43 protein-coding genes, 6 tRNA genes and 2 pseudogenes are annotated in these 53,203 nt (G+C 68.3%); 40 read left to right on the top strand and 11 right to left on the bottom strand.

What is annotated here, in order from left to right; translation table 11 throughout:
* Positions 1-418, top strand: a pseudogene (locus ACN469_RS19600) (right-handed parallel beta-helix repeat-containing protein); the annotation flags it as partial.
* 121 nt (positions 419-539) lie between these two features.
* Here ACN469_RS19600 and ACN469_RS19595 read toward each other — a convergent pair.
* A tRNA-Cys gene (locus ACN469_RS19595) sits at positions 540-611 on the bottom strand.
* A gap of 150 nt (positions 612-761) precedes the next feature.
* Here ACN469_RS19595 and ACN469_RS19590 point away from each other — a divergent pair.
* The 4 genes from ACN469_RS19590 to fdxA all read left to right on the top strand — a co-directional run bounded on the left by ACN469_RS19590 (position 762) and on the right by fdxA (position 3,970).
* Positions 762-1,913 carry an acyl-CoA dehydrogenase family protein gene (locus ACN469_RS19590; protein ID WP_498770104.1) on the top strand — a complete coding sequence of 384 codons (1,152 nt, stop codon included), beginning with the start codon at positions 762-764 and terminating at the stop codon, positions 1,911-1,913.
* A gap of 101 nt (positions 1,914-2,014) precedes the next feature.
* The gene (locus tag ACN469_RS19585; protein ID WP_498770102.1) at positions 2,015-2,365 is read left to right on the top strand and encodes a rhodanese-like domain-containing protein; all 351 of its coding nucleotides are present in this window, start codon (positions 2,015-2,017) and stop codon (positions 2,363-2,365) included.
* 72 nt (positions 2,366-2,437) lie between these two features.
* Positions 2,438-3,526, top strand: coding sequence for an aspartate-semialdehyde dehydrogenase (asd, locus tag ACN469_RS19580; protein ID WP_498770100.1), 1,089 nt, complete (start codon positions 2,438-2,440; stop codon positions 3,524-3,526).
* 108 nt (positions 3,527-3,634) lie between these two features.
* Positions 3,635-3,970, top strand: coding sequence for a ferredoxin FdxA (fdxA, locus tag ACN469_RS19575; protein ID WP_498770098.1), 336 nt, complete (start codon positions 3,635-3,637; stop codon positions 3,968-3,970).
* Positions 3,971-4,056: 86 nt separating this feature from the next.
* Here fdxA and ACN469_RS19570 read toward each other — a convergent pair whose 3' ends face one another.
* From ACN469_RS19570 to ACN469_RS19560, 3 genes are all read right to left on the bottom strand, one after another.
* The gene (locus ACN469_RS19570) at positions 4,057-4,860 is read right to left on the bottom strand and encodes a hypothetical protein (protein WP_498770096.1); all 804 of its coding nucleotides are present in this window, start codon (positions 4,858-4,860) and stop codon (positions 4,057-4,059) included.
* Between the two features lie 132 nt (positions 4,861-4,992).
* Complete coding sequence (locus ACN469_RS19565) at positions 4,993-6,045, bottom strand: hypothetical protein (protein ID WP_498770095.1); 1,053 nt, start codon at positions 6,043-6,045, stop codon at positions 4,993-4,995.
* Positions 6,046-6,060: 15 nt separating this feature from the next.
* A complete protein-coding gene (locus ACN469_RS19560; protein WP_498770093.1) occupies positions 6,061-7,245 on the bottom strand; it encodes an MFS transporter in 1,185 nt (394 codons plus the stop codon).
* A 78-nt stretch (positions 7,246-7,323) separates the two neighbouring features.
* Between ACN469_RS19560 and ACN469_RS19555 the strand changes: the two genes are divergently transcribed.
* Positions 7,324-7,800, top strand: coding sequence for a GNAT family N-acetyltransferase (locus ACN469_RS19555; RefSeq protein ID WP_498770091.1), 477 nt, complete (start codon positions 7,324-7,326; stop codon positions 7,798-7,800).
* Here ACN469_RS19555 and hrpB read toward each other — a convergent pair.
* From hrpB to ACN469_RS19535, 4 genes and pseudogenes are all read right to left on the bottom strand, one after another.
* Positions 7,801-10,366: pseudogene (hrpB, locus tag ACN469_RS19550) on the bottom strand (ATP-dependent helicase HrpB).
* A 35-nt stretch (positions 10,367-10,401) separates the two neighbouring features.
* Positions 10,402-11,889 carry a hypothetical protein gene (locus tag ACN469_RS19545; RefSeq protein WP_498770090.1) on the bottom strand — a complete coding sequence of 496 codons (1,488 nt, stop codon included), beginning with the start codon at positions 11,887-11,889 and terminating at the stop codon, positions 10,402-10,404.
* A 72-nt stretch (positions 11,890-11,961) separates the two neighbouring features.
* Positions 11,962-12,666 (bottom strand): HAD family hydrolase, encoded by a 705-nt coding sequence (locus tag ACN469_RS19540; protein ID WP_498770088.1) that lies wholly within the window; start codon positions 12,664-12,666, stop codon positions 11,962-11,964.
* A 49-nt stretch (positions 12,667-12,715) separates the two neighbouring features.
* A complete protein-coding gene (locus tag ACN469_RS19535; protein ID WP_498770086.1) occupies positions 12,716-13,222 on the bottom strand; it encodes a HEAT repeat domain-containing protein in 507 nt (168 codons plus the stop codon).
* Between the two features lie 241 nt (positions 13,223-13,463).
* On the opposite strand from ACN469_RS19535, the gene ACN469_RS19530 reads away from it, so the two are divergent.
* The 29 genes from ACN469_RS19530 to ACN469_RS19390 all read left to right on the top strand — a co-directional run bounded on the left by ACN469_RS19530 (position 13,464) and on the right by ACN469_RS19390 (position 38,798).
* Positions 13,464-13,856: a DsrE family protein gene (locus ACN469_RS19530; RefSeq protein WP_498770084.1), complete on the top strand. Its 393-nt coding sequence runs from the start codon at positions 13,464-13,466 to the stop codon at positions 13,854-13,856.
* A 253-nt stretch (positions 13,857-14,109) separates the two neighbouring features.
* Positions 14,110-15,399, top strand: a complete 1,290-nt coding sequence (gene cglB, locus ACN469_RS19525; RefSeq protein WP_498770082.1) for an adventurous gliding motility lipoprotein CglB — start codon at positions 14,110-14,112, stop codon at positions 15,397-15,399.
* Between the two features lie 84 nt (positions 15,400-15,483).
* Positions 15,484-16,485: an ATP-grasp domain-containing protein gene (locus tag ACN469_RS19520; RefSeq protein ID WP_498770080.1), complete on the top strand. Its 1,002-nt coding sequence runs from the start codon at positions 15,484-15,486 to the stop codon at positions 16,483-16,485.
* 63 nt (positions 16,486-16,548) lie between these two features.
* A complete protein-coding gene (locus tag ACN469_RS19515; RefSeq protein WP_498770078.1) occupies positions 16,549-16,998 on the top strand; it encodes a hypothetical protein in 450 nt (149 codons plus the stop codon).
* A gap of 5 nt (positions 16,999-17,003) precedes the next feature.
* Entirely contained in the window at positions 17,004-17,807 is an 804-nt protein-coding gene (rlmB, locus tag ACN469_RS19510) for a 23S rRNA (guanosine(2251)-2'-O)-methyltransferase RlmB (protein WP_498770076.1), read from the top strand.
* Positions 17,808-17,943: 136 nt separating this feature from the next.
* A tRNA-Thr gene (locus ACN469_RS19505) sits at positions 17,944-18,016 on the top strand.
* Positions 18,017-18,099: 83 nt separating this feature from the next.
* A tRNA-Tyr gene (locus tag ACN469_RS19500) sits at positions 18,100-18,183 on the top strand.
* Between the two features lie 9 nt (positions 18,184-18,192).
* Positions 18,193-18,268, top strand: a tRNA-Gly gene (locus ACN469_RS19495).
* A gap of 26 nt (positions 18,269-18,294) precedes the next feature.
* Positions 18,295-18,370, top strand: a tRNA-Thr gene (locus tag ACN469_RS19490).
* A gap of 17 nt (positions 18,371-18,387) precedes the next feature.
* Positions 18,388-19,578, top strand: a complete 1,191-nt coding sequence (gene tuf, locus ACN469_RS19485) for an elongation factor Tu (RefSeq protein WP_498766518.1) — start codon at positions 18,388-18,390, stop codon at positions 19,576-19,578.
* 101 nt (positions 19,579-19,679) lie between these two features.
* A complete protein-coding gene (gene rpmG / locus ACN469_RS19480; protein ID WP_046713307.1) occupies positions 19,680-19,844 on the top strand; it encodes a 50S ribosomal protein L33 in 165 nt (54 codons plus the stop codon).
* A gap of 23 nt (positions 19,845-19,867) precedes the next feature.
* Positions 19,868-19,943: transfer RNA gene (locus ACN469_RS19475), tRNA-Trp, on the top strand.
* Positions 19,944-20,044: 101 nt separating this feature from the next.
* On the top strand, positions 20,045-20,488 hold the full coding sequence (gene secE, locus ACN469_RS19470; RefSeq protein WP_498770073.1) for a preprotein translocase subunit SecE: 444 nt from the start codon (positions 20,045-20,047) through the stop codon (positions 20,486-20,488).
* Positions 20,488-21,030 carry a transcription termination/antitermination protein NusG gene (nusG, locus tag ACN469_RS19465; protein WP_498770071.1) on the top strand — a complete coding sequence of 181 codons (543 nt, stop codon included), beginning with the start codon at positions 20,488-20,490 and terminating at the stop codon, positions 21,028-21,030. The genes secE and nusG overlap by 1 nt, the downstream gene beginning before the upstream one ends.
* A 134-nt stretch (positions 21,031-21,164) precedes the next feature.
* Complete coding sequence (gene rplK, locus ACN469_RS19460; protein ID WP_254041142.1) at positions 21,165-21,611, top strand: 50S ribosomal protein L11; 447 nt, start codon at positions 21,165-21,167, stop codon at positions 21,609-21,611.
* Between the two features lie 34 nt (positions 21,612-21,645).
* The gene (gene rplA, locus ACN469_RS19455) at positions 21,646-22,359 is read left to right on the top strand and encodes a 50S ribosomal protein L1 (RefSeq protein WP_498770068.1); all 714 of its coding nucleotides are present in this window, start codon (positions 21,646-21,648) and stop codon (positions 22,357-22,359) included.
* 388 nt (positions 22,360-22,747) lie between these two features.
* Positions 22,748-23,269 (top strand): 50S ribosomal protein L10, encoded by a 522-nt coding sequence (gene rplJ / locus ACN469_RS19450; protein ID WP_498770066.1) that lies wholly within the window; start codon positions 22,748-22,750, stop codon positions 23,267-23,269.
* Positions 23,270-23,369: 100 nt separating this feature from the next.
* Positions 23,370-23,741 carry a 50S ribosomal protein L7/L12 gene (rplL, locus tag ACN469_RS19445; RefSeq protein WP_498770064.1) on the top strand — a complete coding sequence of 124 codons (372 nt, stop codon included), beginning with the start codon at positions 23,370-23,372 and terminating at the stop codon, positions 23,739-23,741.
* A 179-nt stretch (positions 23,742-23,920) separates the two neighbouring features.
* Positions 23,921-28,153 (top strand): DNA-directed RNA polymerase subunit beta, encoded by a 4,233-nt coding sequence (rpoB, locus tag ACN469_RS19440; protein WP_498770062.1) that lies wholly within the window; start codon positions 23,921-23,923, stop codon positions 28,151-28,153.
* A gap of 130 nt (positions 28,154-28,283) precedes the next feature.
* A complete protein-coding gene (rpoC, locus tag ACN469_RS19435; protein ID WP_498770060.1) occupies positions 28,284-32,495 on the top strand; it encodes a DNA-directed RNA polymerase subunit beta' in 4,212 nt (1,403 codons plus the stop codon).
* Between the two features lie 214 nt (positions 32,496-32,709).
* Positions 32,710-33,195 carry a hypothetical protein gene (locus ACN469_RS19430; protein WP_498770058.1) on the top strand — a complete coding sequence of 162 codons (486 nt, stop codon included), beginning with the start codon at positions 32,710-32,712 and terminating at the stop codon, positions 33,193-33,195.
* A 169-nt stretch (positions 33,196-33,364) separates the two neighbouring features.
* Positions 33,365-33,715 (top strand): phasin family protein, encoded by a 351-nt coding sequence (locus ACN469_RS19425; RefSeq protein WP_498770056.1) that lies wholly within the window; start codon positions 33,365-33,367, stop codon positions 33,713-33,715.
* On the top strand, positions 33,712-34,455 hold the full coding sequence (locus tag ACN469_RS19420) for a lytic transglycosylase domain-containing protein (RefSeq protein ID WP_498770054.1): 744 nt from the start codon (positions 33,712-33,714) through the stop codon (positions 34,453-34,455). Before ACN469_RS19425 ends, ACN469_RS19420 begins: the two co-directional genes overlap by 4 nt.
* A 126-nt stretch (positions 34,456-34,581) precedes the next feature.
* The gene (locus tag ACN469_RS19415; RefSeq protein ID WP_498770052.1) at positions 34,582-35,313 is read left to right on the top strand and encodes a hypothetical protein; all 732 of its coding nucleotides are present in this window, start codon (positions 34,582-34,584) and stop codon (positions 35,311-35,313) included.
* Between the two features lie 28 nt (positions 35,314-35,341).
* Positions 35,342-35,806 carry a social motility and stimulation tgl protein gene (locus ACN469_RS19410; protein WP_253992009.1) on the top strand — a complete coding sequence of 155 codons (465 nt, stop codon included), beginning with the start codon at positions 35,342-35,344 and terminating at the stop codon, positions 35,804-35,806.
* 41 nt (positions 35,807-35,847) lie between these two features.
* The gene (gene tgl, locus ACN469_RS19405) at positions 35,848-36,609 is read left to right on the top strand and encodes a social motility TPR repeat lipoprotein Tgl (RefSeq protein WP_498770050.1); all 762 of its coding nucleotides are present in this window, start codon (positions 35,848-35,850) and stop codon (positions 36,607-36,609) included.
* Positions 36,610-36,628: 19 nt separating this feature from the next.
* A complete protein-coding gene (locus ACN469_RS19400; RefSeq protein ID WP_498770048.1) occupies positions 36,629-37,015 on the top strand; it encodes a helix-turn-helix domain-containing protein in 387 nt (128 codons plus the stop codon).
* Positions 37,016-37,023: 8 nt separating this feature from the next.
* Positions 37,024-37,758, top strand: coding sequence for a DNA repair protein RecO (recO, locus tag ACN469_RS19395; protein WP_498770046.1), 735 nt, complete (start codon positions 37,024-37,026; stop codon positions 37,756-37,758).
* Positions 37,759-37,793: 35 nt separating this feature from the next.
* Entirely contained in the window at positions 37,794-38,798 is a 1,005-nt protein-coding gene (locus ACN469_RS19390) for a carbohydrate kinase family protein (RefSeq protein ID WP_498770044.1), read from the top strand.
* A gap of 23 nt (positions 38,799-38,821) precedes the next feature.
* On the opposite strand, the gene ACN469_RS19385 is transcribed toward ACN469_RS19390, so the two are convergent.
* Complete coding sequence (locus tag ACN469_RS19385; RefSeq protein WP_498770042.1) at positions 38,822-40,192, bottom strand: hypothetical protein; 1,371 nt, start codon at positions 40,190-40,192, stop codon at positions 38,822-38,824.
* Between the two features lie 169 nt (positions 40,193-40,361).
* Here ACN469_RS19385 and ACN469_RS19380 point away from each other — a divergent pair, with 169 nt between their 5' ends.
* From ACN469_RS19380 to ACN469_RS19365, 4 genes are all read left to right on the top strand, one after another.
* A complete protein-coding gene (locus tag ACN469_RS19380) occupies positions 40,362-42,236 on the top strand; it encodes an OPT family oligopeptide transporter (protein WP_498770040.1) in 1,875 nt (624 codons plus the stop codon).
* Between the two features lie 15 nt (positions 42,237-42,251).
* Complete coding sequence (locus ACN469_RS19375; protein ID WP_498770038.1) at positions 42,252-46,130, top strand: serine/threonine-protein kinase; 3,879 nt, start codon at positions 42,252-42,254, stop codon at positions 46,128-46,130.
* 167 nt (positions 46,131-46,297) lie between these two features.
* Complete coding sequence (locus ACN469_RS19370; protein WP_498770036.1) at positions 46,298-47,809, top strand: hypothetical protein; 1,512 nt, start codon at positions 46,298-46,300, stop codon at positions 47,807-47,809.
* A 3-nt stretch (positions 47,810-47,812) separates the two neighbouring features.
* Entirely contained in the window at positions 47,813-49,201 is a 1,389-nt protein-coding gene (locus ACN469_RS19365) for a serine/threonine-protein kinase (RefSeq protein ID WP_498770034.1), read from the top strand.
* 3 nt (positions 49,202-49,204) lie between these two features.
* Here ACN469_RS19365 and ACN469_RS19360 read toward each other — a convergent pair whose 3' ends face one another.
* A complete protein-coding gene (locus tag ACN469_RS19360) occupies positions 49,205-50,590 on the bottom strand; it encodes a sigma 54-interacting transcriptional regulator (protein WP_498770106.1) in 1,386 nt (461 codons plus the stop codon).
* A gap of 512 nt (positions 50,591-51,102) precedes the next feature.
* Here ACN469_RS19360 and ACN469_RS19355 point away from each other — a divergent pair.
* Positions 51,103-52,113, top strand: coding sequence for a cyclase family protein (locus ACN469_RS19355; RefSeq protein WP_498770032.1), 1,011 nt, complete (start codon positions 51,103-51,105; stop codon positions 52,111-52,113).
* Here ACN469_RS19355 and ACN469_RS19350 read toward each other — a convergent pair.
* A complete protein-coding gene (locus ACN469_RS19350; RefSeq protein WP_498770030.1) occupies positions 52,032-53,093 on the bottom strand; it encodes a LysR family transcriptional regulator in 1,062 nt (353 codons plus the stop codon). The two genes, ACN469_RS19355 and ACN469_RS19350, sit on opposite strands and share 82 nt — an antisense overlap.
* Positions 53,094-53,203: the final 110 nt, after the last annotated feature.

Below are 53,203 nucleotides of genomic sequence, written 5' to 3'. Positions count from 1 at the left end.
GGAGGGGACGGGCATCCGTCTGGAGAACTCCAAGGGCACCGTGGTGGTGAACAACACCGTCACCAACGTGTCCACCGGCCTCGTCATCGGCCACGGCACGGGCGGCCCCACCCAGTCTCCGGTGGTGCGCAACAACATCCTGGATGGCGCCATCGCCGTGGACATGGGCGGCCAGGCGCCGGGCATCAAGCTGGGCAACAACCTCTTCGCCGCCAGCGGTCAGTTCAAGAGCAACGGCGCGGTGGTGAGCGTGGATCAGTTCAAGAGCACGTCGGGGGACGCGTCGTCCGCCAGCGGCTCCGCGGACCTGGGCGAGGGCTTCGGCCCGGGCGCGCTGGCCGTGGACAAGGGCATCGACGTGGGCCTGCCGTTCTGCGGCGGTGCTCCCGACATCGGCGCGGTGGAACTGGGCTGCTGACCCGCTGAACCCTCGCCAGGAGGAGCGCCGGGCGTACGCCCGTCTGGCGGCTCCCCTGGCTCGCGGGGAAAAAGAAAAGGCCCGATGCGGAGAGACTTCCGCATCGGGCCTTTTCTTTGTGAGGCGCCACCCGGATTCGAACCGGGGAATGAAGGTTTTGCAGACCTTTGCCTTACCACTTGGCTATGGCGCCAACGGCTTGGGGCCGGGTTTATACGCAGCCCGCCCGTGCCCGGTCAAGGATTCAACGGAAGCGGAGGGCGGCTCCGGCCGGTACGATTCGCGTCATGAGCGACGCCCGTGGGTGGGCTTCGCGCGTTCGAACGGGCCGAGGGGTTTCCAGATGCTGCATGGACATGGGGTGTACGAGGAAGAGCACGAGGCCTTTCGCCGCACCGTCAGGGCGGTGGTGGAGAAGGAGATCCTCCCCTACGTCGCGGGTTGGGAGGAGGCGGAGGAGTTCCCCCGGGAGCTCTTCGCGCGCTTCGGCGAGCTGGGCTTCCTGGGGCTGAAGTACCCCGTGGAGTACGGGGGCACGGACGCCGGTTGCCTCTACGAGGCGGTGCTGCTGGAGGAGCTGGGGCGGTGTGGCTCGGGCGGCGTGTCCGCGGGCCTGGGAGCGCAGTTCACCATCGCCACCGGCCCGCTCCACCTGTTCGGCACGGACGAGCAGAAGCGCCGCTGGCTGGCCCCGGCGATTCGGGGCGAGAAGATTGGCGCGCTGGGAATCACGGAGCCGGACGCCGGCTCGGACGTGGCGGGTCTTCGCACCACGGCGCGGCGGGATGGCGACCACTACATCGTCAACGGCTCCAAGACGTACATCACCAACGGCGTGCGCGCGGACTTCGTCGTCATGGCGGTGAAGACGGACACCTCCGCCGGGCACAAGGGCCTGTCCATGCTGGTGGTGGAGAAGGACACGCCAGGCTTCACGGTGAGCCGCAAGCTGAAGAAGCTGGGGTGGCGGGCCTCGGACACCGCCGAGCTGTTCCTGGAGGACTGCCGCATCCCCGTGGAGAACCTGCTGGGGGTGGAGAACCAGGGCTTCTCGCAGATCATGGGCAACTTCCAGTGGGAGCGCCTGTCGCTCGCGCTGGGCGCCGTGGGCGCCATGGAGGACATGCTGGAGCGCGTCGTCGAGCACGTGAAGTCGCGCCGCGCCTTTGGCCAGGCGCTCAGCCAGCTCCAGGTGGTGCGCCACAAGCTGGCGGACCTGTTCACCGCCCGGGAGTGTGCCCGTCAGCTCACCTACCACGCCCTGCGCCTGCACTCGGCGGGGGAGTGGGCCGTGGCGCAGACCTCCATGGCGAAGAAGGTGTCCACCGAGACGGCGTGCCGCGTCGCCGACGAGTGCCTCCAGCTCCACGGGGGCGCCGGCTACATGATGGAGTACGACATCCAGCGTCATTGGCGCGATGCCCGCCTGGGCCCCATCGGTGGCGGGGCCAGCGAGGTGATGAACGAGATCATCGCCAAGCAGCTCGGGCTGTAGGCCCGAGGTCCGCGAGGAGGGGAGGGGCAGGCGACCAGGCGGGATGGAAGAGGTCCGCGAGGTCCAGGGTTGAGCCCCGAGAGCCCCCGCGGAGGTCCCTCGTGGAGTCCAGCATCCTGTGTACCGAGCTGTACCTGCGCCTGGGAGATGACGAGATCCTCGTCATCGACTGCCGCGCCCCGACCGAATGGGAGCACCATGACCTGCACATCCCTGGCGCCCTGAAGATGACCCCCACGGAGGTGGCCAGGGATCACCGCATGCTCCCCGACGACGAGCTCATCGTCCTGTGCGGTGGCACCCACGACGGGTCCGATGTCCACCGCGTCTGCCGCCTGCTGCGCATGCACGGGCGGGAGGCGGTGTGCCTCGACGGAGGGCTCTCGGCGTGGATTCGGGGGGGCTACCCCACCGAGCGCCGTGTCCGTGCCCAGGTGGCGATGCCCCGCTGAGGTTCGGTGGATGCGGTGCGTCGTCAAAGGGTGTATGGAGCGGCGGACTTCCTCCCTCGGAGAACCGTCCCCATGGCCAAGCTTCGTGCCGCCCTTGTTGGCGCCACCGGACTCGCGGGTCAGCAATTCATCGCGGCCCTCAGGAATCACCCGTTCATCGAGCTGACCGGCCTGGCCGCGTCGCCTCGCTCGGCGGGCAAATCCTACGGGGACGCCCTGCGCACGGCCAACGGCATGACAGCGTGGTTCGTCTCGGAGCCGCTGTCGCCCGAGACGGCCCGCATGCAGGTGGTCAGCGGCGACGCGCTCCAGGCCAAGGACTACGACCTCGTCTTCTCCGCCGTGGAGGCGGACGTGGCGCGTGAGCTGGAGCCCCGGCTGGCGAAGGACATCCCCGTCTTCTCCGCCGCCAGCGCCTTCCGCTACGACGACGACGTCCCCCTGCTCATCCCCCCCGTCAACGCCGCGCACGCGCCGCTCGTGCGCGAGCAGCAGCGCAAGCGGGGCTGGAAGGGCTTCATCGTCCCCAGCCCCAACTGCACGACGACGGGCCTCGCCGTCACGCTGGCCCCGCTCGTCGAGCGCTTCGGGGTGAAGGCCGTGCTGATGACCAGCCTCCAGGCCATGTCCGGCGCCGGACGCTCTCCGGGGGTCATCGGCATGGACATCATCGACAACGTCATCCCCTACATCCCGAAGGAGGAGCACAAGGTCGAGGTGGAGACGAAGAAGATCCTCGGTGCCCTGAACGCGGGTGGCGCGGCCCTCACTCCCCACGACCTCCGGGTTTCCTGCACCTGCACCCGCGTGGCGGTGATGGAGGGGCATACCGAGTCCGTCTTCGTCTCGCTCGGCACCAAGGCCACGGTGGCCGAAGTCACCCAGGCGATGCGCGAGTGGCGCGGCGCCGAGGTGGCCCGGGACCTGCCGTCCTCGCCCGTCCGCTGGATTGAGGTGATGGACGACCCCTTCCGTCCTCAGCCGAGGCTGGACCGGGAGACCCACGGGGGCATGGCCACCACGGTCGGCCGCGTGCGCGAGGATGGTGTGCTGGAGAACGGCTTCAAGTACGTGCTCGTCTCCCACAACACCAAGATGGGGGCCGCTCGCGGGTCCATCCTCGTGGCCGAACAGCTGCGGGCCCAGGGGTTGCTCGGCTGACAGCGACACGCGTCGGACAGGTGTCACAAATTCAGGGTGCCATCCCTGGAACGAACCATTAGTCTGCGCGCCCACGGACGCGCTGAAGAATTTTAGAGGAGAGCTTTCATGGCCTACGTCGTCGCGGACCCTTGCATCAAGTGCAAGTACACTGACTGTGTCGAGGTCTGCCCGGTCAATTGTTTTTACGAGGGTGCGAACTTCCTGGTCATCCACCCCGACGAGTGCATCGACTGTGGCGCCTGCGAGCCAGTGTGCCCCACCAAGGCCATCTTCCCGGAGACCGAGCTCCCCAAGGAGTGGTCGGAGTACAAGGCGCTGAACGCGGACTTCGCCACCAAGTGGCCGAACATCGCGGAGAAGAAGGCGTCGCTGGCTGATGCCGAGGAGTACAAGGAGAAGAAGGACAAGCGCGCCCTGCTGGATAACGCGCCCGGCAAGTAGCCCGCTGGCGCTTGTCGCGCCCGTGAGTCTCGTGGAGGCCCTCCCGCCCGTTGCTGGCGCGAGGGCCTTCGCCGTTCCGGGCCCGCTCATCCAGCGCGCAGCGAGCGGAGCTTCAGCCCGCGCGCCTCCAGTGCGTCTCTCAGTCGAGCAACCTCCTCGGTGGGCACCGGCCCGTGGTGTCCCTGGATGCGGAGCATCACCTCGCGAGGGCCCGTTCGCTCCACCTCCACCGTCGCGTCGAGTGTCCCCCGCACGCTGAGGCTCAGCGCCGGACGCTGCGACTTCACGAAGACCTCGATGCGCTCGATGAGCTCCAGCGCGGAGTCGACGCGGGACGTCGGCGCTGGCTCGCTCGGCGCCGCCCCCCCTGTTGCCGCGCTCCTTCCCTCCGTGCCGATTCCCTCCGGAGCAGGCACGGTCCGGTGTGCTTCCCGCGGTGTGGTGGGGGACTCGGTGCTGAAGGAACTGCTCGGAGGAGGGACGGAGGCGCGTGGCTCCCGAGCAAGCTCACGCGAGAGGAGGTCCGTGAGGCGGTGCTCGGTGCGCTCCTGGCTCACGCTCTGGGCTTCACCTCGTACGCTCCCCAGTCGGAAGGACTCGGCGTGCATCGCCTGTCGCGTCACCGTGAGGCGCTCGGGAGTGGACAGTGCGCCCCGGGAGGTCGCGAGGACGAGGGAGGCTGCCCGCGCGGCGCCGAGGCCCGCCGCATGGGGTGTGGTGGGCAGCAGGGGAGGCCGCGCGGGCCGGGAGCCCAGTGCGGCGGGTCTGGGCGTGGATAGCGCGGGCCTCTTCGGCGCGGCTTCCTGGAGTGCTCGCTGGAACCGCTCTCCGTCGGGGCGTTGCTGCGTCGGAGTGCTGCTCTCGGTTCGGGTCTCGGCGTCGACCTTCATGTCATCCCTCGCAGGCTTGGACGCGAGGGACGAAGCAGTCGTCATGCCAGGGCTTCGACACCGGGGTGCGGCGTGTCGAAGGAGGACGTCACCATCCCGGCGCGCGGAGGCGAGGCTCCGGCGAGGGACGGCTCAGCGCCCCTTGCTTCCGAAGGCCCCGGGCTGGACGGGGGCGATGCCGGACAGGTCATTGACGGCCAGGGGGCACGAGACCAGGGCCATCGGCTCGACGAGGGTGCCGACGCGCGCCCAGTCCCGCTCCTGGAAGAGGAGCGCGTCGCGGATCTCGACCGAGGACAAGCCCTTCTTGTATTCCCAGAAGCGCCCGCGCACGAGCACACGGTTGCCCTTGAGCAGCTTGTTGAGGTCGACGTACTGCTTGTCCTGGAGGATGGCGGTGATCTCCACGCGCTCGCGCTTGCGCGGCTTGCCGAACTGGAACTCGTAGGTCGCCGTCGGGGGCGGCTCGGGCTCCACCCAGAGGAGTCGAGCCACCATGCGCTCCGGCTCGGGCTCCTCGCCCTTCTTGAGCTTCTTCTTCTTGGGCTTCTCCAGCTTGACGTCCACCAGCTCCATCCCGCTGAAGGCCAGCTCGTGGTCCAGGTAGTTGTCGCGGAACAGCGCCTCGGCGGTGGACATGGCCACCGAGTTCACGCGGGAGACCTCCTCCGCGTAGCGCTCGCGCAGCACCGGCAGGGTGAGCAGGAAGCTGTCCACGGGCTTCACGCCGTCGGCGAGGAAGCGCATCCGCGCCATGTCGATGGCGGGATAGAAGGGGACGAGCGACTCGGCGGTCTGGAGCCAGTCGCCAGGCAGCTGCTTGTTGATGAGGACGCGGCGCACCATGGCCACGAAGTAGCTGTTGCCCGGGAATCGGTCCGTGACCAGCTGGGTGCCCAGCGCCTGCACCAGCGCGGGGTCCAGCATGAAGTTCTCGTCGCGCTTGTGGAACTGGGTGCCCACCTCGCCCAGCATCGTCAGGAACGCGCCCACCACCTGTGCGCAGTTCGCATCCGCGGTGCCCTGGTTGAGGGCCTGGTACAGGCGCGTGCGGGTGAAGCGCTTGTCCACGGCCTCCTCGCGGAAGATGGGGGCTTCACCGGTGCCGAAGAAGAACTCCGGCTGCGCGATGGCGGGGCCGGCGAGCAGGCTCAGGGCAAGTGCGAGCAGTCGGGCAATACGCATGAGGCCCCCAGCCTATCACCCCGAGGCCCCCGCGGAGAGGGGCCTTGGCGCTGGCTCCGAGGGGGCGATGGCGGCCCGCAGGACGAGGGCGGCGGCCCCCAGCTCCAGCACCCCGGCCACGGCGAAGAGCCGGTGTCCCCCGAGCCAGTCGTAGCCGATGCCCGCGGACAGGTAGCCGACGAGTCCTCCCAGTCCGAAGGTGAACGCGGCGAACAAGGCCTGTCCGGACGCACGCAGCTCCGGGGGCACACGTCGCGAGAGGAAGGCCACGCTGCCCACGTAGAAGGCGCCGAACGTCAGGCCGTGCAGGGGCGCGAGCAGCAGCATTCCCGTGGGAGATGACACCAGGGCCATGCCGCCCCAGCGCAGCGCGCTCATGGCGAAGGCGACAGCCAGGACGTTGCGCGGCGCGAACCCACCCGCCACGCGAGGGTAGAGCGCCATCACCCCCACCTCCGCGAGGACGCCCAGGCCCGCCACCGTGCCCACGACGGCGGGGGAAAGCCCCAGGGCCATGACGTGGATGGAGAACGTCCCATGGAACGGCGCGCACGCCATCCAGTGCAGGCAGGTGGCGGCGAGCAGCCAGCGCAAGTCGCGGTGACGCAGGAGCTGGAGTCCCGCGAAGGGGCTCAGTCCCCGGCTCGCGGCCGCGGTGTCGCGAAGGGTGAGGCTCCAGGGCACCAGCGCGGCGAGCAGCACGAGTGGAACCAGGACGACCGTCCGGTCCACGTCCGTGGCGAGCAGCCCGAAGAGGACGGACGAGGCGATGAAGCCCAGCGAGCCGAAGAGGCGCAGGTGCGAGAAGCTGTCGCCGGTGCGCGCGACGTGGTGGAGGGTGAGGGTGTCCATGAGCGGCGTGAAGGCGGACGCGAAGCACGCGTAGAGCGCCATGGCGGGCACGAGCGTCTCGAAGGTGCGGGCACTGGCCACCAGCCCGAAAGCGAGCGCCGCGCCGAGCGCCAGCACGGTGAGGACGCGGGACGTACGGCCGGTGCGGTCGGCGAGGTGCCCCCACAGCGGGGGGACGACCAGCGAGACGCACGGGCTGAGGCACAGCAGGAGCCCCACCTGCGTCGCCGAGAGGGAGAGCGACTTGAACCAGGCGGGCAGGAACGGGAGGACGATGCCTACCGTGGCGAAGTAGAGGAAGTAGAAGCCCGCCAGTGGCAGACGGCTGGCGAAAGGGCGGGGGCTCATGAACGGTTGGGACCTTGACATGTCCGGGTGCTTTTCCGCCTGTTGGCCTCGCGTCCTTTTGTGTACCTTGCCCTCGACATGGCCAGTCCCACGGATACTTCCGCGCCCGTCACCATCACTCAGATTTTGAGTGAGGCGGAGCTCTTTCAGGCGCTCGCCATCCGCGAGGTGGTGTTCATCGAGGAGCAGCACGTCCCCGAGGGCATCGAGCGGGATGCCGAGGACGCGCACGCCTACCACATCATCGCCAACCAGGGTGGCCACGCCATCGGCACGGGGCGGCTGGTGATGCTGCCTCAGTCTCCCTCGGGAGAGCAGGGCCCGTGGGGCCAGATAGGGCGCATGGCGGTGCTCCAGGCGCACCGCAAGGCGCGCGTGGGCTCGCTGCTGCTGACGTCGCTGGAGGAGGAAGCCCGGCGACGCGGCGTCAAGGGCATCATGCTGCACGCGCAGCTCTACGCGCTCGAGTTCTACAAGAAGCACGGCTACGCCGAGATGGGCACCGTGTTCCTCGAGGGTGGCATCGACCACCTCGAGATGCGCAAGCGCTTCTAGTCAGCGGCGCGGAGGACGGGGCGCGGGCGGCTGCGCGTGCCTCGGGTCCTCCGGCCAGGAGTGGCGCGGGTACTTGCGCCCCAGCTCCTTTCGGAGCGCCGGGTAGTGCCGCTCCCAGAAACCCGCCAGGTCGGTCGTCACCTGCACGGCGCGCATGTTGGGCGCGAGCAGGTGGAGCACGAGCGGCACGCGGCCGGCGCACACGCTGGGCCCCTGGGCCAGCCCGAAGAAGTCTTGCAGGCGTGACTCCACCCAGGGCGGCTTGCCCGGCTCGTAGTTCACCTTGACGCCGCGGCCACCAGGCAGCGTGACGCGCTCGGGAGCGTGGGTGGCGAGCAGCCGTTGTTGCTCGGAGTTGAGCCGCGCGTAGAGCGCGTCGATGAGGGACACACCTTCCAGGTCCTTGAAGCTGCGCGCGTCCGAGCACAGGGATGCGAGCGCGTCGCGCAGGAAGGTGTCATCCACGGTGGGGAACTTCGCCTCGGGGAAGGCCTGGGCGAGCAGGGCCACGCGCGTGCGCCACTGCTGCAGGGCTTCGGGGTCGGCGAAGCGACCGGGGCCCGCGGCGAGCGCCGCATCGACGAGCACCCGTGCCGTTGCTTCGGACGCGGGGGCGGGGGCGCGGGTCTCCTCGAGCATGAGGTTGCCGTAGGAGAGGCGCGTGAGGCGCTCCACGCGGCGGGCCTCGGCGTTCCACTGGAGGGTGTCCACCTCTTCGAGGGCGTCCGGGTAGAGGTCCAGGAGCCACTCGGGTTCCACGGCGCTGGCCAGTCGCACCACGGCGCCCTTGCCTGGACGCTCTTCCGCGTCCACTGCCACCATGAGGTCGGCGTCCTGTACGACGCTCAGCTCGGAGAGGGACGCGGTGCCGCCGCCGAAGAGGAGCAGCTCGGGAGCGCGAGGCCGACGCCTGCGCGCGACGCGGTCCGGGTAGCCGGCGAGGACGCTGAGCATGAGGGCCTGCTCGATGTCCTCCGCGCGGTGGGGCTTGTCGCCCTGGCCACGCACGGCGCGACGGAGCTGCTTCTGCACGCGGTCCACGGACTGCACCGCGCCCTGTTCGAGGGAGAGCGAGTGCAGGCGCCCGGACGCGAAGCCCGCGCGCTCGGCCTCGCGGAAGCGCTCCAGCAGCTCGAGCAGATCCGAGGGACCGCTGACGACCGCGGCGGCGCGGCCACCTCCGCCCAGGTTGGCGCGAGCCTCACGGCGGATGTCCCGCTCGCCCATGAGGGCCGCGAGCGTGGCGGCCTCGGCGCCGACGCCCCGGCGCTCGCCTTCGACGATGACGCGGGCCTGGCGGGGGTGGACGGGGAAGCGCAGCAGCCGTTGTCCCACGTCGGTGACGATGCCCTTCGAGTCGACGGCGCCGAGTCGACGAAGCAGCGTCTCCGCCGCGTCGAGCGAGGCTGCGGGAGGGGGGCTCGAAGAATGGGAAGGCACCGAGGTCGACGACGCCGGAGGCGCGCAGGGAGAGCACGGTCTCCGCCAGGTCCATGCGGCGGATTTCGGGGGCTTCCTGCTCGGGGCGACCGTCGAAGTCGTGCTGGGTGTAGAGGCGGATGCAGTGACCGGCGCGGGTGCGGCCGGCGCGGCCGGCGCGCTGGATGGCGGAGGCGCGGCTCACCTTGGACAGCTTGAGGGTGGGCAGTCCGGACCAGGGCGAGTGGCTGGCGACGCGTGCCAGGCCCGTGTCGATGACCACGGAGACGCCGTCGATGGTGACGGACGTCTCCGCCACGTTGGTGGAGAGGATGATCTTCCGGCGCGAACTCTTGCGCACGGCGCGGTCCTGTTCCGCGGGGGAGAGGTCTCCGTGGAGCGGGAGGACGTCGGTGGCGTGGCGCTCGGCGAACTCCGCGCAGGCGTCGCGCGTGCGGCGAATCTCCCCGGCGCCAGGGAGGAAGACGAGCACGTCGCCATCCACTCCGTTGGTGAACAGGCGCTTGATGGCGGAGAGGACCTGCAGGTCCAGGTGCCGGTCGTCCGGAGCGGGGAGATACTCCACGCTGACGTCGAAGCGACGTCCCTGCGAGCGCAGGGAGAGACAACCTCCAAGGTAGGCGCGAACGGGTTCGGCCTCCAGGGTCGCGGACATGACGACGAGCTTGAGGTCGGGGCGACGAGTCTCTTGCAGGCGGCGAAGCAGCGCGAGGGAGATGTCCGCGGACAGGTGTCGCTCGTGGAACTCGTCGAGCACGACGATGCCCACGTCGCGAAGGGTGGGGTCGGACAGGAGTCGGCGTCCGAGCACGCCCTCGGTGACGAAGGACAGGCGTGTCTTGGCGCTGCGCACGTCCTCGAAGCGGACCTGGTAGCCGACGGTGTCGCCCACGCGCTCGCCGATCTCCTCGGAGACGCGCTGAGCGGCGAGTCGGGTGGGGAGGCGTCGCGGTTGGAGGACGACGATCTCCTTGCCTCCACCGAGCCCTGCTTCCAGCAGTGCGCGGGGCACGCGGGTCGTCTTGCCCGCACCGGGAGGCGCCTCGAGCACGAGTGAGCGAGCACCGCGCAAGGTGGTGACGATGTCCGGAAGGAGCGGGTCGATGGGAAGGGAAGCGTCCGCCATGTCCGGGTTCCTCTAACGCGCGAGCCGAAGCTCGCTCAGGGGGTCTCGGTTCCCGCGGCGCCAGGCGTTGACGTCACGCCCTTCTTCTTGCGCACGGCGGGAGCCTGGGCACGCGAGGGTTCCGGAGCGGCCGAGTCGTCCGATGCAAGGGAAGCGCTCGAATCGCGAGCGCGTCCGCGAGCCGACGGGGCGCGTGAGCCCTCCGACGCGTTGGCGGTATCGCTGGCGGTTGGAGGCGAGCCAGGCTCGCGAGCGCGTCCGCGAGCCGACTGTGCGTGCGAGCCCTCCGACGCGTTGGCGGTATCACTGGCGGTTGGAGGCGAGCCAGGGTCGCGAGCGCGTCGTCCGCGAGCTCCTTCTGAATCGCCGGACGCTTCGCCCGACGTCGAGCCCGCCTCCGAGGCGCGCTTTCGTCCACGACCCGAGCCAGGGCGTGAGGTCTCCGCCGAGTCAGTGGTGCCATCGCCGGAGGACGGAGCCTCCTCGGACTCACGCTTGCGTCCACGAGGAGCCACTGCCCGTGTCTCCTCCGCCGCGTTTCCACGCTCCGGCTCGCTCGTTGCCAACGCCTCGGAGACAGCGGTGTCCGCGCTGCTCTCGTGAGGCCCGGTCGCCGCCGGGCCCGTGTCTTGCTCGACGTGAGTGTCGACAGCGTCCGCAGCGACAACCGCACCCTCGGTCGACGCGTGCGACGGAGAGAGAGGCACCTCGCCGTCGGAAGACGAGTCGAGGGCGGCGACCTCCGCCAGCTCGGCCTCGGTGGGCTCCATGGAGTCCGAGGGCTCGAGGTCGAACGCGCCCAGTCCGTCGTCGGAGGGAGCCAGTCCGCGACCCGCGCGACGCTTGGGCTTGAGTCCGAGTGCCGCGGCTTCATGGACACTGGGAACGGGAACGAGCGCGGCCTCGGAGAGCAGGCGCGCCTGGCGCAGCGCCACTTCGAGCTTGCGCCCCAGGTTCACCAGCTCCTCGCGGAGCATGGCCTCCTGTTCGAGGGAGAGTGGCGCGGGCTCATGACTGGCGCGCCACTCGGCATGCGCGGCGGCGACCTGGTCCACCACCGGGCGGACGAGCGCGAAGTCCTCGCGAGCGAAGATGCGCGAGACGTAGGAGCTGCGGGTGCGCCGCTCGTAGGATGTGGCGTACTCGAAGATGACCTCCCGAGGCGCGCGTCGGAGCTGGGCGAACTTGAGGTGGGGGAAGAGCGCCTCGATGACGGGAGCGCGGCTGCTGGCGGTGAAGGTGATGCCGGCGTGCAGCTTCTCCAATGCATCGACCCAGAGACCCTGTTGGTGGAAGGAGTATTCCTCGCGGGCCTCGTCCAGCTCGGGCAGGTCCTTGACACGGTCGACCACTCCGGACGCGGGAGCGCGAGTGGTGCGCACCAGTTCCAGGGCGGTGGTCAGCCAGCTCTTCTCGGCCTCCAGGCCAGGGCGGCCGGCGAGCATCTCTCCCGCGGTCGCGATCCGACCCTCGAAAGCCTCGGCGAAGCGGATGAGCTCATAGGACTCGAGCGTCGATGACATGCGAAGGCCTCCTCGGAAAGGCGGCGGGAGATACCACAGCCCGGGCTCGGCTCCGAGCGCGTGCGGAAGGGGTCAGGTTCCGCCGAGCAGCGTCGGAAGGGCTTCGCGGTGCGAGAAGTCCGGGAAGGCGGCATGGGCGCCGGCCTGCAGGAGGGCCTCGGCGGTGAAGGTCCCCGTGCCCACGCCGATGCACTCGGCGCCGATGCCGAGCGCCGCGTCGACGTCCTTGGGGGTATCCCCGATGATGACCACCCGGCACTGCTCGCGAGGGACACCGAGCGTCGCCGCGCCTGCCTCGGCGCCTCGGCGGATCAGCTCCACGCGGTCCTCATGGTCGCAGCCGAAGCCGCCGAAGGCGAACTGGTCATGGATGCCCACGCGCTCCAGCTTCAGGCGCGCGCCATCGCGGACGTTGCCGGTGCCCAGGCCCACGGCGAAGCCGGGGCGACCGCGCGCCGCGTGCACGGCCTCGCGCATGCCGGGGAACACGAGGTAGCGGGCGCCTTCGACCTTCTGGATTTCGTCCGCGAGGTGGGTGAGGTAGGCGGCGATGCCGGCATCGATGGCGGCCTCGGTGTCCTCGACGCCGATGATGCGCAGGGCGGTGCGGACGATGCCTCGGTCCGTCATGCCGGACATGTGGAACGAGTCGCAGGCATCGCGGCGACCATGAAGCTGCTCGAAGGCGCGGTCCATGGCCCGGCGTCCCGCGCCGCCGGTGGTGACGAGGGTGCCATCGATATCGAACAGGAGGACCGTGGGGCGCATGGCCCCCATCTAACGGAAGGCCTGGGCCGACGCGAGCCCCGAGTCACCGCGAGGGCGCTCAGGGCTCCGCGAGGCTGAGTCCTCGCTGGAGTGCTTCGCGCACGAGGGGGCGCTCCTCCAGGGGAAGGCGTTCCTCGAGTGCCTGACGGGCCTGCTGTCCGCCCAGCCGCCCGAGCGCCAGGGCCACGGCCTCCCGAACCGGATCTTCACGGTCCACCAGTCGGGCCGCGAGTGGGCGGATGGCCTCGGTTCCCAGGCAGTGCGCCAGGGCCCCGGCCGCGCTGGCGCGAACGTCAGCGGGAGCGCGGGGATCCTCCAGGACTTCTTGAATGGAGGGCGCGCCCTGGGGCGGGTCGATGAGTGCGAGCGATGCCATGGCCCGCGCGCGTCGAGACGAGGGAACCGACGGGTCCACCACGAGCGAGCGAAGGACTGTCACGGCCTGGGGCCCGAGCCGACGCCACGGCTCCTCTCGAAGTGGCCCCTGGGAGGGGTCTAGCAACGTCAGCACCTGCTCCCGCAAATCGCCCGACGGAACAGGAGTGGGGGCGGGCGCGGTGGACATGGACGGAGGTGGCTCTCCCGAGGCGTGTGAGTACGCGAGGGCGGTGCCCCCGGAGCTCGCGAGCACTCCTGCTCCGAGCAGGAGGTGCCACCAGTGTCGTCCGCGCGAAGGCAGGGGAGCGAGGGTGTGGCGAGGTGGCGGCGAGGTCGGTGTTGGCATGGGGGCGCCTCGAGCAGGGGAACGTCCTGGGTTATACGCCGGTTGCCCGCTCGGACTCGAACCCCGTTATGGTGCCGCGTTGATGGCTGGACGCGTCTTCTTCTTTCTGCAGCACGCCACGTACGAGCCGGCGTTCCAGGCGAGCTCCATGGGCATCACCGCCGTGGCGATGGGTGACGAGGTCTACTTCGTCTTCGCCTTCGACGCGCTCCGCTCCTGGGTGGATGGAACTTTCGGTCAGCCCGAGAGCGAGCGGGAGCGCGAGGAGCACGCGCGTGGAGAGGCGCTGGGCGTACCTCCTCCGCGAAAGATGATGGAAGAGGCGAGGGCGCTGGGCGCGAAGCTGATCGCCTGCGACACGACGGTGCGCCTGTGTGGTCTCGAGCCCGAGTCACTCCAGGGGCCCCTGGACGAGGTGATGGGCCTCGCCTCGCTGTGGCGACTGACGCAAGGGGCGCGCACGCTGACGCTCTAGTTGATCCACGGCGAAGAGGAGCCGGGCAGGCGCCAATGTCGTCCACGCCACACCAGGTGTGTGCCTGCCGAGCGGGAACCATCGGCTCCTGCTGTAACCTCGCAGTATGAGTTGAACCGGATGCGCCCTGCCTTTTGAGGCTGTAGCCTCCGAGGGGAGTCACGCGTTACTCTTCCCCCAAGCCGTCCCCTGAAGAGCCCGGCCGCGCGGAGCTCCGCGTCCCCCCATGAGAAGCAGAAGGAATTCATCACCTATGCGCGCCAAGTTGCCCCTCCTGAGCGCTCTCGTCTTCGGCGCCCTCTCGGGTGTCGTCGCCGCGGGTTGTCAGTCCTACGACTTCGAGCCGGTGGAGCCGCTCGCCATCGCGCAGACGACGGTCGAGGAGACCATCACCGCCCTGTCGAGCAAGCCCAACATCATGATGTTGGTGGACGTCTCCGGCTCGATGACGCTTCCGGTGGATACGACGCGGCCGTCCTGCATGGTCCCGGATCGCGGCACCGGCCCGCTGATTCTGTGTAGCAACACCAACCCGTGCCCCACGGCGACGTGCCCTACGCGGTGGTCGGAGCTTCAGGCCGCCGTGCCCCAGTTCCTCGCGAACAGCGGTCCCTATGTCCGCTTCGCGCTCACGACCTACCCCGAAGCCACGGAGAACTCCTCGAGCGTCGAGTCCTGCGCCAGTCCCACCGCGACCTCGGTCCGCAAGGACTTGCCGCTCGTCGAGGACGACGCCTCGCTGCTGGCGCACGCCAACTCCATCAACGACCTCATCCAGGGCATCCCCAACAGCGGCACCGGCAGGCCCTTCGGTGGCACACCGACGAGTGGAAGTCTGAACTTCGTCGGAAAGATGGCTGGCTTGCAGGTCAAGGACCGCAAGAACTTCGTCATCCTCCTGACGGACGGTCTTCCCAATTGCAACGCGGAAAATGAGTACTCTGGCGCTGAGCAGCCCGCGCTCTGCAAGTGCACCATTGCTGGCAACAATTCCTGCGGCACGAGTGGTTCGACCTCCGAGCGTCGTGGCTGCCTCGACACCAACGCCTCCGTGAAGGCCGTGCAGGCGCTGAAGGACCAGGGCATCACGACCATCGTCATCGGCTTCGGCGCCGAGACGGCGTCGGGTGACGGCCCGGTGGTGCTCCAGTCCATGGCGGCGGCGGGTGGTTTCGCCCGCTCCTGCGCGGATGACGCGACGGCCTGTGGCGCCAACGACACGTGCATCGCGGCGACGGGCCTGTGCGGCCGGGCCTTCTACCAGGCGGGCAACCAGACGGAGCTGTCCGAGGCGCTGGAGCGCATCAGCAAGGAAGTCATCAACGCGGAGCCTTGCCTGATTCCGCTGAAGGGTCCGCAGCGGCCCTCGGACCCGAAGCTGGTCGTCGTCTACATCGAGGGCGAGCGCACCCTGGCGGGTGACGGGACCTGGTCGCTGACGGACGACGGCGTGCTCTTCAACGGCGCGGCGTGCGAGCGCATCAAGAATTCCCGGCCGGAAGCGCCCATCAACATCGAGATTCGCGCCATCCGTCAGCGCTAGGCAGGCGGACGGGGGCGGCTTTACCCGGGCGGGTGTGGGGATTATAGGTCCCCTCGCCTCTGGCCCGGTTCGCCGTCCCCGCCCATGAAAGTCACCCTCCTCTCGCGGTCCGCTTCCATTCCCTCCACTCGGCGTCTTGTCGAGGCGGGCCGCGCGCGGGGGCACAAGATGCGCGTGCTCAACCCGCTCCGGGTGCAGATGCACCTGGACGGGGGCAGCGCCACCCTCTACTACGACCGCAAGAAGCTGGCGCCCACGGACGTCGTCCTTCCGCGCATCGCCCAGTCCATCAACACGTACGGGCTCGCGGTGGTGAACCAGTTCGCGCTGGGTGGGGTGGCACTCGTCAACCACGCCCAGGCCATTGCCCAGTCGCGCAGCAAGATGCGCTCGCTGCAACTGCTCTCCGCGCACGGCATCGACATTCCCGCCACGGTGATGGCGCGGGATGCCGCCCACCTGAAGGAGATGGTGGGGTTGGTGGGCGGAGTTCCCGTGCTGGTGAAGCTGCTCCAGGGGCAGGAGAACCACGGGGTGATGGTGTGCGAGAGCCTCCAGTCCTTGGAGGCCGCGCTCGAGGCGGTGCTCGGCCTTGGCCATAACCTGGTGATGCAGGAGTACGTGAAGAGCACGAGCCAGGACGTGCGCGTGCTCGTCGTTGGCGGCAAGGCGGTGGCCGCGGTGCGCCGCAGGCCACGTCCCGGTCGGCTCGCTCACACGCTCATCAAGGGGGCTCGGCTGGAGGCGATGGAGCTGTCCCCCGGGCAGCGCGCCACGGCGGAGAAGGCCACGCGGCTGGTGGGGCTGGAAGTGGCGGCGGTGGACCTGCTGGACATCCAGGGGCAGTTGAAGGTCTTCGAGGTGAACAGCTCGCCCGCCTTGCCGGAGATGGAGGCTGTCACGGGCATGGACCTGGCCACGCCCATCATCATCCGCGCGGAGGAACTGGTCGCTGGCGCGGAACCGGTGTCCGTACCGGACCTCATTCCGCCCCGAGGCCTTCCCGCGCCGGGACTGCCAGCCTCCCCGGCGCCGCGCAGGAAGAAATCGAGTCGCACGCCCACGAGTGGAGCAGGGGGCGCGTGAAGAGAAAGCCGGTGACCGACGTCGCAGGCATGATAGGCAGCACCCGCTTTCAGGAGACCCGCCATGTCGCACATCCGAAGCCTCACCTCCGTTGCCGCCTTGCTGGTGGCCTGCGTCTGGTCGGCCCCGGCGTCCGCCGACGAAGTGGACCCCGCCAACCTCTATGACGTGTCCACGGACGGCTCCTCCACCCAGGTCAAGGCGGGTGAGAAGGGCGTGTTCGTGCTCTCGGTGAAGACGAAGCCCGGCGCGCACGTCTCCGAGGAGGCCCCGCTGAAGCTCGAGGTGAAGGGCAGCCAGGTCTCCGTCGCGAAGGAGAAGCTGGGGCGTGAGGACTCGGTCGCGAAGAAGGCCGCGGGCCAGGAGTTCGTGGATCCGCGCTTCGAGGTTCCCTTCTCAGCCACGACCGCGGGCAAGGGGACGGTGGACGCGAAGCTCGTCTTCTTCATCTGCACGGAGAAGATCTGCGCCCGTCAGCAGAAGACCTTCTCCGTTCCCGTCGAGGTCCTCTAGTTCCCATGCGTGAGCGTCCCCCCAAAGGTGGTCGAGGCGAGCGCGATGGTGGGGACTCCCCGGCGCGTCACGTCTATGGCGTCAATCCGGTCCTCGAGGCCCTGAGGGCCCGGCCGGACGAAGTGGAGCGGCTGTTCATCGTGGAGGGGCAGCTGGCCGCCAAGGCCGCGGGCGAGCTGCTCAGCCGCGCCCGGGACGCCGGAGTCCGGGTGGAGAAGGTGTCGCGCGAGCGCCTCGGCGCCATGGCCGACGGCGGCGTCCACCAGGGCGTGGTGCTCGAGCTTCGAGGCTTCAAGTACTCGGAGCTGGAGGACATCATCGACGCGGCCACGGCCAGCAAGCTGCCTCCTCTGGTGGTGGTGCTCGACGGTATCCAGGACCCGCACAACCTGGGCGCCATCATCCGCTCGGCCCACGCGCTGGGCGCGCATGGCGTCGTCATCGCCAAGGACCGCGCCGTGCAGGTGACGGGCACGGTGGCCAAGGCGTCAGCGGGGGCGGTGGAGTACTGCCTCATCGCCCGGGTGGTGAACATCTCCCGCGCGCTGGAGGAGCTTAAGGAAGCGGGGCTCTGGGTGGCCGCCGCGGATGTGGACGCGACCGAGCACGTGTGGAGCGCCCGACTGGACGGGCCCCTGGCCCTGGTGGTGGGGGCCGAGGGGGCGGGCGTGAGGGAGGGAGTGCTCAAGCACTGCGACCACCGCCTGCGGATTCCGATGGCGGGTCAGGTCGGTTCACTCAATGCGTCCGTTTCGGCCGGCATTCTGCTATACGAGGTCGCCCGGCAGCGGGGGAGCACCTCCCGTTAGTCGGCCATCATCCGGGATCAATCCCCTTGACTTGGATGGTGGGGACTTCTAAAAGGGCGCGCCTCGCACATCGGAGCCGGGTGGTTGACGGGTTCGGTGGAGGTGGGGTAGGGCGAGAGGTAGGAGCCGGATGAGTGCCGGTGTAGCTCAGTCGGTAGAGCAACTGATTTGTAATCAGTAGGTCGCGGGTTCAAGTCCCGCCGCCGGCCAAGCAGGACGGGGGCCGCGGATGAGGGCCCGAGACGAGCAGCATGAAGCATGGGGTGCAGTACGCAGTTGGAAGTGAAAATGCGGAGGGATACCCAAGCGGCCAAAGGGAGCAGACTGTAAATCTGCCGGCTCTACGCCTTCGATGGTTCGAATCCATCTCCCTCCACTCGGCAACGCGGGAATAGCTCAGTTGGTAGAGCGTCAGCCTTCCAAGCTGAATGTCGTGGGTTCGAATCCCATTTCCCGCTCCAAACGTTGTAGTTCATAGCATCGCCAAGCCCTGATAGCTCAGTTGGCAGAGCGCATCCTTGGTAAGGATGAGGTCACCAGTTCAATCCTGGTTCAGGGCTCCATTTTTTAGAGGAGTGTCATGGCCAAGGAGAAGTTCGAGCGTAACAAGCCCCACGTGAACATCGGCACGATCGGACACGTGGACCACGGCAAGACGTCGCTGACGGCGGCCATCACGAAGGTGCTGGCCAAGACCGGCGGCGCCACGTTCCTGGCGTACGATCAGATCGACAAGGCGCCGGAAGAGCGTGAGCGCGGCATCACCATCTCCACGGCGCACGTGGAGTACCAGACGAAGAACCGGCACTACGCGCACGTGGATTGCCCGGGCCACGCCGACTACGTGAAGAACATGATCACGGGCGCGGCGCAGATGGACGGCGCGATTCTCGTGGTCTCCGCGGCGGACGGTCCGATGCCCCAGACGCGCGAGCACATCCTGCTGGCGCGCCAGGTCGGTGTTCCGTACATCGTGGTCTTCCTGAACAAGGTGGACATGCTGGACGACCCCGAGCTGCGTGAGCTCGTGGAGATGGAAGTTCGCGACCTGCTGAAGAAGTACGAGTTCCCGGGCGACACCATCCCCATCATCCCTGGCTCGGCGCTCAAGGCGCTCGAGGGTGATACGAGCGAAATCGGCGAGGGCGCTATCCTCAAGCTGATGGAAGCCGTGGACGCGTACATCCCGACGCCGGAGCGCGCGACGGACAAGCCCTTCCTGATGCCGGTGGAAGACGTGTTCTCCATCGCCGGCCGTGGAACGGTGGCGACGGGCCGCGTCGAGCGTGGCATCATCAAGGTCGGCGAGGAAATCGAAGTTGTCGGTCTGCGTCCGACGCAGAAGACCGTCGTCACGGGCGTGGAGATGTTCCGCAAGCTGCTGGACGAGGGCCGGGCGGGCGACAACATCGGCGCGCTGGTGCGTGGTCTGAAGCGCGAGGACATGGAGCGCGGGCAGGTGCTGGCGAAGCCGAACAGCATCAAGCCGCACACCAAGTTCAAGGCGCAGATCTACGTGCTGTCGAAGGAAGAGGGTGGTCGCCACACCCCGTTCTTCAAGGGATACCGTCCCCAGTTCTACTTCCGCACGACGGACGTGACGGGAACGGTGAAGCTGCCTGAGAACGTGGAAATGGTGATGCCGGGCGACAACATCGCAATCGAGGTGGAGCTCATCACCCCGGTGGCGATGGATAAGGAGCTGCGCTTCGCTGTTCGCGAGGGTGGCCGCACGGTGGGCGCCGGCGTCGTGGCCGAGGTCATCGAGTAATACGCCTGGGAAGCCGCAGGGCTTCCTGGCTCCACTTTCCGGATTTAGAGGGGAGGGCACCTTCTGGTAGCCTTCCCCTCTCGTGTCTGATGAGGTAGGTCATGCCGAAGGGCAATCGTTCTATTATTTCGCTCGAGTGCACGGTGTGCAAAGAGCGGAACTACACGACCACGAAGAACAAGCGGAAGAGCCAGGACAAGCTCGAGTTGAGCAAGTTCTGCTCGAAGTGCCGCAAGCATACGGACCACAAGGAAGGTAAGGTCTAGGTCGGTAGTTCCTGAGAGTTTCTAGGCCAGTAGCTCCAACGGTAGAGCAGCGGTCTCCAAATCCGCGTGTTGGGGGTTCGAATCCCTCCTGGCCTGCCAAGTCTCAGTGGGAGCGGGGCCCCCGGTACCTGGAGGTACCGGGGGTTCCTGTGTTTCCGCAGTTCGTAAAATTTCGTATTCGCAGTACCTCGTGAGGAACCATGGCGACGGCATCAGAGGCCAGCCAGCAGGCTAACCGCTCGGCGATGGACCCGAAGCGGCTCGTGGTCATCTTCTACCTCCTCGCCGGCATCATCCTGGCGCTGTTCCTGGAGCGCCTCTTCGGGGCACTGTGGGCCAGCTTCGGATGGTCCGACTCAGTTCTCATTGAGGGGTTGGATTGGAAGGTGTCCACGCTCGTGGGCTACCTGGTGGCCGTGGGGCTCGCCCTGGCGGGATTCTTCCATCCAAAGACCCACACTCTCTCCATGGAAGTGGCGAGCGAGTTGATGAAGGTCTCCTGGCCTACCTGGCCGGAGACCCGGACGTCGACCATGGCCGTGGTCGTCGCCTCGCTTGTCGCCGCGGTGCTGCTCTTCTGCATCGACACCGTCGCGTACAACTTGATGGTGGAGTGGCTCCCGGCCCTGTGGGGGAAGTTGTAATGGCCATGAAATGGTACGTGGTCCACACCTACTCGAACTTCGAAAACCAGGCGAAGAAGAGCCTGGAGGAGAAGGTACGTCTCGAGGGGTTGCAGGATCAGTTCGGAGAAATCCTCATCCCCATGGAGCAGGTCGTGGAGATGGTGAAGGGCGAGAAGAAGACGTCTCGCCGCAAGTTCTTCCCGGGCTACATCTTCGTGCAGATGGAGCTGAACGACCGGACGCTCCACCTGGTGAAGAACACGCCGAAGATCACCGGCTTTCCTGGGACGGTGCAGAACCAGAACCCCCTGCCCATCTCGGACCTGGAGGTCGCGCGGCTCACGTCGCAGATCTCCGAGGGCACGCTCAAGCCCAAGCCCAAGGTGCAGTTTGACGATGGTGACACGGTGCGCGTCATTGACGGGCCCTTCGCCAACTTCAACGGCACGGTGGAAGAGGTCAACGCGGAGAAGGGTCGCGTGAAGGTGCTCGTGAGCATCTTCGGTCGCGCCACGCCCGTGGAGTTGGACTTCATGCAGGTGGAGAAGACCACCGGCTAGTTTTTCGCGGGCGGCTCGGGTAGAGCGCGCCTCGCACACGTTCCGTGCCCTTTGGGGCGCGGTTCCATGGGTGGGAGGGCCTTCCCGTCTGGAGGCCCGTCAGGACCACCCCCTCGAAAGGCAGTCGTCAGCCGATGAAGAAGGTCACAGGTCAGGTCAAGCTGCAGATTCCCGCCGGCAAGGCGAACCCCGCTCCGCCGATCGGCCCCGCGCTCGGTCAGCAGGGCGTGAACATCATGGAGTTCTGCAAGCAGTTCAACGCGAAGACGCAGGCGGAGGCCAAGGAGGGACTGATCATCCCGGTGATCATCACCGTCTATCAGGACCGCTCCTTCACCTTCATCCTCAAGACGCCTCCGGCGGCTGTCCTCATCAAGAAGGCAGCGGGCCTGCACACCGACAAGAAGAAGGGTTCGGGCGCGAAGAAGCCTGGCAAGGAGAAGGTGGGGCAGATCACCCGAGCGCAGCTCGAGGAGATCGCCAAGAAGAAGATTCAGGACACCACCGCCGCGTCGCTTGAGGCCTGCATGAACACCATTGCTGGCACCGCGCGCTCCATGGGCATCGACGTCGTCGGCTAGGCCGCCGCCCCACTCACGGACGAGGATTTTTGTCATGGCTCAGAATGGGAAGAAGTTCCGTGCGGCCTCCACGCTGGTGGACCGCGAGAAGCGCTACAGCATCGCCGAGGGTTTCGCGCTCCTGAAGAAGACGGTGGATGCGCGGGCGTCGAAGTACGACCAGACGGTCGATGTCGCCATCAACCTGGGTGTGGACCCCAAGCACGCGGACCAGATGGTCCGTGGCGCCGTGGTCCTGCCCAACGGCACGGGTGCCACCGTGCGAGTGGCCGTGTTCGCGAAGGGCGAGCGCGCCACCGAGGCTGGCAACGCGGGTGCGGATATCGTTGGCGCGGAGGATCTCCAGAAGCGCATCGAGGAGGGCTTCCTCGACTTCGACACCGTCATCGCGACGCCCGACATGATGGGTATCGTCGGTCGCCTCGGTAAGGTGCTCGGTCCCCGTGGCCTCATGCCGAACCCGAAGGTCGGCACGGTGACCATGGATGTCGCCAAGGCCATCCGCGACGCCAAGGGCGGTAAGGTCGACTTCCGTGCGGAGAAGGCCGGTATCGTCCATGCGAAGATGGGCAAGGCCTCCTTCGCGGTGGACAAGCTCGAGGGCAACTTCAACGCGCTGGTGGACCTGGTGATGAAGCTCAAGCCGGCCACCGCCAAGGGCGTGTACCTGAAGGGCATCGCCATCTCCACGACGATGGGCCCGGGCATCAAGATCGATACCCAGGAGATTCTGGCCCGCCACCGCTAGGCGGACAGCAGGTAGAGCGGCGCTCTCATCCCCGCACAGGGGGTGTCAGAGGCGCCGCCTGCCTGACGTCTCAGGTTCGAAAGTTCTGGATCTTTGCTTAAGCCGGGGGTATAGGCCCCCGGCTTTTGCAATTGGAGCGCCACGTCGTGAGACGGGTGTTCCGACCTGGTTCATGACAGCAGGGACCCGGTCAGAGGAGAAGTGCCCCGTTGGGAACCGGACAACCGGTCGGGGCATGGCTTCCTCTGTCGGGTTCAAACGGCCGAAAGGTCAGCCCTGCCGAGACTGGAGGTGCGTTGTGGTGTCTCTCGGAGACTCCTCTCGCTCTGCCACTTTGGCCCAGGCATCACGCCCGTCGGAAGACGGGCCAGTAAGGAGGTGAGTCAAAGTGCTGAAGAGCGAGAAGGAGGAGATGATCAAGGAACTCCACGAGAAGTTCTCGCGGACCAAGTCGGCCGTCGTCGCTGAGTTCTCCAAGGTGGATGTGGAGACGGTGACGAAGCTGCGCAAGAAGTTCCGCGAGGGCAACGTCGAGTACAAGGTCATCAAGAACACGCTGGCGCGTCGTGCGGCGCAGGGCACGGACTTGGCTGTCATCGCTGATGACTTCACGGGTCCCGTGGCTCTGTGTCTCAGCTACGGCGATGTGGTGGCCCCAGCGAAGATCCTGGCCGAGTTCACGAAGGACCTCGAGGACAAGATCAAGATCCGCAGTGGCGTGGTCGACGGCCGCAAGGTCGACGTCGCCGGCGTCAAGCAGCTGGCGAAGCTGCCGGGTCTCAACGAGCTCCGAGCGCAGTTGCTCGGGATGATCACCCAGCCGGCGACCAAGCTGGTTCGGACGATTGCCGCCCCGGGAACGCAGCTCGCGCGGGTCATTCAGGCCCACGCGGACAAGGCGCAGGGGTAGTTGCCCTCATCTGTCCGAGAAGTTTTTCTACACCCACCTTTTCGGCCGTTCCTCCCTTTGGGAGTAAGGCCGTTAGTCAATCCAAGAAGGACACAGTTCCATGGCTGACCTGAACGCAATCGTTGATTCGCTTTCCTCCCTGACCATCATCGAGGCCGCCAACCTGGTGAAGGCCCTCGAGGAGAAGTGGGGCGTCTCCGCCGCCGCCGCCACTGTCGTTGCCGGCCCCGCCGGCCCCGCCGCCGCTCCTAAGGAGGAGCAGACGGAGTTCACGGTGGTGCTGACGAACGCCGGCGCCAACAAGATCAACGTCATCAAGGAGATCCGCACCATCACCGGCCTGGGCCTGAAGGAGGCCAAGGACCTGGTCGAGGGCGCGCCCAAGAACGTCAAGGAAGGCGTCAACAAGGACGACGCCAAGAAGTTCAAGGACCAGCTCGTCGCGGCTGGCGCCACCGTCGACGTCAAGTAAGTCGAACAGGAGCTGCTTGGTTTCCGGGAATTCCCAAGCAGCTTCCTGACCGAATGAGCAGGCCGGCGCTCCCAGTGAGGGGGGCTGCCGGCTTTGCCCATTTGCCAGTTACAAATTTCCCGGCGCCGCCGCGCGTTATCGATGTTTGCCCCGCCCGAGCAGCCGTCCCCGGAGCCAGAATGCCGACGCAGATCCAGAACAATTTCCGCGTGCGGAAGACCTTCGCGAAGATCGCGAAGATCATCGACATTCCCAATCTTATCAACATCCAGAAGCAGTCCTACGAGAAGTTCCTCCAGGCCGATATCGCGCCGGAGAAGCGTGAGGACGTCGGACTTCAGGGTGTCTTCAACTCGGTGTTCCCGATTCGGGATTTCAACGAGACGTCGTCGCTGGAGTTCGTCAGCTACCACCTGGAGAAGCCGAAGTACGACGTCGATGAGTGCCACCAGCGCGGGATGACCTATTCCGCCCCCATCAAGGTCGTGGTCCGCCTGGTGGTGTGGGACAAGGATGAGGAGACTGGCGCCCAGTCCATCCGTGACGTGAAGGAGCAGGAGGTCTACTTCGGGGAAATCCCGCTGATGACCCAGAACGGCACCTTCATCATCAACGGGACCGAGCGCGTCGTTGTCAGCCAGCTGCACCGCAGCCCGGGTGCCTTCTTCGACCACGACAAGGGCAAGAGCCACTCGTCTGGCAAGCTGCTCTACAACGCCCGCATCATTCCCTACCGCGGTTCGTGGATCGACTTCGAGTTCGACCACAAGGACCTGCTGTACGTGCGCATCGACCGCCGGCGCAAGCTGCCCGCGACGGTGCTCATCCGCGCCCTGGGCGCCGTCAGCGACACCGCGAAGAAGAACCCGCTGGAGTTCAAGGGCTCCACCGAGGAGATCCTCAACTACTACTACGCCACGGAGACCGTTTACCTCCAGAGCGCGACGGACTTCGAGAAGAGCGTCGAGCTGGAGCTGCTCCCGGGCCAGCGAGCCACCCGCGACATCAAGACGAAGACGGGCGAGCTCATCGTCAAAAAGAACCGCAAGTTCACCCGCGCCGCCATCAAGAAGCTCGAAGCGGCGAAGATGAAGACGCTCCCCATCGACGCGGATGAGCTCTTCACGAAGGTGTCCGCCTACGACGTGGTGGACGAGAACACCGGCGAGGTCATCCTCGAGTGCAACGAGGAAGTCTCGCAGGACAAGGTGGACGAGCTCCTCAAGCGCAACATGAAGGAGTTCAAGGTCCTCTTCATCGACAACCTCAACGTGGGGCCGTACCTGCGTGAGACGTTGATGCTGGACAAGCTCGAGACGCCCGAGCAGTCCATCATGGAGATCTACCGCCGCCTGCGCCCTGGCGATCCGCCGACGCCGGAGACGGCGATCAACCTGTTCACCAACCTGTTCTTCAACCCCGAGCGCTACGACCTGTCCAAGGTCGGTCGCCTCAAGTTGAACTTCAAGTTCGGCCTCGAGGAGCCTCTCGACGGGCAGATCCTCACCAAGCGCGACATCCTCGAGGTGATCCGCTACCTGATCGATCTGAAGAACGGCAAGGGCACCATCGACGACATCGACCACCTCGGCAACCGCCGGGTGCGCGCGGTGGGTGAGCTGCTGGAGAACCAGTACCGCATCGGTCTGGTTCGCATGGAGCGGGCGATCAAGGAGCGCATGAGCCTCCAGGAGATCGAGACGCTCATGCCGCACGATCTCATCAACGCCAAGCCCGTCACGGCGGTCATCAAGGAGTTCTTCGGGTCCAGCCAGCTGTCGCAGTTCATGGACCAGACGAACCCCCTGTCCGAGGTGACGCACAAGCGTCGTCTGTCCGCCCTCGGGCCCGGTGGCCTTACCCGCGAGCGCGCGGGCTTCGAGGTGCGCGACGTGCACCCGACGCACTACGGCCGCATCTGCCCCATCGAGACGCCTGAAGGTCCGAACATCGGCCTCATCGCGTCGCTGTCCACCTACGCGCGCGTCAACGAGTTCGGATTCGTCGAGACGCCGTACCGGAAGGTCGAAGCGGGCATCGTGACGACGGACGTGGCCTTCTACTCGGCGCTCGAGGAGGAGAAGCACACCATCGGCCAGGCGAACGCGGAGACGGACAAGAAGGGCAAGTTCGTCAACGCGCTCGTGTCCAGCCGCCGCGGCGGCGAGTTCGTCCAGGCTCGCGCCGAGGACGTGGACCTGATGGACGTGTCTCCGAACCAGCTGGTGTCGGTGGCCGCGTCGCTCATCCCGTTCCTGGAGAACGACGACGCCAACCGCGCCCTCATGGGCTCCAACATGCAGCGCCAGGCGGTGCCCCTGCTGCGCACCAGCGCGCCGCTGGTGGGCACGGGCATCGAGGCCATCGTCGCGCGCGACTCCGGCGTGACGTGCGTGGCCAAGCGCGACGGCACGGTGGAGAGCGTGGACGCGGGCCGCATCGTGGTGAAGGCGGACGTGCCGGCTTCGCTCAGCGACGTCTCGAGCGAGGTCGACATCTACAACCTGCTCAAGTACCAGCGCTCCAACCAGAACACCTGCCTCAACCAGAAGCCCATCATCAGCAAGGGCGACAAGGTCCGGAAGGGTGACGTCATCGCCGACGGCCCGGCCACCGAGACGGGTGAGCTGGCGCTGGGGCAGAACGTGGTCGTCGCGTTCATGCCGTGGCAGGGCTACAACTTCGAGGACTCCATCCTCATCAGCGAGCGCATCCAGAAGGATGACGTCTTCACGTCGATCCACATCGAAGAGTTCGAGTGCATCGCGCGAGACACCAAGCTGGGCAAGGAAGAGATCACCCGCGACATCCCGAACGTGGGTGAGGAAGCCCTCAAGGACCTCGACGAGAGCGGCATCATCCGCATCGGCGCCGAGGTGAAGCCCGGCGACGTGCTGGTGGGCAAGATCACCCCGAAGGGCGAGACGCAGCTGTCTCCCGAAGAGAAGCTGCTGCGCGCCATCTTCGGCGAGAAGGCCGGCGACGTTCGCGACAGCTCCCTGCGCGTGCCTCCGGGCGTGGTGGGCACCGTCATCAACGCCAAGGTGTTCAGCCGCAAGGGCGTGGAGAAGGACGAGCGCGCCAAGCAGATCGAGTCCATGGAGGAGGCGAAGCTCCTCAAGGACCAGAACGACGAGATCAAGGTCCTCCAGGACAGCGCCATCGGCCGCATCCGCGCGCTGGTGCGTGGCAAGGAGGTCCAGGGCAAGCTCGTGGACGACAAGGGGAAGATCCTCCTCAAGAAGGGGGACATCCTCGACGACGCTCTGCTGGCCACCGTGCCCTACAAGTACTGGGGCGAGATCTCCGTCGGTGACCCGCTCGACTCCCGCGTGCGCGACATCCTCCGCAACCTGGAGGAGACGAAGGAGGCCGTGAAGCTGGCCTTCGGCGAGAAGATCGCCCGCATCAAGAAGGGCGACGAGCTGCCCCCCGGCGTCATCAAGATGGTGAAGGTGTACGTCGCCATCAAGCGCAAGCTGGCCGTGGGCGACAAGATGGCCGGCCGCCACGGAAACAAGGGCGTCGTGTCCCGCATCCTCCCCGAGGAGGACATGCCGTACCTGGAGGATGGCCGTCCGGTGGACATCGTCCTCAACCCGCTCGGCGTTCCCAGCCGCATGAACATCGGGCAGATCCTCGAGACGCACCTGGGCTGGGCGGCCAAGGGCACCGGCGAGGCGCTGCAGCGCTACGTGGAGGACAACTGGAGCGCGGACGCCATCAAGGTCCGCCTCAAGGCCATCTACGGCGAGGAGACCGCGTTCGGCGAGTTCCTCGACAAGCTGGATGAGGAGGAGATCAAGCAGCTCTGCCGTCGCTCCAAGCGGGGTATCCACGTGGCTACGCCGGTGTTCGACGGCGCGCACGAGCTGGAGATCCACCAGCTGCTGGACGAGGGGAAGCTGCCCCGCACGGGCCAGATGGTGCTCTTCGACGGGCGCACGGGTGAGCCGTTCGACCAGAACGTCACCGTTGGCGTCATGTACATGCTGAAGCTGCACCACCTGGTGGACGAGAAGATCCACGCTCGGTCCATTGGTCCCTACTCCCTCGTCACCCAGCAGCCCCTGGGCGGCAAGGCGCAGTTCGGCGGTCAGCGACTGGGAGAGATGGAAGTCTGGGCGATGGAGGCCTACGGCGCGGCGTACACGCTGCAGGAGTTCCTCACCGTCAAGTCGGACGACGTGGTGGGCCGCACGCGCATGTACGAGGCCATCGTCAAGGGCGACAACGTCCTGGAGAGCGGCCTGCCCGAGTCGTTCAACGTGCTCCTCAAGGAACTCCAGTCACTCGCGCTCGACGTCGAGCTGCTGGAGCATGCCCCCCCGGAGCGGCAGCGCAGCTTCGGCGGTGACTTCCTGGGTGGTGGTGGTGACGGCGAAGACCGGAAGACCGGTACCGACGCCTGAGAGAGCCGGAGCGCCCGCCTGACCGGCCGCCCGCCACCCTGAAAAGGGTGGGCGCGGCCGGGTCCGGGGCGGGGGCCCGAATCAGCTGGCGTTCCCCACGGGGGACGCCTCACGAGATTTCGGAGGCAACGTGAAGGACATTTTCAACTTCTTCGAGAAGCCGAAGGACCCGCTGTCGTTCAACGCCATCCGCATCGCGCTGGCGTCGCCCGACAAGATCCGCCAGTGGTCCCATGGCGAGGTGAAGAAGCCGGAGACCATCAACTACCGTACGTTCAAGCCCGAGCGTGACGGCCTGTTCTGCGCCCGCATCTTCGGGCCGGTGAAGGACTACGAGTGCAACTGCGGCAAGTACAAGCGCATGAAGCACCGTGGCGTGGTGTGTGAGAAGTGTGGCGTGGAGGTCATCCAGTCGAAGGTCCGCCGCGAGCGCCTGGGTCACATCACCCTGGCCACGCCGGTGGCCCACATCTGGTTCCTCAAGTCGCTGCCGAGCCGCATCGGCAACCTGCTCGACATCACGCTCAAGGAGCTGGAGAAGGTCCTCTACTGCGAGAGCTACATCGTCCTCGACCCCAAGTCGACGCCGCTGACCAAGGGCGAGCTCATCAGTGAAGAGAAGATGCACCGGCTCTACCAGGAGCACGGTGAGGACTCCTTCACCACGGGCATGGGCGGCGAGGCCGTCCGCGAGATGCTCAAGGCGCTGGACGTGGAGCGGCTGTCCGAGGACCTGCGCAAGGACATGCGCGAGACCACCAGCGAGGCGAAGCGGAAGAAGTACGCCAAGCGCCTGAAGGTGGCCGAGGCGTTCCGCGTCTCCGGCAACAAGCCCGAGTGGATGATGCTGGACGTGATTCCGGTGATTCCGCCGGACCTGCGTCCGCTCGTTCCCCTCGACGGTGGCCGCTTCGCGACCTCCGACCTGAACGACCTGTACCGTCGCGTCATCAACCGCAACAACCGTCTCAAGCGCCTCCAGGAGCTCAACGCCCCTGACATCATCATCCGCAACGAGAAGCGGATGCTTCAGGAGGCGGTGGACGCGCTGTTCGACAACGGCCGCCGCGGCAAGACCATCACCGGCCCCAACAAGCGGCCGCTCAAGTCGCTGTCCGACATGCTCAAGGGCAAGCAGGGCCGGTTCCGTCAGAACTTGCTCGGCAAGCGCGTGGACTACTCGGGCCGCTCCGTCATCGTCGTCGGTCCCGAGCTGCGCCTGCACCAGTGCGGCCTGCCGAAGATCATGGCGCTCGAGCTGTTCAAGCCGTTCATCTACAACAAGCTCGAAGAGAAGGGTTACGTCACCACCATCAAGTCGGCGAAGAAGATGGTGGAGAAGGAGCGTCCCGAGGTCTGGGACATCCTCGAGGACGTCATCCGCGAGCACCCGGTGCTCCTCAACCGCGCCCCCACGCTGCACCGCCTGGGTATGCAGGCCTTCGAGCCCGTCCTCATCGAAGGCAAGGCCATCCAGCTGCACCCGCTCGTCTGCGCGGCGTTCAACGCCGACTTCGACGGTGACCAGATGGCCGTGCACGTGCCGCTCTCCATCGAAGCTCAGATGGAAGCCCGCGTGCTGATGATGTCGACCAACAACATCCTCAGCCCCGCGAACGGCAAGCCCATCATCGTCCCGACGCAGGACATGGTGCTCGGCATCTACTACATGACGCGTGCCCGCGAGTTCGCCAACGGCGAGGGTCGCGTGTTCAGCTCGCCCGACGAGGTGCGCGCCGCGCACGACCACGGCGAGGTGCACCTGCAGGCCAAGGTGGTCTGCCGCATCGACGGCGTCCGCAAGGAGACCACCGTCGGCCGCGTCCTCCTGTGGGAAGTGGTGCCGCGCCGCGTGGGCTTCGACGCCATCAACAAGGTGCTCGACAAGAAGTCGCTCGGCGGCCTCATCGACCTCTGCTACCGCCTCACCGGCGAGAAGGAGACGGTGCTGCTCGCGGACCGCATCCGCAGCCTCGGCTACTACAACGCGACCCGCGCCGGCATCTCCATCGCGCTCAAGGACATGATCATCCCTGCGAAGAAGCAGGAGTTCCTGGACTACGCGCGCAAGGAAGTGGCGGAGATCGAGAACCAGTACCTCGAGGGCCTCATCACCGACGGTGAGCGCTACAACAAGGTCATCGATATCTGGGCCGAGGTCACCGAGAAGGTCGCCCAGGAGATGATGCAGCAGATCTCCCAGGAGGAGACCTACGGGGACAAGGACGGCAAGCGCGAGCAGCGCAAGCAGCCCTCGTTCAACCCCATCTACATCATGGCCGACTCGGGCGCGCGTGGTAGCGCCCAGCAGATCCGTCAGCTCGCCGGTATGCGCGGCCTGATGGCGAAGCCCTCCGGCGAAATCATCGAGACGCCCATCACCGCGAACTTCCGCGAGGGCCTCTCCGTGCTGCAGTACTTCATCTCCACGCACGGCGCTCGTAAGGGTCTGGCGGACACCGCGCTCAAGACGGCCAACTCCGGTTACCTCACCCGCCGTCTCGTCGACGTGGCGCAGGACGCCATCATCAACGAGTACGACTGCGGCACCATGGACGGTCTGTTCATCGGCGCCCTGGTCGAAGGCGGAGAGATCATCGAGCCCCTCGGCGAGCGCATCCTGGGCCGCGTGGCTCTCGATGACATCCTCGACCCCGTCACGGGCGAGGTGCTGGTGCGCGCCAACGAGGAGATCGACGAGGAGCGCGTCCGCCGCATCGAGAACAGCGGTCTGGACAAGGTGAAGATCCGCTCGGTGCTCACGTGCCAGGCCAAGCGCGGCATCTGCGTGGAGTGCTACGGACGAGATCTGGCCCGCGGCCGGAAGGTGTCCGTGGGCGAGGCCGTCGGCGTCATCGCGGCGCAGTCCATCGGTGAGCCGGGTACGCAGTTGACCATGCGCACCTTCCACATCGGTGGCGCGGCGACGCGGCGCGCGGAGCAGTCCAGCCTGGAGAACCGCTACGCCGGTAAGGTGAAGTTCGCGGGTCTCACCACGGTGCAGAAGGTGGATGGCACCCTGGTCGCGATGAACCGCAACGGCGAGCTCGTCGTGGTCGACGACTCGGGCCGTGAGCGCGAGCGCTACCAGATCATCTACGGCGCCCGCATCCTCATCAAGGAAGGGCAGCGCATTGAGCCGGGTACGCTCGTGGCCGAGTGGGATCCGTTCGCGATTCCGCTGCTCACCGAGGTCGGCGGCACCGTTCGCTACGAGGACATCATCGAAGGCGTGACGATGTCCGAGACGCTGGATGAGGTCACGGGCCTGTCCCGCAAGACCATCATCGAGTCCAAGGACCCGGAGGCGCGTCCGCGCGTCTCCATCCGCGACGCCCAGGGCAACACGAAGGACCTGCCCTCGTCCCGCAACCCGGCGAGCTACTTCCTGCCGCAGGGCTCCATCATCACCGTCAACGACGGCGATGAGATCCACCCGGGCGAAGTGCTCGCCAAGGTGCCCCGCGAGACGACGAAGACCAAGGACATCACGGGCGGTCTGCCCCGCGTGGCCGAGCTCTTCGAGGCGCGCAAGCCGAAGGACGCCGCGGCCATCGCGGAGATCGACGGCGTGGTGTCGTTCGGCAAGGACACCAAGGGCAAGCGCAAGCTCATCATCACCCCCGAGGTGAATGGCGAGCAGCGCACGGACCTGGCCAAGGAGTATTTGATCTCCAAGGGCAAGAACATCAGCGTCCACTCCGGCGACCGCGTGAAGGCCGGCGAGGCGATGATGGATGGCGCGGCCAACCCGCACGACATCCTCAAGGTGCTCGGCGAGAAGGAACTCGCGCGCTACCTGGTGGACGAAGTGCAGGAGGTCTACCGACTCCAGGGCGTGAAGATCAACGACAAGCACATCGAGACGATCGTGCGGCAGATGCTCCGCCGCGTGCGCGTCACCGACGTGGGCGACACCAACTTCCTCGTCGACGAGCAGGTCGAGAAGTGGGTGTTCGAGGAGGAGAACGAGAAGATCATGGCCGAGGGCAAGCGCCCGGCCGTGGGTGAGCCGCTGCTGCTCGGCATCACCAAGGCCTCGCTCTCCACCGAGTCGTTCATCTCGGCGTCCTCCTTCCAGGAGACCACGAAGGTGCTCACCGAGGCCGCCATCAACGGCAAGGTGGACTACCTGCGCGGCCTCAAGGAGAACGTCATCATGGGCCGGCTCATCCCCGCCGGTACGGGCCTGCCGAATTACAAGCACCTCGACATCGAGGTGGAGAGCCCGACCGACGAGGTCAACGAGATGGAGGCCGCTCTCGCTGGCGCCCATGGCGACGGTGGCCCCCTGGGCTCGTCCCAGCGCCCGGAAGGCACCCAGACGACGGGCGCCGCCTAGCCTCCTCCGGCCGCCCCTCGGGCGTGCCGGCTTGCTTCCCTCCGCCGCCCCGGTGCTCGCATCGGGGCGGCGGTTTCATTTTGTGGCCCGGATAAGCCGGATTTCCCGGACGTTGACCTTGACGCCCATGGCGCGCTGCGTTAAGTTTCGCGCGTAGACTTTTGACACACTGGGTTAGTCCCCGGCGACGCCGGGACAAAAAGGGGAGGACGACATGGCCACGACGAAGCAGGCGGCGACGAAGCACGAGGAGACGACGACCGAGGCGAGCGCCGAGGCGGTGAAGAGCGGTCTTTCGAACGTGGAAGTATTCCTGAAGGCCCAGCTCGCACATGCGCAGAAGCGCATCGAGGAGCTGGAGGGTGAGGCCGGCAAGGTGGTGAAGGCGCTGGACGCCCGCCGCGTGGAGGCCACCAAGGAGGCGCAGTCGCTGTGGACGAAGTTCCAGGCGGGTGAGCTGCTGACGGACCCTCGCGTGAAGGAGCTGGGCACGAAGGTGAACGCGGCCGGCACGGAGCTGCGCAAGCGCCTGGACGGGCTGCAGGCCAAGGTCGTGGAGACGGTGGGCGTGGCCAGCCAGTCCCAGCTTCAGGAAATCAACAAGGAGCTGTCCAAGCTGTCGCGCAAGGTGGACGCGCTGCTCAAGCCCATCCGCCGCAACGGCGCGGGCAAGGGTTCGGAAACGACGCCGCGCGCCTGAGAGCGCCGCGTGGTTGACGGTTGGTGCCCCCTTCCTACTCCACGAGTGGACATGGAGCAGGGGAGGGGGCTCGTTCTCGTTTCCTTCACCCCAGGGGTGTGATTACGTGGCAGGTCCGTTCGACTGTCCCAGGCTTGCTTGCCTGGCACACCCCTCCCGGAGAGACCCATTGGACAACAAGCCCGAGGCCCCCCGAGAGAAGAACCCTGTCGCGGAAACCTTTGAGCGCATCTGGAGTCAGGCGCTGCTGGCGGTGAACACCGCCGAAGAGGAAGCCTCCCGGGCCGTGCATCGGGTGGCGTCCGTGGCCGGCTGGAGCCAGGACGAGGTGAAGCGCCAGGCCCAGGCCTTCTCGGACCGTCTGGCGGGGCACCGCAAGGACCTGGAGCACAACGTGGAAGACAAGGTCCGCACCGCCCTGACCCGGATGAAGCTGCCCCGCCGCGAGGAGCTTCAGTCGTTTGGCACCCGGCTGGAGCGCCTGGCCGAGCGCATCCAGGCCCTGGAGCAGCGTAAGTGAAGGCCCCCGCCCCCACGGGCGGGAGGTCTTTCGGTACGCGGTTCTTCGAATCTCTCCACGCCCTCAGCTCAGGCTGCTCCCGAGTCCCCCTGCTGGCGGGGGTGATGCTCGTCATGTCCGCGCGGGTGGTTCCGCTGCTGGAAGAGCGTCCGGTGCAGCCCGTCGTCCCGGAGCGCGTCGGCGCCGAGAGTGCTTCTCCCGAGGCCTCCCTCATCGACGTGGTCCTGTCCCGCCGCGCGCCGGACCTGGGGCTCACCCTGCGGCGGCAGTTGGGCCAGGCCATCGCGGAGGAGGCTCGGACGGCGGGGTATGATCCGCTGCTCGTGCTGGCCCTCATCGACGTGGAGTCCGACTTCGCGGAAGAGGCCGTCTCCGAGAAGGGCGCGCGCGGGCTGATGCAGATCAAGCCCAGCACCCTCCATTTCCTCGCGGAGAAGGAAGGGCTGCGGTTGTCCCGCGAAGAGGTGACGGCCGACACCGCGCTCTGCGTCCGGCTGGGCATCCGCTACCTGCGCTCGCTCCAGGACCGCTTCGGCGGAGACCTGGAGCTGGCGCTGATGGCCTACAACGCCGGGCCCACCCGCATCCGCAACGCCATCAAGCAGGGCGAGCTGGAGCGCTTCCGGCGCTATCCGCGGGCGGTGCGGCGCGACTTCCGCCGCTTCCGCGAGGGCCACGGCCTGGGCGGAGACTGGGCCCTGGCCCAGCGCGAGGCCCCCAGCCCTGAGTCGACGCCCTGACGCGTCGGTGAATCTCCTGGCCGCCCGGCCGCTCCAAGCACGTGCATGTGCGCCTTGTCCCGTTCCCCAGGGTGCGCTAAGCGTTGCAAGTGCCCGGGACTGTTGGAGATTCCGAGGAGTGACCACATGAATCGCCCGTTTTCGAGCGCGGCGCTCACCGCCGCCCTGGTGGTGCTGTCGCCGCTGGGTGCCCTCGCCGGCTCCGTCTACCTCAACGGTGTGTTGATCGACGGCGTCACCAACACGAAGTTCGAGAAGGCCACCGTCCGCATCGACGAGGCCGGCAACATCCACATCGATGCGCCGGGCTACCGCGCCTCGACGTCGACAGTCACGCCACCTCCGACGGCTCCAGCGCAGGTTGCCACGGCGCCCGCCGCGCCCGGGGCGACTCCCGCCGCGGCACAGGCGTCGACGCCCCAGGCCATGGCCGTGCCGGCCTCCGGACAGGGGACTCCCGCCGCTGCCGCCACGCCCGCCGTGGCCACGACGCCGGGACGCATCACCCAGCGCTACTGGCTGGTGACACAGCAGACGGTGCCGGGGATGACGGAGTACGACATCGACGTGTACGTCAACTCCCAGTGGCTCCGGAAGCTGCGCGGCAACGAGGACCAGGTCGTCGTCGATGTCACCAAGCACCTGCAGCCCGGGGCGAACCAGGTGATGTTGATGGCGAAGAAGGTCGGCACGGGCTCGCGGCGCAGCGATTCGCCCAAGCACGTGTTCCGGGTCATCATCGGGGAAGGCAACGAGGGCGGTGGGAACGTGATGATCGACAACCCCCTCATCCGCTTTCAGACGACGGCGGCGGAGTCGAAGGACGTCACCCAGGAGTTCACCCTCACCACGCGCTGACGGGGGAGGGTTCACGGAGAGACACGTCGTGTTCAACCTGGACGAGCGCTATCGCGGCCTGCCCGCTACGCGCGAACAGATCCTCGCGCTGCACACCTCGCTCAACACGCCCCATGTGGCCATCCCCGGCAAGCAGGCCGGCCCGGCCCAGGCGTTCGTCGTGGGCCTCCGCGGCGGGCAGGGGGCGGCCGTCTTCGTCTACCTCTACCTCTCCGAGGCGGGGGACTGCGCTGTGTACCTGTCCGGCCGCCGCAACATGACGGCCGACGAGTACCGCGACGACGAGGGGGAGGCGCTCGCCTTCGTCGAGTCGCTCGGCTTCATGATGGATGACGCCAACTGGCGCGCGCAGCCGGCGGAGCAGCAGGACGAGATGCTCAAGACGCTGCCGGTCTTCTTCAAGGACCCCACGCTCGTGCCGGCGGTGAAGGCGCGCGCGGAGGAGAAGAAGAACGTCACCACCACCCTGGGCCGGTTCCTCGCGGCCTTCTGAGTCCCGCCTCCCACTCCCTTTCCGTCGTCGAGAACCGCCCCATGCTCCGCCTCACCTCAGCAACCTGCTCCCTCGCGCTCGTGTTCGCGCTCTCCGGCTGCGTCCATACCCCCACGGAGAAGGAGCGCCGCAGCGCGGAGATTCACTACGACCTGGCGCTCCAGGCCCAGCAGCAGGGGCACCTCCAGGACGCGCTGCGCGAGCTGCAGGTGTCCCTGGACAATGACCCGGACTACCCGGAGGCCCACAACGCCATGGGCATCCTGCTGCACATGGCCTTCAGCCGGCCGGCCGAGGCGGTGAAGCACTACGAGCACGCGCTGAAGGTGCGGCCCGGCTTCTCCGAGGCGCGCACCAACCTGGCCAACGTGCACCTGGACCAGTCCCGCTACGACGAGGCCATCAAGCTCTACGAGCAGGTCCTCAACGACATGCTCTACCTGACGCCCTACATCGCCCAGGCGAACATGGGCTGGGCGCTCTACAAGAAGGGCGACACGGCGCGCGGGGTGAGCAGCCTCAAGGCGTCCGTGACGACCAACCCCGGCTTCTGCCTGGGCTACCGCAACCTGGGCATCATCTACGACGAGACGGGCAAGCTGGATGAGTCGTGCCGCCAGTTCTCCCGCTTCCGCGAGAACTGTCCGGAAGCGGCCGAAGCGCACATGCGCGAAGGCGTCTGCCTGGCGAAGCTGGGGCAGGCGGATGGCGCCAAGCAGGCCTTCGAATTCTGCGAAGCCAAGGCCAAGGCGGGCGAGCAGGAGATGAAGGACGACTGCCGAAGGCTGCTCGAAAAGCTCTAGTCTGCTATCTGGACGTACCGTGGACCACGTCGACTTCGGCAAGTACCTGAGCCAGCAGCGCGACCTCCGGGGCATGTCCCTGGAGGACGTCGCGCGGGAGACCAAGATTCCCCCCACGCTCATCGCCGCCCTGGAAGCGGGACAGGTGGAGCGGCTGCCTTCGCGCATCTTCGTGGTGAACTACATCAAGGCGTACGCGCAGGTCATCGGCCTGTCTCCGGAAGAGGCCGTGCTGCGCTACGAGGAGGTGGACCGCTCGGTGCCCTCTCCGTCGCCCGCGCAGCTCGAGAAGGAGCGACGCAAGCGCGCCTACGTGGGGCTGTCCGTCCTCCTGGTGGCCCTGGCGCTGGGCGTCTATCTGTTCCTCATGCTGAGCGGGAAGCTTCCTTCTCTGCTCGCGCGTTGAACCAAGCCATGGAGCGCTACGACGACGATGCGCTCGTGCTGTCCACCATGGACTACGGCGAGGCGGATCGCCTCGTAACGTTGCTGACGCGCGAGCACGGGAAGCTGACGGCCTTCGCCTCCGGGGCTCGCAAGAGCAAGCGACGCTTCGCTGGCGCCCTGGAGCCGTTCATGCGGCTGCGCGTCCACATCGTCGAGACTCGCGGCTCCACCGTGCGGCTGGACTCCACGGACATCGTCGCCGGCTTCTACGCCGCGCGAGAGGACCTGTCGCTCATCGCTCGCGCGCTGTACGCCGTGGAGCTGTGCCGGGAGCTGACTCGGGACCACGAGCCGCAGCCGGAGCTCTTCTTCCTGCTCGAGGGCTACCTGCGCCGCCTGGATGCGAAGGAGGCGGGCCCCACGTCGCTCCTGGCCTTCGAGCTGTCGGCCCTGGCCCACGCGGGCCTGATGCCTCGCTTCGACTCGTGCTCGCTGTGTGGGAAGGAGCCGGGTGAGCGGCCCCGGTTCGACCAGGCTCACGGGGGCGCTGTCTGTGAGCCATGCGGCCTGCGCGCTCGCGAGGCCGTCCCCATTCCCGCGGCGCTGCTCTCCGGACTGCGCGCGCTCCAGGAGGGCGAGCGCACGCCGCTGCCCGCCGACCTGCGCGCCCGGGCGCGTGCATTGCTCAACGTCTTCATCGCCCATCATCTGGGGCGACGCCTCAAGACCGTGGACTTCATGGCCCAGGTGGGCCTGGACTGAAGGGGCGCGGCGTCCGCGCCACGCAGGGGGAAACCATGAGCGAGGGACAGGAGTCGCCGCTGGACGTGGTGTGCTTCGGTGAGACGCTGGTGGACTTCCTTCCCTCCGAGCAGGGCAAGCGCGTGCGCGAGGTCGCCGCGTGGCATCCCTGTCCCGGAGGCTCGCCGGCCAACGTCTCGGTGGGCCTGGCCCGGCTGGGCCTCAAGTCGGCCATGCTCGGCGTGGTGGGCTCCGACGAGTTCGGCCACTTCCTGCGCGATCGACTCGCTCAGGAGGGCGTGAATGTCAGCCACCTGCGCCAGACGCCGGAGGCTCGCACGGGGCTGGTGTTCATCTCCCTGGACGCGAAAGGAGAGCGCAGCTTCACCTTCTTCCGCACGCGCTCCGCGGAGTTCCTCCTGGGCGAGGCCGACGTGGACGCGGACTTCCTGCTCCGCGCGAAGGCCGTGCACTGCGGCTCCAACTCCCTGCAACGCGACGAGGCCCGCGCGGCCACGGTGCGGATGCTCGGGCTGGCGCGCGACGCGGACCGCATCGTGAGCTGCGACCCCAACCTGCGCCTTCACGCGTGGGAGGACCCGGAGCAGCTCAAGGGCCTGCTCGCGCGGATGCTGCCGCTGTGCACCGTGGTGAAGCTGTCCGAGGAAGAGATTGGCTTCGTCACCGGCACGGAGTCTCCCGAGGAGGCCCTGACGAGACTGTCGGCCCTCGGCGTTCGCCTGCCCGTGGTGACGCTGGGCGAGCGGGGCGCGCTGTTCCTGTGGCGAGGCGAGCGGGTTCAGGTCCCCGCGCCTCGGGCCCGTGTGGTGGACACCACGGGCGCGGGAGATGGCTTCGTCGCGGCGCTGCTCCATGGTCTCGTTCGGTGGTACGGCGGCGCTCGCGCCCTGGAGGCCGCCACGCGCGAAGAGCTGGTGGTGCTGACGACCTTCGCCTGCGCGGTCGCCGCCCGCGTCGTCGAGAAACAAGGTGCGGTGGACGGACTGCCGCGCGTGGATGAGCTCGCGTCGGTGTGGCCCTCGCGACCCGCCACGCGTTGAGTCGCGGCGGGGCGGAGTCAGGCCTACCGGGGAGTGATTCGCGTCACGAAGCTGTCCGTCGAGGACCTCCCCGTCACCGGACCCGAGCCGAAGTCGAGGGTGCCGACGAGCCGTCCCCAGAGGATGACATCGCGCAGGCCCGCGCTCGCGACGCGCAGCGCCGACTGATTGCGGCCGTCACCAAAGGAACGGCCCCAGCGGGGCACCCCGTCGCCGCCCAGCTTCGCCACGAAGATATCCTCACCGCCCGCGCTCATCAGTCGACCTTCGCCGAAGTCGATGGACGCGCTGAACGAGCCCGTCACCACCGGGTTCCCCGCGAAGTCGACGTCCACGTCGTAGCCCCAGTCGAAGCCCGGGCCACCGAAGCTTCGGCTCCAGCGGTGCTGGCCCGCGCCATTCAACGAGGTGACGAAGACGTCTCCGTCGGCGCTCCAGAGCGGACCTCCGCCATGGTCCACCGTGCCGATGAACGCGCCCGTCCCCACGACGTTGCCCGAGGGGTCCACCGCCAGTCGCCAGAAGGTCTGCGTCCGCAGCGCGCCGAAGCTCTTTGCCCAGAGCGGCTCGCCGTGGGCATCCAGCTTCAACACGTACACGTTGAAGCCGGGCTCGGAGAGCCAGGGCACTCCGTTGAACGACAGCGCGTTCAGGTAGCCGCTGCTGATGAAGAGGTTGTCTTCCGGGTCCATCGCCAGCGAGGCGAGGGTGCTCTCAGGGCCCGCTTCGTAATGGAGGTTCCACACGGGGGCGCCCGTTCGTCCCGCGAGCCGCACGACGAACTGGTTCAGTGGGCCCTTCGTTGGAATCGGCCCGTCGCCGTAGTCGATGGCGCCATCGAAGTAGCCGCTCACGAGCACGTCTCCATCCACCGCGAAGGCGAGCGTGCCCGTCTGCTGCTGCCCTCCATCACCGAAGCAGCGGCCCCAGACATGGCCACCGGAGACGTCGAACTTCGCCACGAAGGCGCGCGGAAAGCCGGGCTCGCCACGGCAGGGCAGGGGACCTCCACCGAAATCGAGCAGACCCCAGTAGTCACCCGTGATGACCACGTTGCCCACGCTGTCGACGGCGATGCCCGTGGCCTGTTGGTAGCTCTCATCGCCGAAGCGCTGGCTCCAGAGCAACTGCCCTTGTGGGTCGAACCTCGCCACGACGACGTCCGAACTCGCCGTGCCCACGAGCACCGTGTGTCCGTCCGGCTGGACCGCGAGGTCTCCAAACCCGTCGACCCCGCCGTACGTGGAGGTCCAATCGCGACGCGAGGGCTCCAGGGATTCAGGCTGCTCGCGCGACGCCGTCGACGTCGCCACCTCCGCCTCGGTGCTGACGCCACAGGCCGCCACCAACGCCGAGAACCACAGAGAGGATGAAAGCCTGAATATCGAGTTCATTCAGTCAGGCTAGGAAGGCTGATCCGCTCGACGCAAGGCGTACCCGTCGCTCGCGTTCGAGGCCGAGCGGTGGTGCTCGTGACGGTGCTCCGCCCGTCACCGGGCTGGTTCCATGTGGAGGGGAGGGGCTCGTGCTGGAGGGGGGCGGGATGAAAAGATGGGGCTGCCCATGGCCTTGCCCTCACCGCATGCCTTGCCCGAGGAGGAGACGTCGCCGCTGGCGCCGTCCGCCGCGTCCCCGTCGCTGCTGAGCATCCCGGGGGACACGCCCGAGGCCACGGACACCTACTGGCTGAACCACGTCTACCAGGGGGACCGGCTGCCCCAGTTCACCCTTCGCTCCGTGCTGCTCGGCGCGGGCATCGGGGTCATCACCTGCGCCACCAATCTCTACATGGGCCTCAAGGTGGGGCTCGCCTTCGGGGTCGCCGTCACCGCCGCGTTGCTCGCCCATTCCTCGCATGGACTCCTGCGTCGGCTCACTCCAGGACTCGCGGGCGCTCCCCTGTCTCCGCTGGAGACCTGCAACGCTCAGGCGGTCGCGTCGGCGGCGGGTTATGCCACGGGCGGCGCGCTCGTCTCCGTGCAGGGGGCATGGTTGATTGTCACCGGCCAGCATCCCTCCGGACCGACGCTCCTCGCGTGGACCTTCTTCCTGTCCGTGCTCGGAGTCCTCTTCGCCGTTCCCTTCAAGCGACAGCTCGTGGACCACGAGCAGCTTCCCTTCGCCTCCGGCACTGTCGCCGCCACCACCATTCGCACGCTGCACTCGACGGGGGCTGAAGCCGCGCCTCGGGTTCGACTGCTCGGATTGGGAGGCCTGGTGTCCGGGCTCATCACCGTGGCGCGTGATGGATGGGGTCGGCTCCCCGCCTCGATTTCCTTCCCGGGCGCGTGGGGTGGCGTGCCCCTGGCGCGGCTGGGCTTCGGCCTTGATTTGAGCCTGATGGCCGTGGGCGCGGGGGTGCTGCTCGGGCCGCGCACCACGACGTCGATGATGCTGGGAGCGCTCATCATCCACGGGCTCGTGGCTCCTCGCGTGTTCGGCTCCGGGCTCGTCTCCCTGGAGAAGGGAGACTTCTCCGAGTGGAGTCTGTGGCCCGGAGCGGCCATGCTCGTCACGGCCTCGTTGCTCCAGTTCCTGCTCGAAGGTCGCGTCCTTCGGCGAGCCTGGCAGGGACTGTTCTCCCGTCGCGACTCACCGCCTCATCCCGTGGACGCCTTGCAGGTGCCCCGCACCTGGCTCCTCGCGGGCCTCATCGTCGTGGTGCCGGCGACCTTGTTCGTCGCATATCGCGGCTTCGGGGTTCCTCTCGCGCACGCGGCCCTCGCCATCGCGATGTCCTTCGTCCTGTGCCTCATCTCGTGTCGTGTCACGGGAGAGACGGACGCCACCCCGGTGGGCGCGCTCAGCCAGGTGACGCAGGTCACCTTCGGCGTCCTGCTGCCCCAGCAGGTGAACGCCAACCTCGCGACCGCGGGCATCACCGTCAACTCGGCCTCGTCGTCCGCGGACCTCCTCACGGACTTGAAGACGGGCCACCTGCTGGGTGCGAATCCCCGCCGATTGTTCCTCGCGCAGTTGCTCGGCTCGGGCGTGGGAGCGCTCGCGGTGGTGCCGCTGTTCTTCCTGCTCGTGCCGAACCGCGAGGCGCTGGGGGGCGAGGAAGGTTTCCCCGCGCCCGCTGCCTTCATCACCGCGAGCGTCGCGCGCGTCTTGTCCTCGGGATTGAGCTCCCTGGAGCCCGCGACTCGCGCCGCGGTGGGTTGGGCCGCGCTCGCCGCCGTCGTCCTCGTCCTCGCGGAGCGGCTGCTCCCGCCACGCGCGCGACGGTGGGTTCCCTCGCCACTGGGCATGGGACTGGCGTGCCTGCTCTTGCCCTCCTATTCGCTGAGTCTGTTTCTCGGCGGGCTTGTCGCCTTGCTGGTGGGATACGTGAAATCCACGACTGCGGAGGGCCGCCTGGTGACGTTGGCCGCCGGAAGCATCGCGGGCGAAGGACTGGTGGGCGTCGCCATCGTGCTGCTTCAAACGCTCTGGTAGCGTCACGTCCCACCGATGCGCTGCCCGAACTGCCACCGCCGCCTTTTGCCGGGCGCGGCCTGTCCCGTGCACGGCTCGCGAGTCCCTGGCGGTCCTTCCAGCGAAGGACTGTCACTCGCGGACGTTCCTGGCGTGCGCGTCGCCGCGCCGCTGGGCAGCGGGGGCTTCTCGCACGTCTTCACCGCGTACCGTGACTCGGACGGACGCGAGGTGGCCCTGAAGCTGGGACATGGGCCGCATCAAGAGCGCTTCGCGCGCGAGGCCACCGCGCTGCGCCGCGTGGGGCCGCCCACCGTGCCGGAGCTGCTCGAGCATGGCGTGGTTCGCGGACGTCCCTTCCTGGTGATGGAGCACCTGCACGGGCAGACGCTCGCCGCGTGGATGGCCGCGCTGCCCGGCACTGGCGCCGCGTCGCTGCCGCATGTCCGGGAGATGCTCCGTGGCCTGTGCGTGGCGCTGGAGCGGACGCATTCGGTCGGCGTCGCGCATCGCGACCTCAAGCCCGAGAATGTCTTCCTGCGCGAGGGTGGCACGCTCAGCCTCCTCGACCTGGGCCTCGCGCGTTTCTATGACGTCGAGGGCGACGACTCCGAGGACGACCTTCCTCCAGGCGTGACGCCCGCGGGACAGCGGCTGGGCACGCCGCTCTACATGTCTCCGGAGCAGTGTCTCGATGCGCGGCTCGCCAGCACGTCGGCCGACATCTACTCGCTCGGCGTCCTCCTCTTCGAGCTGCTCACCGGCGCGCCGCCCTTCATCGGAAGTCCCGAGCAGATCCGCCACGGCCACGTCAGCCTGAGGCCGCCCCGGGTCTCCGAGCGCTGCGCGGTGCCCCCCGCGCTCGATGAAGTCCTCCGCACCTGTCTGGCCAAGGCGCCCACCGAGCGCTTCGCCCGCGCCCCCGATGTGCTCGCCGCCTTCGATGCCGCGTGTCACGTCGCCGTCTCCACGAGCATCGTCCCTCCCGTCGAGGTCGCCAACGTCGCGGCGACCCTGCTCATGGGCTCGGGGCCTCGACATGTGGCGCTGCTGGGGCTCCAGGCCTCGCTGTCCGTGGACGCGGTGCTGGCCTCCATCGAGCCGCAAGGAGGCGTCATCGCGCGGGTGAGGCGCGGCGGTTATGTCCTCGCCTTCGCCGAGTCGCTCACCGCCGAGGCGAACGTTCGCGCGGGTGCGCTCGCCGCGCGGCGACTGGTGGAAGCAGGAGAGGCGTCGGCCATCCTCCACCTCGCGGAGCTGCATGTCTTCGCGGGAACATCCACCCTGCGCCTGGCCGGCCCCGCTCTCGATGCGCCAGGAGACTGGTGGCCCGCGGAGTGGGTGCCCGGCGAGACGCGGGTCACCGCCTCGGCGGCGGCGCGACTGGAGCCCGGCGCCACAGAGGCCGTGGGAGCCCCCGAGCCGCCCGTCGCGTCAGTGCCCGCGGGTGGACGGCTGCGGCTGCTGGACCGGGGCATGTCCAGCTCCGTGTCGGAGCCGCCTCCGCTGGTGGGGCGTGAGTCGCTGGTCGACCTGTTGGAGCAGGAGGCCACACGCTGTCTCACGCAGGGCGTGCCCGGCTTCTCGGTCCTCACCGGCGACGTGGGGCAGGGCAAGTCACGGGTCATCGAAGCGCTCGCGCAGCGGCTTGAGGCGGCGGGACGCGCCCAGGTCTTCCGGCTGCGCGCGGCGGCTCCGGATGTCTCCGCGCCAGAGGCCCTGTTGGAGGCGCTGAGAGCCTCCGTCGGTGAAGGCGCGTCGCCACTCCCGGAGACGCCTCGCTCCGGGCCCATTCCTCTCGCCGACGCGCGACACGCCGCCGCGCGCTGGCTCGCCGAGGCGCTCCGACATCGCGCGCGGGAGACGCCTCGCGTGCTGTTGCTGGATGACGCCCACCTGGCCGACCCCACCAGCCTGGACGCGCTGGAAGTGGCAACGCTAGCGGGGGCGTCCGCGCCGCTATGGGTTTGCGTGGTGGCGCGTCCCGCGCTGCTGGGCCTGCGTCCCCACCTGGGCGAGCGCAGCGCGCATGCGTCGCGACACGTCCTGCCGCCGCTGTCTCCCGAGGCGAGTCGCGCGCTGCTGCTCCACCTGCTTCGTCCCGCCGAGCACATCCCCGAGCCGGTGCTCGCGCGACTGGAGCAGCTGGCCCAGGGCGTGCCCCTGTCGCTGGTGGAGCTGGCCGTGGCGCTGCGGACCGCCGGTGCGCTGCGCGCCTCTCCCGGCGGAGGTTGGTACATCGCCCCGGACGCGCTGCTCGACGTGTCGGTGACGCCGCTCTTCCAGCGGCTCGCCACGCGCGTGCTCGCGGGATTGCCCGACGCCCACGGCGTGCTGGCGCGCCTGTGCGCGGTGCTGGGCTCCGAGCTGGATGTCGTTCGCGTGGACGCGGCCCTGCGTCACCTGGAGCCTCGCGATGAGATTGTGGGCGTGGCCACCACGCTGGACGCGGGCGCCGGGCTGCAGCGATTGGTGCGCGCGGGCCTGCTGCGCCCCATGGGCCTGGGCCGCTTCGCCTTCCGCCATCCGTTGCTGCGCGAGGCCCTCGAGGCGCTCCTGCCTCCCGCGACGCGCCGCACGCTGCACGCCGCCGCGCGCCTGGCCACTCCGGGCACGTCACCCTCCGAGCGTCGTCGTCGCGCGCACCATGCCGCCGCCTGTGGCGCGCACGAGGAGGCCGCCATCGCCTTCCTCGCGCTGGCCGAGGAGGCACGTCGCGCCCATCAATCCGTGGAAGCGGAGCAGCACTACACCCGCGCGCTCTCGCTGCTTCCGGAGGAGGACATCGCGCGACGGGCGCTCGCGCTGGCGGGCCGCGGACGCGTGCGCCATCGCCTCCAGCGCTTCCATGAGGGCCTTGGAGACCTCTCCGCCGCGCGCGCCCTGGCCGAAGGCCGTGGCGACAAGTTCCTGCCCGTGGACCTGCTGCTGGAGGAAGCCACCGCGCGCGACTGGATGGAGGACGTGGACGGCTCGACGGTGTGCGCGCGCGAGGCGCTGGAGCGAATCGAGCACCTCGACGACCCGCGCCTGTCGCTGCGCTGCTCGCTGGCCCGGGGGCGGCTGCACGTGCGCCAGGGCGAGTGGGGGCCCGCCGCGCGAATCCTCGCCTCCGTCGTCGAGGGCGCCGAAGGTGCTCGCGAACACGAGACGCTGGTGGTGGCCCTGACGATGCTGGGCTCCTCGCTCACCTTCCTCCAGCGCACGGACGAAGCCTCCGCTCGCTTCGAGGAGGCGGTGTCTCGCTGCGAGGCCGCTGGTGATTCCCTGCACCTGGCCGCGACGCTCATCAACCGCGTGCTGCTGTGGCTGGGGCAGGGGGACGTGGCGCGGATGGAAGAAGACCTGCGCCGCGCCATGGGACTGGGGCGCGAACTGGGCCACGCCCAGGTGGAGCGCTGGTCCACCTTCAACCTCGCGGAGGTGCTCTACATGCAAGGGCGGCTGGAAGAGGCGCTGCCCCTGGCGCGTCGCGCGCACGAGCTGGGGGTGCGCTTCTTCCTCGAGCATCCGGTGCCCCTGGATGCGCTGCTGCTCGCGCGCATCGGCGCCGCGCTGGGCGACCTGGCGGAAGCCTCCCGACAGCTTCGCTGGATTGAGTCCCACTGCCCCCCTGCCTCCCTGCCTCCCACCGCGGTCATGCGTCGGTTGGTGGAGCTCCAGGTGCGCGAGGCCGAGGCGGGTGCGGGCTCGCACGAGGAGCGGGCCTGGCATGCCCTGGAGGAGGAGGCGCGGGAGCTGGCCTCTCCCGACGAGAAGGCGGAGCTGCTCCTCCAGGCCGCGCACTCCGCCTTCGCCGCCCGCAGGCTCGCCGAGGGCCTCATCTGGCTGGCCCAGGCGGAGAGCGCCGTCTCGGCCGCGCCCCTGTGGCGCCCGCGCCTGGTCGCTCTCCAGGACGTGGCTCGGCGGGTGTAGCGCGCGAGGCTACAGAACCTCCGCCGTGTGACTTTCCTCGCTACAGCAGGACGACCTGCCAGGGTGGCCTCCACGAGCGGCAAGGCGACCGGCGGCGGGCTGGCCTGGAGCGTGCTTCTGTGAGGGGGTATTTCGCTGTAGTCGTGTTTTTCACTGGAGGAGCGTCCATGGGTGTCACTGTCCGTCGCCCCCCGTCGGGAATCGTGTCCGTGCTGTTGGTGGTCCTGGCCGGTTGCGGCGCAGGTGGAGGCGAACCCTCGAGCCCTCCAAAAGCGGAGGTCGGAGAGAGTCAGGCGGAGATCCGCATCGCCAACTCCCTGTCCACCAAGGCGCTCGTCCTCAATGCCATCAGCACCAATCCCATCGCCAACGACATGCTGTCGAGGACCGAGCTGTCTGCCCTCTTCAGCGCGACGGGCGGAGACCCGTACATCCTCAAGCAGCTCCATGACGAGGATGCGGAGACGTTCATGTCGTACCTGGTGAGTTGCGCGCTGGGGCCCAATCAGGTGCTCTGGTACTACAACCCCCGGCCCGCGAGCGCTGGCGTTCACCTCTGGGGTGGCAAGGCGGGGCTGTGTACGCAGTGGCTCAATTCCGCCCCTACGGCGGCGTGCCTCCGCCGCGTCTCCGGGTGCCTGCTGGCGCGCAACAACGCGCTGGGCCGCCGTGTGGAGCTGTCCATCCGGGGCGAAGTGCCGGGAGACCCGAGCATCTTCTACCTGGAGGCCCAGACGAAGCCCGCCGAGTACCAGCCGACCACGGCCACGAAGCTCGACAGCTTCGCCATGTGCACTTCGAGAGAAGGGGGCGCGCAGCGAGACTGTGGATGGACGGCCGACGGCATCGGCGCGTGTATCCCTGGCTCGACGGTGTCGTTGGGCGCGGGGGGCGTTGTCTCCTGTCCCGGCCCGACGGTGGGCTCCAGCTCGGGTGCCCAGATGGTGCTGCGCGTGTGCTCGGGTGTCGTCGGCTGCGACTCGGGAAGCTCCACCAATCTGGGTGAAGGGGATGAGAGCTGCGCCGGCTCGGAACCCGTCGTCACCTTCACCTGTCCGACGGAGGGCTACTACAGCGTGATGACGGCGCCGTGGGACAGTGACGACGTCGGCACGGCGACCGTGGAGGTTTCACAGGGTTCCGCCGCGAGGTACGCGCTGACGGAGTCCCAGGTCTTCGCGATTCGCGAGGGCGCCTTCTACGGCAACATCTTCGTGCCGCAGGCCCTGGCCACCAAGGTGTTCGTGGAGGAGGTCTTCAACGGCGGCGAGCGACCGACCTACAAGGTCGTCGGCAAGGAGGCCATCGTCGACGGTTCCATCTACAAGAAGATGTACTCCTGCTACGACCCCGCCTGGAGCGAGGGCGCGGCGTACTCCTCGTCCCGAGTCTGCGCGCTCCCCAGCCCCCTGGGCGGCGGCGCCAACTGCGCGTCCACCGTCGCGGGGCCGTGCTGGAACACCGCGACGCAGACGGGCAGGTGCGAGGTGAATGATGGCTCCCAGGTGCCCGGCGATGGTGACTACGAGCGGTGCAAGGACACCACCGGGAAGCTCTGGCTGGAGCCCGTGACGACGTTCCTTCATGACCCGTGCGGGCCCGTGGAAGACCCACGCGGGGGCAAGCTGTGCAGGCGTACGGTTCCCACGGTGCCCACGCGTCCGACGCGGGAGCGCTAGTCGATGACGACGGGAGGCGTGGAGTCGCTCTATGGCGAGGAGCTGCGGCCAGGAGCCCTGGTGGGCCGTTGGGTGGTGGAGCGCGTCCACTACCGGGGCCCTGTCTCCACCCTCTATCGTGCTCGGGACGTGGGAGGCGGAGGCGTGGCGGCGCTCAAGGTCCTCCAGTCGGCGGCGTTGACGACGGACACCGCGCTGCGCCGCTTCCGCCGTGAGGCGGCCACGCTCCAGCGGCTGAGTCATCCGCACATCGTCGGCGTGCACGACTACGGCGAGCTTCCGGATGGCAGGCCCTTCATCGCCATGGAGTGGCTGGAGGGCAGGGACCTGGCCGCGGAGCTGGCGGCGCGGGGCCCGTTGTCCTCACGTGAGGCGCTGGAGATCCTGGAGCAGGTGGGCGCCGCGCTGCGGGTGGCCCATGCCGCGGGCGTGGTGCACCGGGACTTGAAGGCGCAGAACGTGATGAAGCTGTCCGGGAGCGGCGAGGCCCTCCTGGTGAAGCTGGTGGACTTCGGCGTGGCGAAGGGGCTGACGCCGGACTCTCCGGGCGCGTCGTCACTCACCCATACCGGCGTGGCGCTGGGCACTCCGCTGTCCATGGCGCCGGAGCAGATTCGCGGCGAGGCACCCGATGCCCGCACTGACTTGTACGCGCTGGGCGTGCTGCTGTTCCAGCTCGTCACCGGACAGCCTCCCTTCCAGGGCGCCACGCGGCACGAAGTGGAAGAACAGCACCTGCACGCGCCACCGCCCAGACCCGGTGAGCGGGCCCCCGTGCCCGCGGCGCTGGACGACGTGGTGCTGCGGTGCCTCGCCAAGAATCGCGAGGACCGGTACCCCGACGTCGTCGTGCTGCTGGAGGACCTGCGGCGCGCGGTGGGAGGCGAGAAGCCGCGCGAGGCCCAGGGCCACGCGGTGGCGCTCTACGCGGAGGCGCGACTGTCGCGTGCCCCCGACGCGGCGCTGCTGGAGCGGATGGACTGCCTGCTGGAACGGACGGGCGCGGTGGCTCGGGAGGTGGGGCTGGAGGTGCGACTGGAGGGCAGCGGCTGCCTCATGGCGCTGGCGCTGCTGCCCGACGACGCCGTCTCCGAGCGCGCGGTGCGAGAGCGGGTGCTGGCGGCGGCCTTGTCACTGCTGGAGGGCGCTCGCGACGCGGAGGGCGCGCCCGTGGAGCTGGCCATCACCGTTCACGTGGACCGACTGCCCGCCTCGGAAGGACGCGGGAGCGCCGGGGGCAGCCTGCTGCACCTTCCCGGCTGGGTGGCGGACTCCCAGGACACGGGGCTGGTGGCCACCGTGGCGGCGCTGAGGGGCTTGGAGTCGGGCTTCCTCGCCGCGCCGTTGCCGGGCGGCGGAGCCATCTGGTCCCGCGTCACCGGCCGACGCTGACGCTCACGGCTTGATGCCGTGGCGGCGCAGCAGTCGGTAGAGGTGGACGCGGTCCATCCCCGCGGTGACGGCGGCCTGGGCCACCTTGCCCTGGTGCTTCTCCAGGAGCGCGCGCAGGTAGCGCCGCTCGAAGTCGTCCACCGCGCGGCGGCGCTGGTCCGCGTAGGGGAGGCTGGGGTCCACCTCCATGGGGTTGCCCGAGCGCGACTCGTCCTCGGTCAGCTCCACGGCCTCCTCGAAGACGAGGCACCGCTCCAGGTAGTTGCGCAGCTCGCGCACGTTGCCCGGCCACGCCGCGTAGCGCAGGCGCGCCAGGAAGTCCGGCGTGCGCAGCGACGCGGTGCGCTCCCGCTCCGCGCCCAGCGAGCCGAGGATGCCCTCCACCAGCAGGGGCAGGTCCTCTGGACGCTGGCGCAGTGGGGGCAGGGGAATGCGCAGCACCGCGAGCCGGAAGAAGAGGTCCGAGCGGAAGCGTCCCGCGTTGACCTCCGCGCGCAAGTCGCGGTGCGTGGCCGCCATCAGCCGCACGTCCACCGGCTGGTACGTGTTGCTGCCGACGCGGCGAATCTCCCGGTTCTCCAGCACGCGCAACAGCTTGGGCTGAAGCTCCGCGGGCAGCTCGCCAATCTCGTCAAGGAAGACGGTGCCGCCGATGGCCTCCTCGAAGACGCCAGCGCGACGCTGGACGGCGCCAGTGAAGGCGCCCTTCTCGTGGCCGAACAGCTCGCTCTCCAGGAGGTGCGCGGGGATGGCGCCGCAGTCGACGACGAGGAAGGGCCCGTCCTTGCGGCGGCCCGCGTCGTGGATGGCCTGCGCCGCCTGGCTCTTGCCCGTGCCCGTCTCGCCCTCCAGCAGCACGGTGACGTCGCGAGAGGCCGCGCGCTCCATCATCGCGAAGCACACGCGCATGGCCACCGAGGCGCCGACGAGCGTGCCGAAGCGCGTGCTCTCCGACACGGGCAGCCGGTTGTTCTCCGCGCTGAAGTCGAAGCGCAGCACCACGCGGCCCAACCGCAAGAGGGAGCCGCTGCGCAGCACGCCCTCCATCACCTGGACGCCATCCAGGATGACGCCGTTGAGGCTGTCCAGGTCTCTGACCTGCGGCCCCTTGGGGCCGATTCGAATCTCGCAGTGGAAGCGGGACACGGTGGAGTCATCCACCGCGAAGTCGTTGAGCGGGTGCGAGCCCACCGAGCAGGTGTCCGCCGTGGACTCCCACGTGCTGCCGGAGTTGGTGCCCTCCACCACCGTCAGACGGAAGCGGCGCACCGTGGAGGCGTCATACGCGCGGCGGCCCTGCTCATAGGGCAGCGTCACGTGCAGCGCTTCGTCTCCTGAGTCCCGGGCGTCGACCTTCCAGAGCGAATCGTTCTGCACGTCTGGAGGCATGGGGGTGGTGCGGGCCCGGTCGGAAGCAGACATGAGCTTCAAGATACCATGGCCGCGCGACACGACGGTCCGCTCATCCACCTCCGCCTGCCCGCCAGGCATGCGGGAAAACCTCCGCGGAGGCCCGACCTGGAGCTTCACAGGCCGGGCCCCGCGTCCCCCCGCTCCGTGGCCCCCTGGGCCCCCCCCGGGGACACGAAGCGCACGGCCGTGGTGGGTTGCTCCCGGCCGTGTGGCGATTTCTCACAATGCAGTGGGTGTGCCGCCACACCCACTCCCCAGGGTCTTCGGTGCCCGGCGACGCCGGTTGTGACTCGTGGCGCTACAAATCCCGCCCGTCTGTAGCGCGGAGGGTTACAGCCCGCCGGGGTGTGCGTCGATGACCGTCATCGATGGGCTCGATTGGGCGCGCGCCCTCTCCGTCGGTAGGTACGGGGTGCCGCCACTCCCCGCACCCGGAGGAGGGCGAAGCCGCCTTCCCGCCCTCGGGGAGGCCCGCACCGGAGCGAGTCATGTCCCAGAAATCCATCCAGGTCCTTGTCCTCGTCCTCGCGAGCGTGGGGTGGACCGGTGCCGCGGTCGCCACGCCGCCGCCGAGCCCGCCCGTCGCGCGGGGACTGTCGAGCCCCGAGTCCGTCCAGGCGTGGAAGAAGCAACACGGCAACTGGGGACGCTGGGGGCCCGAGGATCAGCTCGGCACCGCGAACCTCATCACTCCGGCCAAGCGCAAGGAGGCCGCGAAGCTGGTGCGCGAGGGCGTGTCCGTCTCGCTGGCGCACACGCTGGAGACGCGGCAAGCCGCGGACGTCCCGTCGCCGCTGGAGCACCAGATGCTCTTCCATGGCGAAGCGCCCGAGTCCACGTACAGCGCGGACCGGCTGGCCCTCGGCTTCCACGGCTGGTCCCACACGCACCTGGACGCGCTCTGCCACGTCTTCGACGAGGGCCGGACGTACAACGGCTACGCGCAGTCGAAGGTCGACGCGAAGGGCTGCTCGGTGCTGTCGGTGAACGCGGTGCGCGACGGGCTCACCACGCGTGGAGTGCTCATCGACATGGCCGCGTTCAAGGGCGTGCCCTACCTGGAGCCGGGGACGCCCATCCACGCGGCGGACCTGGAGGCGTGGGAGCGCAAGACGAAGGTGAAGGTGACGAGCGGAGACGCCGTCATCGTCCGCACGGGACGGTGGGCGCGCCGCGCGGCGGTGGGGCCGTGGGACGTGTCCTCGCACTCACCGGGGCTGCATCTGTCCAGCGTGGAGTGGTTCGCCGCGCGCGGTGTCGCCGTCGTCGCGACGGACGTCGGGCTGGACGTGCTGCCTTCGGGCGTGGAGGGGTTCGTGATGCCGGTGCACGTGCTGCTCATCAACACGCTGGGCGTCCACGTCATCGACAACGCGGACCCGGAGGCCCTGGCGAAGGCCGCCGCGGCCCGCGGACGCTACGACTTCCTCCTGAGCGTGGCGCCCCTGGCCGTGGAGGGCGGGACGGGCTCGCCCGTCAATCCCATCGCGACCTTCTGACGGGAGCGCTTGGGCGGCGGGGGCGTCCTCGCCGCCACCCGGGTGAAGGTGCCGTCCTCGCCGCTCGACGTCGCGGCCTGGAACATCGCCTCGCGCAGCCAGAGGTGGCCCGGGTCGGAGTCGTGCGAGGCATGCCAGCGCATCGCGATGCTGTCCGCCGTCAACGCCAGGGGTGGAGGACTCACGCTCAAGCCAAAGGCCTTCGCGCTCGCCAGGGCCGAGCGTCGGGGAAGCAGACCGAGCAGCCGCGCGCCACGCAAGAGGTGCGGCACGCTGAGCGCATGGGTCGTCTGCACGGCCACGCGGCGGCGCAGCCGGAGCCGGGCGAGCGCGTCATCCACCGCGTCGCTGGAGTCCGCCCGTCGCGACACGCGGACATGCGGGATGGAGAGGAAGTCCTCCAGGGACAGCGGCGTGTCCAGGCGCACGACGCTCGGGTCGAAGACGACGAGGTAGCCTCCGGCGCAGAACAGCCGCAGCTTGTGATGCGGGGCCTGCTCCAGGGGCGGGCCCACCAGCAAATCCAGCGAGCCGTCATCCAGCATCGCCAGGCCCTGGGCATCCTGGAGTGGCGAGAGGGAGAGGGTGACGCCAGGGGCCTGCTCCGCGACGAGCGCGAGCAGCGGCGGCATCAGCGCGCACTCCAGCCCATCCGACAGGCTCACGCGGAAGTGGCGCTCCTGCGTGGCGGGGTCGAAGGGGCGCTGGGTGAGCACGCCTTGAAGGCACGCGAGCGCGGTGCGCACGGGCCCCGCGAGCGCCTGGGCGTGGGGCGTGGGGATGATTCCCGTGGGGGCCCGCGTGAAGAGCTCGTCACCAAGCAGCTCGCGCAGCCGCGCGAGGTGGTGGCTCATGGCGGGCTGGCCCAGGCCGATGCGATGGGCGGCCCGGGTGACGTGGCGCTCGCGCATGAGGGCGTCGAACGCCACCAGTAGATTCAGGTCCAGCCGCGAGAGCTGCGCGTGGTCGATGGGCTGCATGGCTTCGCGTCTCCTTGCCAGTCGCAGGGATAACGCAAAGCCGGTGTCCGTGCCCAGCGGAGGTGACGCTAGAACGCCAGGTTGAGCTGCAGGGTGATGAGCTGCGAGGT

Source organism: Corallococcus terminator (assembly GCF_049194865.1).
Classification (GTDB): domain Bacteria; phylum Myxococcota; class Myxococcia; order Myxococcales; family Myxococcaceae; genus Myxococcus; species Myxococcus terminator_A.
Note: the sequence above shows the minus strand (reverse complement) of the source record. Positions and strands in the feature narration are given on the sequence as shown.

Bases quoted from the DNA above. Each gene is read 5' to 3' on its own strand.
- rpmG (WP_046713307.1), top strand. From the start codon at position 19,680: ATGCCGAAGGGCAATCGTTCTATTATTTCGCTCGAGTGCACGGTGTGC.
- ACN469_RS19590 (WP_498770104.1), top strand. From the start codon at position 762: ATGCTGCATGGACATGGGGTGTACGAGGAAGAGCACGAGGCCTTTCGC.
- ACN469_RS19520 (WP_498770080.1), top strand. From the start codon at position 15,484: ATGAAAGTCACCCTCCTCTCGCGGTCCGCTTCCATTCCCTCCACTCGG.
- ACN469_RS19565 (WP_498770095.1), bottom strand. From the start codon at position 6,045: ATGCGTATTGCCCGACTGCTCGCACTTGCCCTGAGCCTGCTCGCCGGC.
- ACN469_RS19430 (WP_498770058.1), top strand. From the start codon at position 32,710: ATGGCCACGACGAAGCAGGCGGCGACGAAGCACGAGGAGACGACGACC.
- ACN469_RS19380 (WP_498770040.1), top strand. From the start codon at position 40,362: ATGGCCTTGCCCTCACCGCATGCCTTGCCCGAGGAGGAGACGTCGCCG.
- secE (WP_498770073.1), top strand. From the start codon at position 20,045: ATGGCGACGGCATCAGAGGCCAGCCAGCAGGCTAACCGCTCGGCGATG.
- ACN469_RS19535 (WP_498770086.1), bottom strand. From the start codon at position 13,222: ATGTCCACCGCGCCCGCCCCCACTCCTGTTCCGTCGGGCGATTTGCGG.
- tgl (WP_498770050.1), top strand. From the start codon at position 35,848: ATGCTCCGCCTCACCTCAGCAACCTGCTCCCTCGCGCTCGTGTTCGCG.
- ACN469_RS19360 (WP_498770106.1), bottom strand. From the start codon at position 50,590: ATGCCTCCAGACGTGCAGAACGATTCGCTCTGGAAGGTCGACGCCCGG.
- rpoB (WP_498770062.1), top strand. From the start codon at position 23,921: ATGCCGACGCAGATCCAGAACAATTTCCGCGTGCGGAAGACCTTCGCG.
- ACN469_RS19350 (WP_498770030.1), bottom strand. From the start codon at position 53,093: ATGCAGCCCATCGACCACGCGCAGCTCTCGCGGCTGGACCTGAATCTA.
- ACN469_RS19555 (WP_498770091.1), top strand. From the start codon at position 7,324: ATGGCCAGTCCCACGGATACTTCCGCGCCCGTCACCATCACTCAGATT.
- ACN469_RS19545 (WP_498770090.1), bottom strand. From the start codon at position 11,889: ATGTCATCGACGCTCGAGTCCTATGAGCTCATCCGCTTCGCCGAGGCT.
- cglB (WP_498770082.1), top strand. From the start codon at position 14,110: ATGCGCGCCAAGTTGCCCCTCCTGAGCGCTCTCGTCTTCGGCGCCCTC.
- ACN469_RS19515 (WP_498770078.1), top strand. From the start codon at position 16,549: ATGTCGCACATCCGAAGCCTCACCTCCGTTGCCGCCTTGCTGGTGGCC.
- rplK (WP_254041142.1), top strand. From the start codon at position 21,165: ATGAAGAAGGTCACAGGTCAGGTCAAGCTGCAGATTCCCGCCGGCAAG.
- fdxA (WP_498770098.1), top strand. From the start codon at position 3,635: ATGGCCTACGTCGTCGCGGACCCTTGCATCAAGTGCAAGTACACTGAC.
- rplL (WP_498770064.1), top strand. From the start codon at position 23,370: ATGGCTGACCTGAACGCAATCGTTGATTCGCTTTCCTCCCTGACCATC.
- tuf (WP_498766518.1), top strand. From the start codon at position 18,388: ATGGCCAAGGAGAAGTTCGAGCGTAACAAGCCCCACGTGAACATCGGC.
- nusG (WP_498770071.1), top strand. From the start codon at position 20,488: ATGGCCATGAAATGGTACGTGGTCCACACCTACTCGAACTTCGAAAAC.
- recO (WP_498770046.1), top strand. From the start codon at position 37,024: ATGGAGCGCTACGACGACGATGCGCTCGTGCTGTCCACCATGGACTAC.
- rlmB (WP_498770076.1), top strand. From the start codon at position 17,004: ATGCGTGAGCGTCCCCCCAAAGGTGGTCGAGGCGAGCGCGATGGTGGG.
- asd (WP_498770100.1), top strand. From the start codon at position 2,438: ATGGCCAAGCTTCGTGCCGCCCTTGTTGGCGCCACCGGACTCGCGGGT.
- ACN469_RS19570 (WP_498770096.1), bottom strand. From the start codon at position 4,860: ATGAAGGTCGACGCCGAGACCCGAACCGAGAGCAGCACTCCGACGCAG.
- ACN469_RS19385 (WP_498770042.1), bottom strand. From the start codon at position 40,192: ATGAACTCGATATTCAGGCTTTCATCCTCTCTGTGGTTCTCGGCGTTG.
- ACN469_RS19560 (WP_498770093.1), bottom strand. From the start codon at position 7,245: ATGAGCCCCCGCCCTTTCGCCAGCCGTCTGCCACTGGCGGGCTTCTAC.
- ACN469_RS19375 (WP_498770038.1), top strand. From the start codon at position 42,252: ATGCGCTGCCCGAACTGCCACCGCCGCCTTTTGCCGGGCGCGGCCTGT.
- ACN469_RS19355 (WP_498770032.1), top strand. From the start codon at position 51,103: ATGTCCCAGAAATCCATCCAGGTCCTTGTCCTCGTCCTCGCGAGCGTG.
- rplA (WP_498770068.1), top strand. From the start codon at position 21,646: ATGGCTCAGAATGGGAAGAAGTTCCGTGCGGCCTCCACGCTGGTGGAC.
- ACN469_RS19390 (WP_498770044.1), top strand. From the start codon at position 37,794: ATGAGCGAGGGACAGGAGTCGCCGCTGGACGTGGTGTGCTTCGGTGAG.
- ACN469_RS19370 (WP_498770036.1), top strand. From the start codon at position 46,298: ATGGGTGTCACTGTCCGTCGCCCCCCGTCGGGAATCGTGTCCGTGCTG.
- ACN469_RS19530 (WP_498770084.1), top strand. From the start codon at position 13,464: ATGGCTGGACGCGTCTTCTTCTTTCTGCAGCACGCCACGTACGAGCCG.
- ACN469_RS19540 (WP_498770088.1), bottom strand. From the start codon at position 12,666: ATGGGGGCCATGCGCCCCACGGTCCTCCTGTTCGATATCGATGGCACC.
- ACN469_RS19365 (WP_498770034.1), top strand. From the start codon at position 47,813: ATGACGACGGGAGGCGTGGAGTCGCTCTATGGCGAGGAGCTGCGGCCA.
- ACN469_RS19415 (WP_498770052.1), top strand. From the start codon at position 34,582: ATGAATCGCCCGTTTTCGAGCGCGGCGCTCACCGCCGCCCTGGTGGTG.